The organism is Vibrio ostreicida (assembly GCF_013074385.2).
Lineage (GTDB): Bacteria > Pseudomonadota > Gammaproteobacteria > Enterobacterales > Vibrionaceae > Vibrio > Vibrio ostreicida.
Genome location: NZ_JABEYA020000013.1, coordinates 1 through 57,671, shown reverse-complemented (window position 1 = coordinate 57,671; position 57,671 = coordinate 1). Strand labels below are relative to the sequence as shown.

The window sequence follows — 57,671 nt, the reverse complement described above, 5'->3', positions numbered from 1 at the left end:
CAGTGAACACATATCACAAGATCTCCTAGGGCTTGGCGCGACAAGCACTTATCTGACTTAAATTTAGCTTAAAAAATCATAAAAGATGAGGTTTATTGAGGTAATGGCATGGTTAATATCTCTTCAAATCATCAATGAATAATGTAAGTCAATGTAATATCGGTATTTGGTGTACCAGTCGGTTTGCTCACATTCTGAACTCATCACTTACTCATCAGCAGTAGTGATTTAGGGAATATTCAATCAGTGATAAGTGAGGATCAGCGGATTGTGTGTCTTTGGGCAAGTCCATTGAAGTAAAGGTATCGCTCGGGCTATCATGCCAGTGTGACTGAGAACATGAAGTGATCGGTAGCTGGTGTCGTGAGGAACAAAGAACACATTGTTACTGCTAAGCTCAAAAAGCAGTCTTTGTTGAACGGTGATATTAGTGACACTGTGACTATTGGAGTTAAGCACCACAGAAAGATAATGCATTTAATTTTATAAATTAAATGCATTAGCGATATCGACACTCTGAAGTGTCGCGAGCCTACCTGCCCTAAGAACCTCTCATTTAGCGTTACTGTTGCTCTAGCTTATCAATATTGTTTAAAGAGCAGGATTCAGTTCCTACTGGTGAAGTCACTAGTATTTTTTGGAAGCCGACGACAAGGTTGTGCTGGACAGTACCACTCTTATAAGTAATGATCTCTGCGCTGTTGATCCCCTTTGCTTTGACTTCTTTCTTACCGTCCGCGCTAACACAAACCATGGTACAGCCGCCCATTTTGCAACTTACCTGATTAATAAACTCGATGTTAGGGTTGTTAAACGCAAAACTTGGCAATGATATCCCAGTTAGAATCATACCGAAAAGACCGTTTCTCACGTGATCACCACTTCTTAAAATACAAACCCTAGTCTAACCAGAGTATACGTCGTCATCAAGGTGCCCCAGATCAACCCTTGGAACTAGTTGAGGTATTGGCTACCTTGCTTGGCGAATGTTTCATCCCTAACCTCTTCAATCGCTTGCCATATTTGGTTGGCGAGCTCCGGTGAAGAATCGAAAAACTGATGACTAAAAACAAGATAATACTCTTTGATTGTTACCGCGGGTTTAAGTTGCTCGACGCCACTAATACGCTCGTCTCTCATAAATTGGTTGGCCGTGGTATCCTGAACGGCTATGGCGGATAGCCGTTGCAGTGTAAGCATAGTAAATAACTGTTCTGTGGTTTTGACTTCATGGACCTTAAGCTGTTTGTTTTTTAACTCGTTTACAATGGAAAAACCCAAATGGGCACCTATCTTTTGGTCAAAATTGTCCAGTTTTACACCATCCCATTTCACCCCACTGTCTTTCAATGTGTAGAAATAGTAACCAATGTTTGCAATCCTTTGCTCCTTGACAAGGGCTCCATCTTTCATCGGGTATCGGGCGAGTTTTGCGCGGTTTGGGTTAAAGGAAAACACAAATCCTCCGTCAACATTACCAGAGGCAATTTCTTGCAATACCCGTTTACCTGGCAACCGGACATATTCCACGTCTATGCCAAGCATGCTCGACACCCGATTGATGACATCCAAAGCGAAGCCTGGGGGTGTCGCCACCTCTTTACCGGAACCCATTTGGAATGGGTAAGATTCAACATCTGAATAGGCAAGCTTCAACGTCTTTGCTGCCGGTGCGTGAAACGTTGCAAGAGTCACCAAAAGGCCAAACCCTATCCTAAATATGAGTGATCGCATTTCTTTGCCCAATTCTGATTTTTTCATACATAAGCATAGAGCGAAATCACATGAACTTCCTCGATTTTAGTGGTTATACAATGTTTTTAAATGAACGTAATGGAGAAAATAGAGATAGAAAACCGCTCTTAGATGAGCGGTAAAATGGAATTTACAAGCTGTTAGGTATTGGAGAACAGAATAAAATAAAAACAGAAACTTGTTGCCAAGAACAAGCCTACTCCAAGTAAAATAACAAGGTGATATGACATATTGATGACTTCAATACTGCATAAATTTGAAACTTATGTTTGGCTGATCAGTTGATATTTCAAGTGACCACCTTATTTACAATAATAACAATGTATTTTAAGGGTTTGGTATTGTTTTTCTGGAAAAATTCAAGAAAATCAACAAACAAAACGCTATGTTTTTATTGTGTGATATAAGCTTTCATTATATGAAATGTCTATTTTAACCATTACATATTGTGACTTATTTGATCACAAATAAAGGCTATGTATGTTGTTTGTTTAATAGATATAAATAATGATTTACTTTCTTATAAATAAGGTCATTACTATGAAAATTATTAATATATCACTGTTGCTCGCGGCGTTTTCACTTCCAGCGCAAGCGAACTTTGCGCCGACTAATGTTTACCTTGATGGAAAAGCCTATCCCCTGGTTGAGCTTGAATCAAACGTGGTCACAAAAAGCTCTGTCGAGATGGACCTCAACAAAGAAGAAAGTCAACGAATGAGTGACCAAGGCTTTGCTGAGCTTTCTCAATCTTTTAACTTTTTGTGTCGAATCAATTTGTCCAATACGTTTTATTTCACCAATTTGAAACCTGGTGATTCCACTAAGCTCTACTCATTTGATCAAACGTGTGCCTATAAACGAGCGTCTGGGGTATTGACGAACTTATCGAATGCTTGGCTTAGCCTACAGCTTGTTGATGGCAGTGGGTCTGTGATCGGTGGGCCGAGCAGCTCAGTGTATTCTAACCCCGGTAAAGGCAAATACCATTGGGTTGTGATCAACCGTTCGACGGGCAGCCGTGGTGACGGATACATCAAAACAACAGAGATTCATTAATCTTTGATTCGGTGAAGCGTACGGCCTCACCGACTTTTTCTTTCACATCAAATGTTAGTACTCCCCTTTTTCACCCTCAACAATGATTGTGGTAATAAATGCCGGTTGAAATGATCGTATTCGTGGTATCAACCGTAGGGAAGATATTGCCTACATAATAACCGAGGATAACGAAATGGAATTGCTTATTGAATCACTGGAAGGTGGAATTTATCTCGCGTACTCCGTCAACGGGGACAGTAAAACCTTGCTGAAGGATAATGCAGCAACACCTCTCAAATTCGCCTGCTTGACTCAAGCCAGAGATCACTTCAAAGATCATAAATTCGACTCAGCAATGCTAGTCCATTGCAGTGCTTACGACGAAATGTGTGGTGAGCAAATAGAAAATAACAATTCGTTGAAAACCGAGCTGCCATGGTTCTAGACCCTCAAAAAGAGCCTCACGCCCTCTCGGACTGTGAGGCTCGGCTGCGAATCTTGTGCCACATTAAAGTCTCTGAGGAAAAACTAAGCTTTCATTTTTAGCGAGTGCACAGTCCTGACTTTAGGATTAATGTAAATGATGTACACACATCGTTACAAAGTGAGGTTAAGATGAAAGTGTTTATCCAATATACTCAGACTGGAAAATATCGTGATCATGCTTGGGAAGCTTGTACTGTGAAATCAAAAGGTGACGTTCACGCGGTCACGCCCTCTTATGCGGCGCAGCTTATTCAGCAGAATAAGGCCCATCTTTACACTACCGGTGATTCCGAAATTGTCATCGAAACCTAAGCGCCTTCTGCCATTTGGCGCCCTCAACGAGACCAGTTTCTCAGAAGAGGGCTTTGTTAGCTGGCTCTCCTTATAATGCGATGACGCGTTCAAAGGAGAGAGGCTACTTTGTTGCTTTCTTTTTGCCTTTCGCGGTAAAGCCTTGATGCGGAAAGACGTTGCGAATACGCTGCTGGACTTGTTTAGGAATCTGCTTCGAGAACACCAATTTACCACCTGATCGATGGTGATAAACTTTGAGTTCTCCGTCGAAAGGATCTGCTCTGGCGATTTCAACGACATTTCTTCGAAAAATCGCTGGGAAATGGCCCTTTTCTTTCTTTATCTGGCCAGATTGAAATTTGACGCGCAGCAAAGGTCTGTCTACGGCAACCAGCCAAAAAATGCCGATAGCAGCAACTAAGATTACGTACCACATAGAAACTCCGTTATTAATCCAATAATTTCGTCAGATCTTCTTTGAGAGAACTGACCGCTTTACTTGCCTTTTCGCTGCGAGATGCTTCTGAAAGTAAATATTCGATGGCATCAGATAAGGTACAGCCCAACTCATTTGCACGGGTAGACAACTTTTCCCAAACCCGATAATCAAGGTCGATCGACTTTTTCTTCGTATGAAGTTGTTCGGCATTGAAGTGACGCTTGCGTTTTGCTCTGATGGACTGTTTGAGCTTGTTTTCAAGCTCTGGCGACATATGATTATCTATCCAGTCAAGCACTCTTACCGGTTCGTGCTCTAGCTGGCGTAACTCATTGATCACTAATTCAACTTCGCTCGTGTCTATGTAGCGCGTGATCGCTTCACCATTTTTCCATTTGCTGATAAGGTAATTCCACTTCCAACCACATTCCAAATTTTCAAGCTGTTGATATTTCATTGTAAGCAGTTTCCATTAAACTCTAGTTACAGCGTAACTCAGCATTATCCAGAAGTACAACATTTATCGTATACATTTTAGACTATCACATCATGTTAAATTGTCTGTGTCATAATCGGCTGTTTTTATATATAATTTCAGTCCTTTTTTAGAATATGAAATCCGTCGATGATACAAGAAACCTGGTGTGCAGTAACTCCCCAATACTCAATATATGACGACGTGATATCGAGATTTGATCAATTAGAAAACGTATCCTTTCTTCAGGTTCAACCTAGGCTAGAACTCGCATTGAGCACCTTTGCTAACACAGGGGGGCTATCCAGAGTTCTCATCGTTAACGCGCCTGATAATGCATTTTATCGGTCTAGTGTTAAGCAAGGCCTATCAGCGTTTACCTCAGAGACCATCGTGACCAGTGAGAGTCTCAATCTTCGTGAATTGCTTGGCACCTATGCGTGTAACAAATCCGGAGAAATTATTGCCAGTAAAAGTGGCTTAGTGGAACAAGCGAATAATGGTTTTTTGGTTATACCTGCTTGCCTGCTGTTAGCTAACCCAAGTGGTTGGCAAACGCTAAAATCGGTGTTTTGTGGGGAAGAAATGAGCCCGATTAACACCACGCCGCAACATATTCCTGCTGATGTGCCCGCATCGAGCTATAAGGTGAAGCTCGTCGTCGTCGGAGATAGAGAGCAAATAGCGGATCTGGAAGATTTTGATCGCGAACTTTATCATGGCTTTGCCAGTTATACGGAAATAGAGCATGAAATTATGCTCACCGAGCCAAACATTGACCGCTATTTGGGTTTCCTATCAACCTTGCTCAAACAGAATCAAATGCCCAGTCTTACTTTTGATGCTATTCACCGTTTGATGGTGGCCGGTGCGAGGCATACTGAAGATCAAAGATATATGCCGATAGAACCGCTGTGGTATCTTTCTATCTTTCATGAAGCGGCGCTTTATTCTAATGATGGCACTATTTCTGAGGCCGACTTGGAACAGGCGCTTGAAAACCGTTATGTACGCCAGTCTTATTTGCCTGAGCGTGCACTGTCCGATATTTTGGATGGCCAAGTGATCATTGAAACTCAGGGAGAGTGTGTTGGTCAGGTGAACGGGCTTACTGTTATTGATGTGTCAGGCCATCCCGTTGCCTATGGAGAGCCCGCTCGTATTTCCTGCGTGATTCATTTTGGTGATGGTGATATTTCTGATGTTGAGAGAAAAGCAGAACTTGGTGGTAATCTTCACGCTAAAGGCATGATGATCATGCAAGCTTTTGTTTCCAGTGCTTTGCTGTTGGATGCCCCTCTACCATATTCAGCATCGGTTGTTTTTGAGCAATCCTATTGTGAAGTGGATGGAGACAGCGCGACACTTGCGGAGTTGTGTTCATTTGTCAGTGCCCTCTCTGAATACCCGATCAATCAGCAGGTTGCTGTGACGGGAGCGGTCGATCAATTTGGCCGCGTGCAGGCAGTGGGTGGGCTTAACGAAAAAATTGAAGGCTTCTATCGAGTCTGTAAACACCAAGGCTTTACTGGAAAGCAAGGCGTGATTTTACCAAAGACAAATTTGAAACATCTCGCATTGCATAAGGATGTGGTTAAGAGTATTAAAAATGATGAATTTCATATTTGGTCAGTCTCTACAGTTGATGAAGCCATCCCAATTATTATGAATAAACCTTTCCGTGGCGAAGATGAATCCAGCGTGATCAGCAAAATTGCGGAACGAATAGAAAACTTTGAAAAACACGAACATCCGCTAAGTATTGCGGAACGTATCAAAAACTGGTTCATTTAGTGTAAAGATCAGTCCAATTTGTACTGATCGGACTTGTTTGGCGTACACGTGTTCACTAACATGCTGCTATCAAAATTTGGAGTCATTGATAATGCAAAACAAACGTGATTGTTATAACCGCGAAGATCTTATCGCCTCGAGTCAAGGTGAGCTGTTTGGAGAGGGTTATCCACAACTGCCCGCCCCTAATATGCTGATGATGGATCGCATCCCAAAAATGTCAGAAACTGAAGGTGATTTTGGTAAAGGATTGATTATCGCGGAACTCGATATTACTCCAGATCTGTGGTTCTTTGATTGCCATTTCCCTGGAGACCCTGTCATGCCAGGCTGTCTTGGCCTTGATGCGATGTGGCAGCTCGTTGGTTTTTACCTTGGTTGGGTTGGCGGCAAAGGTAAAGGCCGTGCTCTCGGTGTCGGTGAAGTTAAATTTACCGGTCAGATATTGCCAACGGCCAAAAAAGTAACGTATGAAATCCATATGAAACGTGTTGTAAACCGTAAATTAGTAATGGGCCTTGCCGATGGCCGAGTACTTGTTGATGGTAAAGAAATCTATGTTGCGAAAGACTTAAAAGTTGGCCTCTTTCAAGATACATCCTCTTTTTAACGATATTGTTTCGTCTGGCGACTCGGCTGAGTCGCTTTTTTATCACTAAATTTTTAGTTATAGTGCATTAAGGGTTATGATAAAAGCCCCGAAAACGGGGCCTTTATTTTTCCTTATACCGTATGTAGATTATGTCTTTTATTTATAGAGACCAGAGTGTCTATCTTCTCTGGCATCGCGCCAACCACCAAGCCAATTAGATCGAGCTTCCATCTGCTGGTATGGACATGTGTCCGTAGAGCGGCCATTTAGGCCTGCTTTGTATCCCTGAGATTGAGCTCTCTCTAAGCGGTCACGCTTTTGTCTCTTCATAGTGTCGTCCTCATACATAGGTTTTCTAACGTACTACTATTAACTTTTTATGGAGTTTTTGTGACTCCAACATTAAGGATCGATCAAAAAACGGCCTTTCTCAAGTGAAAAAAAAGGAACGGATCCAAAATGTGAACCCGCTCCCTTGCTTAAAATTTAACCTAATTTGGGCTATTTTCTACGGAACCCAAATAAAGCTAATACAATCAAAGCGACGGCGCCAAGTGTGCCCCCCTGACGATCAACTTTTTCCTCGCTAACCCCACGAGCCTGTATATCAGAATTTGTTGCACCATTAATTGGGACCAACTTCACCGCTCTAATTAACTCTGCGCCGGGTATCCCGCCATTACATTTAGAGTTGATGTCCGTTGTATCATATCCGCCTGAACAGTAGTAAGCCGATCCGGAAATAACACCAGCATCATTGATGTCAGTTGCATCAATAATTCGATATTGATTATTCACTGAAGAAACAATGCCGTCATTCGTCAAGTCGTCCAAATACCGAGGGGTATTGTTCAATGGCGCCTTGCCGCTGGTGCTCAATGGCGCAATGAAGGCTCGTTGAGCTCTTGGGCTTCCGCCGTTATTCTCTTTATGGGTGTCATAATCGATCGCACCAACGACTTCATCATAGTTGTTGATCCCACCCGCTTTTCCATTCGCTCCACTAAAGAAAATCGACCCAGAGAACTCTTTGTAACTTGAATTCGGATTGGCGGGATCCGTAATATAAAACAAAGCATTGGCAAACGATTTGTTGATCGCGGTGGCGTATTTGACTTCACCGATCGCAATGCCGTTATTGTTAATTGAAGTTAAAACAGAACTTTGGAAACCATTGTCATTTTGAAAACGACTGACAAAATTGGTTGGAATACTGCCCAATGAAGACAGAGCAAACACTGCAGCGACAGGCCGCTGGTCTGAGTCTGCGTTGTACCCTACCGCGTAGTCGATACTATTGACCGTCGCCAGATCTCTGGCGCTGCCTTGTGGAATGCTGCGATCATCTTCAGCCGCATTAGTGACCCAAGGAATGGTGTGTAGGGTGGTTCCATCCCACACCGCGCCATAGGAATAATAGTCGTTGGTATCATTGGTTGACTGTTTACTGACACTACCGACGTAATAGGTATTGCTACCCGTAACTAATTTGCCCCATACCTTACTTTGATCATAAGTACTGGTATCAAGTGCTGCGTCAGCATAAAACGCCGTTCGGTTCTGAAGTGTGCCACCGTAGTAGGTACCGAGCGCGTTATTAGCGTCAATGAGGCTGTTAACAATGACATTGTTGTTGCTCGACTGTATCTGAGCCCCTTCAATATAAGCAAGCGAGTTGTTGAAAGCCGCGCTTTCTTTGGCATACCCATTGGTGTATTGATTGGTAACCCATTCCTCACACAACTCTCCATTGTAGCCAAGAAAGTTGGAACAATAGGTTTCAAAACCCGTCTTACCCTCTTGAAGTAATTGATAACCTAATGTGTAACGAAAGGGCGCCTCTTCACGGTAGTCAAACCCTTGCTCTGTGAGCTGCTCTTCAAAGGCAATATTATAACTGGTTTGACTACACGTTGTGGTACTCCAACAATCCGCCGTGGCCATTTCAGGGGCAATAGCAGTGCCATAGGTTCTTGCGCTTGAGTCGACGACAGGCTGATAATCATAGACATTGTAGATGGCGGCATTCGCGCCAAAACAAGTCATAACGGCCAAAGAAATCGATGACAATTTAAACGTATTTTTAATCATTATTGGTTAACTTTCCTGTTGCATTGCTTCAAGCTCTTCCCAGCGTTCAAAAGCAACTTCCAGCTCCTGCTCTAACGCAGAAAGCTTATCTAAAATTGGTTGTGTTTGCTCGACGGACTGAGAAAAAAATTCAGGCGAATTGACATGATCCTGCATGGATTCAATCTCGCCCTCTAACGATTCAAGTTTTGCCGGCAACGTCTCTAGTTCGAGCTGCAGTTTATACGAGAGTTTCTTTGGCTTATTCTTTGGCTGAACATTTTTTGAAGATACTTCATCCTTTTTCTCTATATTCGGTGCTTTATCCAACGCTTTGGCTTTTCGGCTCTGTTGCCTTTGTTGCTGAGCATCATGATACCCACCAACAAATTCTTCTATCTGACCATCACCCTCAAATATCCAACTGGTCATGACGGTGTTGTCAACAAACAGGCGATCATGGCTGACAAGCAACAAAGTACCCTGATAATTGGCAAGCAAATCTTCCAAAAGTTCCAAGGTTTCGATGTCCAAATCGTTGGTTGGTTCATCCAAAATCAATAAGTTGTTTGACTTCAGGAAGATACGAGCAAGCAATAACCGATTTTTTTCACCCCCAGATAAGGCCTTAACTGGAGTACGGGCACGTTTAGGGGCGAATAGGAAGTCCTGCAAATAGCTTAATGCGTGGCGTGGCTTTCCACCTACCATGACTTCCTGCTTACCGTCAGCGAGGTTATCAATCACCGATTTTTCCGGATCAAGCATTTCACGATACTGATCAAAATAGGCCACTTCTAGCTTGGTACCACAATGAAGGCGACCTGAATCAGGCACTAATTTACCAAGTAATAGCTTAAGTAAGGTACTCTTACCACAGCCATTAGGGCCAATCAGAGCGATTCTATCGCCTCGCATAATATTAAACGTGAAGTCTTTAACAATAGGCTTCCCTTCTATGCTGTAGCTCAGCTTCTCGGCTTCAAAAACGATTTTGCCCGATCGAGAACCGTCGTCTATCTGGATGTTGGCTTTGCCTTGAACATCGCGGCGGCTCTGGCGCTCTTCTCGCAGCTTTTTCAATGCGCGAACTCGACCTTCATTGCGTGTCCGACGCGCCTTGATCCCTTGTCTGATCCAAACTTCTTCTTGTGCCAGTTTCTTATCAAATTCTGCGTTTTGCATATCTTCAACACGCAAAGCTTCTTCTTTTTCAAGCAAGTAATTGTCGTAACTGCCAGGAAAGGTCGCCAATTGACCACGATCCAGATCCACAATTCGAGTCGCCATTGACTTGATGAAGGCGCGGTCGTGCGAGATAAAAATAATGGAGCCACGAAAGTCTTTCAGGAAGCTTTCCAGCCATTCAATGGTCGTCACATCGAGATGGTTAGTCGGCTCATCAAGTAGCAGTACATCAGGATTCCGTACCAAGGCGCGGGCAAGTGCCGCTTTACGTTGCCAACCACCGGATAATTCGGTTAATTGAGTCTGGCCATCCAATTTCAGGGCTTCTAATACATTTTTGATCCTATCCTCGAAACGCCAAGCGCCTGAGTGATCGAGCTTCTCTTGAATGATCGCAAGCTTATTTATGTTCTTTTCACTCGGATCGATGGCGATAAGATCGAGCTGTTCTTGATAGTTCGTTAATTGTCGGCCAATTTCCGCTAAGCCGCCTGCCACATAGTCAAACACGGTCCCTTCTTGATTACGGGGAGGATCTTGTTCTAACCGTGAAACAACCACATCCTGAGTTATAGTCAGTTTGCCGTCATCCAGCAGAACTTCACCTGCCAACACTTTCATTAATGTTGACTTACCTGCCCCATTTCGGCCGACTAAACACACTCGTTCATTGTCTTGCAAGGCAAAATCCGAATGATCGAGTAGAGGGTGATCGCCGTAGGCTAGCAATCCATTATTTATTGTAAGTAATGCCATTTATTTCTAACCAGTCTTGTAATTCTTGTAAATCAAATGGCCAGTTCAGCTCATTACCATTGCAACTCATTACGGGTATGGTGACACCGTAACGAGTAAACAGTTGATCGTCGAAAGCGATGTCGACAATATCAACCTTGGCAGCGATATTCGCCTGCTGGCAGAGTGTGTAAGCCATCTCACAGAGATGGCACCCTTGAGTACTGTAAAGTAGGATCAAATCTTGGCCTATGATTCCAAATGCGTGACAACCCAACAATTGTGGATATGCTTGTTCCGAGAAAAGTCCAAAGGCAGCGTTTGAGAGGAAATATTTTTAGCACCCAACCCAACTTCCGTCAACGCATCATGATCCATTTTGAACTGGCGTTTATTATTCGAAAATATAATGGTTCCGCCAGGACGCAGTCGTTTCTGCAAACTTGTCATCAGTTGAATATGATCACGCTGAACATCAAAACTTTGTTCCATTCTCTTAGAATTCGAAAACGTTGGGGGATCAATAAAAATCAGATCATACTGTGCTGTAGCGCTCTCTAACCATTGAAGGCAATCACTTTGCACAAACTGATGCTGACGACCAATCTGGCCATTAAGCTTCATGTTTTCTTTTGCCCACTCCAAGTAGGTGTTTGACATATCAACGGTCGTGGTCGATTTTGCTCCGCCGCAAGCAGCATGAACACTGGCGGAACCTGTATAGGCGAAAAGGTTCAGGAAGTCCTTACCCTGAGACAATTCACCGAGTTTGCGACGGGTCAATTTGTGATCGAGGAACAAACCTGTATCAAGATAATCATGGAGATTAATGATCAATTTAACGCCGTATTCGTTAACATGCATGGTTTCCGATTGCTGAGCTAACTTTTGATACTGAGACCGGCCTTTCTGCTTTTCTCGTACTTTCAAAACAACGTTGTTGGCATCCGTACCCGTCACCTGAATAGCTGCCCTTATGATATCGGTAAGACGACGCTTCGCCTTCTCCTCTGGGATATCTTTTGGCGCAGCGTATTCCTGAATGACGAGGTGATCAAGGTAGACATCGATAGCAACATTGTATTCAGGTAAATCCGCATCATAAATACGATAACAATCGAGCCGTTCTTTTTTGGCCCACTTTGCAATTTTGCCAATATTCTTTTTTAGCCGGTTTGAAAAGTCTGGTGCAACAACGGACTCGGTGACCGTGTCACTCTCAGTGTCAGTTGAGCGTTGGGAAATAGCGTAGTTTTTCTGGTGACAGGGTAACGCTCCGTTATTAAGCTTGTATTGCTTCTCTGCTCGCATTCGAAGGCAGCTAAGCAGCTCGTCTGAGCTAGAAAAAATAGACGCACTGCAACCACCAAATTGTTCCTTTAGCTGTGCACCGAATGCGGTATATAAAGCAATCAGGCCAGGATGGGTGCCTAAACGCTCACCATAAGGTGGATTGGAAACAATCACGCCATGTTCAAATTCTGTTGGACGTTTCAGCTGCGCCGCATCGACTTCTTCGAATGAGATTAGCGTATCAACCCCAGCTCGTTTCGCGTTATCACGCGCTGTTTTTAACACGCGGGGATCGTTGTCGTAGCCAAAAAACTTAGCGTCAAGATTTTTGACACCTCGTCGGGCCTGAACTGCCGCTTCAGATTTAACCTCAGCCCAAGTTTCTGGCTCAAAGTCTTCTAGGGATTCAAAGCCCCACTCTGGACGGTTAACGCCAGGTGCCATATTGGCGGCCATCATGGCCGCTTCAATGAGCAATGTACCAGAACCACACATAGGATCTAGGAAAGGTTGACCCACCTGCCAGCCACTACGAAGAATGAGCGCTGCTGCGAGGGTTTCTCTGAGAGGCGCTTTGCCTGCAGCTGAGCGGTAGCCACGCTGATGAAGACCGCCTCCTACCATATCAATGCCTAGAATTGCTTTGTCTTTATGCAATCGGATGTGAACACGAAGATCGGGGCGATCTTTGCTGATCGAAGGTCTTGGTAAATCTCTTTTATTGAAGCAGTCCACTATGGCATCTTTGACTTTCATTGCACCATACTGACTATTTCTAATCTCTCGATTGGTACCATTAAAGTCCACGATAAATTTCTTGGAACTGTGAAACTGGTTAATCCAATTGACAGACGACGTTGCCAGATAAAGGTCCATGTCATCATTACAGGTGAACTCCGAAAGAATTCGTACAAAACGAGAAGCTAACCGACTCCATAAACAACAGCGATAGATTTGTTGATGGGTGGCTTTAAATCTCACACCAGCCTGAACGGGCTTTGCGTCGCTAATTCCGAGTTTTGTCAGCTCTTCCACCAATAGGTTTTCTAGGCCATTAGAGGTAACTGCAAGATATTGATGCATAGTGCTCTTATATTCTTAATAAATGACCCTTGATTATACCTGTCTCGTCATCATTTCGTTAGCCAAATCAGTGTTTATCTTACTCACCATCAATCCAAGTGGTTAAAACACCACCAATCAAAGAAAGTTTGAAAACTTTCATCGTGGCATTACCCCAAGAAATCGGAAGGAATACACCTTAACCAATTTTATTGACCCCAAAGGTTAGTGAATACTTATTCACTCCCAATCTGGACTATACCAAATGAAAATAAATGTGTAATTAAGGAACAGTTTTAGCGTAATAGAGGAATAAATGGCTTATCATCGGCAACGGATGTCTAAAAACAAGGACTTTTTATTGATAGAAAAGTTGAAGATATCGGTAAAATAGAGGTGGCACAGACGATTAATCACTGCCGTTTGATTTAAAACCTTGGAAAGGTAGCACTTGGGTGGAACGATAAACCAGAGAGGTTATCCGACTAAAGCGATAGACGTTGTTTGATTGACGAAGTGAGTATTAGCGATAGACATGCGATCGTGCATGACTTTTATCGCTTGACCAAAGACCAATGATTTAGCGCTGTTGAGGGTAAACGATTGCAAGTTAATGTAGGTGCATAGACTTGCACTCTCTCCTACTTCCAACACCAGAAAGTAACCTTGGCTATTACTGTTGCTTAAGTAAACCACGTCCCCTTCAACTGGGCAGGTTGGGCTCTCTGGCTGACAATCGAAAAACCAGCTTTTAGGCTGCACTGGCTTATGAAAACGCTTGGCAGCGACACAATACAGTGCCAGTTCAGTTCTTCTAGGTTCAGACAGGTCAAGATGAGAGATTTGTTCTTTGTAAATTTGATATGAGCAAGCATCATCAACTGAAAACTCGTTCACACCAATGGCGCAATCGACCATCAATTTCTGGGATAGGTTGGTCTTAAATACCATATCGTCGCCCAGCTCCAACATCAAATGTTGCTCAGCGTCATCATAGTACCAAGTCCATTTGTCACTCGGTTTAAGCATCGTTCCCATCTCACATCAAAGTCAATTTAGCAAATTGTTCTTTGCTATTCCCGCATTTACCAAAATTCTATGCGTTTGGCTTTAAAAAAAAAGAGGAAATGAACATTCATTTCCTCTCAATTTATTAAGGATTAACGTGCTTTATTCATGAGTGACAGCGTCACTAGTGACTATTTAAAGGTTTTTAACGATATTGCTCACTAAACTAGGGCCTTGATAGATAAAGCCAGAATAAACCTGAACAAGTTGAGCACCCGCCAATAACTTCTCTTTTGCCGCAACATATGAATCAATGCCCCCTACCCCTATAATGGGTATCTCTTGGCCAAGCTCTTGATACAGAAGATGGACGACCTGTGTACTCCGTGACTGAACCGGCCTTCCACTTAAGCCGCCAATCTCTTCAGCGTGCTTCATTCCTTTAACCAAAGTTCGGTCTAAGGTTGTATTCGTTGCAATCACGCCATCGATTTTGTTTTTCAGTAACGAACCACTGATCTGGCGGATCTCTTCATCACTAAGATCCGGTGCGATCTTAAGAGCAATTGGAACATATTTACCATGTTCTTCAGTGAGTTGCTGCTGCTTTTGCTTTAACTCTGCTAGTAAGTCATCTAATGCGTCACCGTATTGTAATGACCTTAGCCCGGGAGTATTAGGAGACGAGATATTCACCGCGATATAACCCGCATAGGGATACACCTTTTCCATGCAAATAAGGTAATCTTGAGCGCCACTTTCAATGGGTGTGTCTTTATTTTTGCCAATATTAATTCCGAGTACACAATTGAAATCTGACTTTTTTACGTTATCTATCAGGTTATCGACACCCAAATTATTAAAGCCCATCCGGTTAATAATGCCTTCGGCTTCAACCAAACGAAAGAGGCGCGGTTTATCATTACCCGATTGAGGCCTGGGTGTGACCGTTCCGACTTCTACAAACCCAAATCCCATGGCGTCAAAGGCTTCGATACACTCGCCATTTTTGTCAAGACCGGCAGCAAGACCGACAGCGTTGCGAAATGTGAGGCCCATACATTCCACGGGCCGAGATGGCAACTGTTGCCGATAAAGTAAATCAATGGGAGTACCAGTAAAGCGCTTGAAGTTTTTGATCGCAAGATCATGTGCCTTCTCGGCATCAAGTTGGAAAAAGCCAGATCTGGCTAGACGGTAGAGCATTGTGCCTCCGATAGAAAAAAGCCCCGTATGAACGGGGCTGTATTATTTACTGTTTTGACGAACAATTCAATCGAAACTAACGAACTACTCGTTTGCGGAACAGTTTAAGTTAAGCAACATCAACTCTCTCAACGCGACTGAGAACTTGGCAAATTCATGAACTGAACCCACTTTAAACTCATTTAAGATATTCTCCCAACGATGAAGTGAAACTTCATTGGTTTGGATCCAATCTTCCAACGCTTTCATGACATCCAGATCTTCAGGTGCACAACTGCAACTAAGGACTTGCCCAGTAAGCTGACGCTGTTGCCAATCAAGATCTTCACGGAACGCTGCACGCGCAAGCGCTTGCCAGTAATTATCCACACCCTGACTGTTAATCTGTTTCAGGAACCAGTGAAGCGACAAACGATCACCTAGGTTAAAGTACAGTCTGGCGCTTTGTTCAACAGGTTTACCTTTATCACGCGATACGGTTGAAATATCCAGTACTGAATAGAGACTCGACAACCTTGCGACATAGTTGGCGATATCTGCACTGATCCCCTGCTCTATCCATGCTTGAGCCATTTGGTTGTGTTCTTCAACTTCAGAAGGAACCAACATATCATCGAGCTTAGCTTGAATGGTCTCAACATCACCTTGGTAAAGTTCCACTAGCGCTTTTACGCATTGGCGGCCATTACGGTTACGTAATAACCAACGAGACAATCGACGCTGAGTACGGCGAACATAAAACATCATGTCATACTGAGCGTGAGTCGACGCTTTGTTATCAAGTGCACGTATTGCTGTGAGCACTTTACCTAAGCCGAAGATCTCACGAGATGCCGCATAAGCGTTCGCGATATCGACAACGTGTGCACCGGTCTCTTCTTGCAAACGAGTAACGTAGTTGCAACCCATTTCGTTAACCATTTGGTTCGCGAGTGCGGTTGCGATGATTTCAGCACGCAGCGGATGATTATCCATCTGTTGTTGATAGTTACGGCGTAACTCAGTTGGGAAATAGTTGATCAGCTGTTGCGTATGGTAAGCGTCATTTGAGATATCGTCATGAACCAACTCTTCTTTCAGTACCATCTTACCGTAAGCAACTAATACAGACAGTTCGGGACGTGTCAGTGCTTTACCTAACTTTTCACGTTCAAGTAGTGTTTCATCGTCGGGGATGTGTTCCAAATGGCGATCTAAGTGGCCCGCTTTTTCCAGAGTATGGATAAAACGAATTTGTTCTTTAACTAACGATCTACCTTGCTGCTCAGTGACCGAAATTGATTCCGACTGGCAATAAGCGTCATCTAAAACGATGTCACCGACTTCATCTTCCATGGACTCTAAGATCTTGTTGCGTTGCTTAACGGTTAAATCTCCGTTAGTCACCAAGCCATTGAGAAAGATCTTAATGTTGACTTCATTATCAGAGCAATCTACACCACCCACATTATCAACAAAGTCGGTATTAACACGTCCACCAGTCAGAGCGTATTCAACACGACCTAATTGTGTCATCCCTAAGTTACCACCTTCACCGACGACTTTAGCACGCAAATCTTGGCCATCTATGCGTAAAATATCGTTAGCACGATCACCGACATCAGTATGGGTTTCTTTAGAGGACTTAACATACGTACCAATACCACCGTTCCATAACAGATCGACTTCCATTTTCAGGATCATTTTGATCAGTTCGTTAGGCGGCAACGACGCTTTTTTGGTGCCGATCATTTTTTGGATTTCTGGCGTCAGGGTAATAGACTTCGCTTTACGCGGGAATATGCCCCCACCTTTAGAAATCAGTTTGGTGTTGTAATCTTCCCAGCTTGAGCGAGGTAGTTTAAATAGACGGTCTCGTTCTTTCCAGCTTGATGCTGAGTCTGGATTCGGATCGATGAAAATGTGCATGTGGTTAAAGGCAGCCTGCAAGCGAATATGCTTAGACAGCAGCATACCGTTACCAAAAACATCCCCTGCCATATCACCGACACCCATGGCGGTAAAATCCGTTGTCTGGCAGTCAATGCCCATTTCTCGGAAATGGCGTTTGACAGATTCCCAGCCGCCTTTCGCGGTAATACCCATGGCTTTATGATCATAACCATTGGATCCGCCAGATGCGAATGCATCACCTAACCAAAAGTTGTATTCATCAGAGACTGAATTCGCTAAATCGGAGAAGGTCGCTGTCCCCTTATCCGCAGCAACAACTAAATAAGAATCATCTTCATCATGACGTACCACATTCTTTGGAGGGATGACTTCCCCTTCTAAGATATTGTCTGATACATCGAGTAATGCGCGTATAAAGCGTTTATAACAACGCTGGCCTTCAGCAAAAATCTCATCACGACCACTTAAGGTGTGCTGTCGTTTACAAACGAAACCCCCTTTTGCTCCCACAGGAACGATAACCGTATTTTTAACCTGTTGAGCTTTAACCAAACCCAAGATTTCCGTACGGAAGTCTTCCTGTCGGTCTGACCAACGTAGGCCTCCGCGGGCAACTTTACCGCCACGTAGGTGGACACCTTCAATATCCGGCGCGTACACAAAAATCTCGAATGCCGGAACAGGCTGAGGGATTTCTGGAATTTCTCTTGGCTTCATCTTCAATGCAAGCCACGGTTTTGATTGTTGGTTTTCGTCGACCTGATAGTAGTTGGTTCGATAGGTCGCGGTCATCATTTCCATATAGCGACGAATGATCCGGTCGTCATCAAGACTTTCAACATGATCAAGCTGAGCCATGATCTTGTTAATTCGTTCCGTTTGTCCTTTTTGGCTTCCCTTGAACTTGGGATCAAAACGTTTGGAAAACAAATCGACAAGCCCTTTCGCCAATTCAGGGTAATGGCTGAGCGTTTCTTCTATATAGTGCTGGCTGAATGGGAACCCGACCTGACGCATGTATCTGGCATACGCACGAAGAATAGAGATCTCTCTTCCTGTTAGCGAGGCGCCGAGAACCAAACGGTTGAAACCATCACTTTCCAACTCACCTGCCCATATATCAGCGAAAGCGTGTTGGAAACGATCTCTCGCTTCACGAAGATCAACACTCTTTTCACTTTTGTGAAGCATCGAGAAGTCAAGGATCCAATAAACCTGACCATTGGCTTTGCGCACTTCATAAGGTGATTCACCAATAACTCGTAAACCAAGATTTTCAAGCATCGGCATGACGTCCGACAAGTGAATAGGTTCATCACGATGATACAGTTTGAGTTTGACGGACTTCGAATCAGCGCCAAGTTCTTGAGGGCGATAAAACAACATTGCAAGTTTGTTGTCATCGCTCAATCCCTCAAGGCGTTCAATATCCGCAACGGCCGAACCCGGCATCACATCCTCTTTATAGGAGCGAGGGAATGCGCGCAAATATTCTTTTGATAGAGGGAGACCTTTACTTTCACCCAAATTTGCTACGATCGCGTCAGAGAGGCGATCGTCCCAGGTTGAGGATGCTTCCATTAAATTTTGCTCAATCGTTTTTACGTTGACGTCTAAATTATTGTTATCAATTCGGACAATGTAATGTGTTCTCGCCAGCGGGCTCTCTGAAAAGTAAGTGGTAAATTCAACTTCCTGATCACAACCAAAATATTGTTTTAAAATCCGCTGTGTCTGGCGACGGAGTTCTGTGTTGTAACGATCTTTAGTCACATACACCATGCAGCTAAAGAAGCGGCCAAACGGGTCTTTGCGTACAAAGAGTCGCAACATGTCGCGGTCTTGCATCTGGACCACACCCATCCCAACTTCCAGCAATTCTTCTTCTTTCGCTTGCAGTAACTCATCCCTCGGGTAGTTCTCTAAGATGTTATGCAGCGCTTTGTAAGAGTATGACCCCTCTCGGTATCCGCTGGCGGATAGGATACGTTCCACTTTTTCGCGAATAAGTGGGATGCTTTCAACACTTTGATTGTAGACAGCAGACGTGTACAGACCGGTAAAGCGATGCTCACCAATAACCCGACCGTTTTTATCAAATTTCTTAATGCCAATGTAATCGGTATACGCTGGACGGTGAATTCTTGACGGTGTATTACCTTTGGTCAAAATAAGCAAAAATGGCTTCTGTGCTTCGAGACGTGCCGAATCTGGAAAGTCTGAAAGTTTCACACTACGAACACGATCAGCGTTGGCAAACAAACCCAGACCTTTTTCTTTGGTCGGCCTAAGCTCCGTGTCACCATCTACGCTCACTAAGTCGTATTCTTTGTACCCCATGAACGTGAAGTTGTGGTCACCTAACCACCGCAGAAACTTGATCGTTTCTTCATAGCGATCACGCTCAACTTCGACCTTACCCTGTTGCGCCTCAACTTGATTAGTCACATCTTCAAGTTTTTCAACCATCAACAACCAATCGTGGACCACCAGCGACGTGTCGGTAAGAATTTTAAGTAATTCGTCCTTAAGAGAAACCATGGTGTCTTTCGCACTCAGGCGATCAACTTCAATATGGAACAGAGACTGAAGAATCCCTTCTCCTCCGTTTATACTGGCAATTTGCCCTTTCTTATCGCGTTCAATCTGTGTAGGGCCATGAAGCATAAGATGGGAGGCTAAATCTAGACGGCTTAATGCCATTTTCACTGAATCAACCAAGAATGGGCTGTCTGGGACGACGATTTCTACAATGGTGTGCGTAGATTGCCAGCCCTGTCGACTGACAGTCGGGTTGAACACTCTCACCGATACATCATTGGCTTTCTTCTCATTGATATGATGCCAAAGACTGATTACCGCACCATAAAGATCGGATTCGTTTCTTTCGACTAGGTCATCTTGAGAGATATTACCGAAAAGATGCTGGGCAAGCTGAGTGACTAAAGGTTGATGAGCAAGCTCGAGTTTGTCTTGAATAAGCTGGTAGACCTTTTCAAGAAGAACCGGCATCAGAGTTTCACGCGCGGTCATAATCACACTCCACAATTAGAATTGTATATATATTTTGGGGGATGTTGTAAGCATAGTGCTTTACACGGGTAACGCCGCCTTATTGTAAAAGCTTTATTGACAAATAGTTAATTCTTTTAAGAGTGGTAAGAGGTGAAATGTTTAAGAATGTGACTAATGTACTATTTAAACTCCTATAAAATCAGGTGTTCACAGAACTTCCAACTTTATAAACTTGTTGTTTTGGTCAGTTGTTAAACGAAAGCGTCCTTTTAAGCCAATTTGACTAAGAAATGGCCGGAATCGAGAAGCGGGTAATTGAAGCCGTAACCCTTGATCTGTGATGGCGAGAACATGGCTTGCCGCACCACTGTAGTGCGCAATGAAAGATTGGTAAGAAATATTGAGAGTAAAATAGTAATGCTTCATCAAAAGTGATTAAAAAAGTAACGATTCTATTGTTAGCACAAAAGTACTGTATAAATAAACAGTAGCACGTGCAGTACTACTGTTTCATACGCTGCTGCCGACCTAAGCTTCGAGGGCTTTGTTAACCTTCTCGAACAAATCTTTCGCTAAGCCATCCATTGATTTTAGTGTCTCAAGCTCTGCCTTAATAAGCAATTGACGATCGTGATCATATCGACGAAATTTGAGCAAAGGATCAATCAAACGTGAAGCAACCTGCGGATTACTGTGGTTCAGTTCCCTTAGTATTTCACCCGCAAATCGATAGCCATGTCCAGACTTAGCGTGAAAGTTCACCGGATTCATATTAACAAATGAACCGATCAGGCTGCGTGTACGATTGGGGTTTTTCAAGCTAAAGGCTGAATGTTGCATTGTCTGCTGAATCACAGATAACGCATTTTCCGCTGGATTCATTCCTTGCAACGCAAACCATTTATCCATCACTAAACCATCATGTTTCCACTGAGCACTGTAATCCGCCATCAAGGTTTCACGACAGGCAAGTTGAGCGCTATTTGCAGCACTCATTGCCGCCATGGTATCTGTCATGTTATTGGCATCAAAATACTGCTGCTCAACGAGTTCATTACCTCTTTGAGTATAAGCAAGATACGCTAACGCGGTATTTCGTAACGAGCGTTGACCGATAGATGCATGGTCAACCATGTAATCAGCTTGCTTTAAGCTGAAGTATAACGCGCTCAATTCATCTTCAAGCTCAGTGGCTAATTTAACTTTGATGGCTTTAAGTACACTGGCAATCGCATCCACATCAACCTGTTTATACCAACCGGACACTTCGTTATGACTTGGCAGCGCCATCATTTCGGCAATAAAAGCAGGCTCTAAGCGATCCGAAAGAAGGACACCACGGAATGCGTCGATCAGCAAAGGTGACAGTGTAACTTCTTGTCCGCTCTGAACAGCCTCTACATTGCTACGAATATATTTCGCTAACAGTATTTGGCCAGCATCCCAACGCGCAAAGTCATTACGTGCATGGATCATAAGGAACGCCAACTCATCATCACTGTAGTGATAGTCTAATTTTACTGGTGCAGAAAATTCGCGGAATAAAGAAGGAATGGGCTCTTCAGAAACATTCTCAAATACGAACGTTTGATGGTTTTCAGTGACATTGAGTACATGATTTACCCCCTCTCCATTACAGCGTAACTCGATAATATCACCGTTAGCAGTGTACAGTTCCACATCAAATGGAATGTGTAACGCTTGCTTTTGCTCTTGATCATGAGTTGGTTCCGTCATTTGAGAGACGGTTAAAGAATACGTTTGCTCTGTCGCATTGTATTCACTCGTGACAGACACCGTCGGCGTGCCAGACTGGCTATACCAAAGCCTGAACTGATTCAAATCAACGCCGGATGCCTGTTCCATTGCAGCAACAAAATCTTCACACGTGGCAGCCGTACCATCATGCCGCTCAAAATACAGCTTCATGCCGCTTTGAAATCGTTCTTCACCCAAGAGTGTGTGCATCATTCTGATCACTTCACTGCCCTTTTCATAGACTGTCAGGGTATAAAAGTTATTCATTTCTATAACTTGCTCAGGCCGGATCGGGTGTGACATTGGACTGGCGTCTTCTGCAAACTGAGGGCCACGAATGATACGTACGTTATTGATCCGATTCACCGCTCGAGATCCTAAGTCAGAAGAGAACTCCTGATCACGAAATACCGTTAATCCTTCTTTAAGGCTGAGTTGGAACCAATCTCGGCAAGTGACTCTGTTACCCGTCCAGTTGTGGAAATATTCGTGCCCAATCACGGCTTCGATACCAAGATAATCGGTATCGGTTGCCGTTTTCTCATTGGCCAGCACAAATTTGGAATTAAAGATGTTAAGACCTTTGTTTTCCATCGCCCCCATATTAAAGAAATCAACGGCGACTATCATATAGATATCGAGATCGTACTCGAGACCAAAGCGCTCTTCATCCCAGTTCATTGAGTTGATAAGCGATGTCATCGCGTGTGGTGCTCTATCCAAATTGCCTTTATCAACAAAAATTTCTAACTCGATGTTACGCCCAGATTTGGTTACGTAGGTATCACTAAGTACATCAAAATCGCCTGCAACCAATGCAAAGAGATAGGCGGGTTTCGGATGAGGGTCTTGCCATTGTACCCAATGACGCCCCCCTTCAAGTTCACCTTGACTCATCCGATTGCCATTACTCAACAAAAATGGGTATTCCTTTTTATCGGCAATGACCTTAGTCGTGAACTTTGCCAACACATCTGGCCGGTCCAAATAGTATGTGATGCGACGGAAACCTTCTGCTTCACACTGTGTACAAAACGCGCCTCCCGACTTATACAGCCCTTCAAGTGCTGTATTTTCTTCTGGGTTGATTTCCGTAACAATCTCTAGGGTAAACGCTTGTGGCAACGAGGAGATAATGAGAACGCCTTCATGTTCTTCAAATCGTGTCCACACTTCATTGTTCACCTGAATACTCACCAATTTCAGATTCTCTCCATCAAGTGTCAACGTCGATTGGTCTCCCAATTGATGGATCTGTGAGGTAGCAGTAACCGTCGTAGACTGGTCGTGCAAATCAAATGTTAAGTCAATCGCTGATATTTGATGTGATGGCGGTGTATAGTCTTTGCGGTATTTGGCTTGAGGGGTATGTGCCATGTCTGAATCCTTCTGACGGTAGAGAATAACAGGACGGTTACACTGGGTTATAACAGATCGTCCCTTATCAATTGGCTGCTAGCTTACCTCTACACCATTAAAAAAACGAGGCATGATGTCTCAATACCTCGCTTTTCAAAGATGTTTTAATTCAAACGGAATCTGTTTGGTTAGATCATCACCAATAATATCCTAGGTCATCTGACTCGATTCAATACCGCATACATCGAGCCTTCTTCCATCTCAAGTGTCAGGATGTCGCTATTAAGACTGTATTTTGTCTCATGCTCTCCGTGTTCATACAGAAGCACGAGGTGCTCGCCCTCTGTATAGTAAACACCTTTATGTACCGCTTCATCACCTTGATCATTACTCACTCTAAACATAAACACAAAGTCAGGTTGCAAAATGAGGTCGACTTGCTGGACCTTACTGTGAACGATATCCTCTCCTCCCAGCTGATCGCTGGACCACATCCCAGCGAGAGAGTTTGAGAGAGCTTTAGTAAAGGTGACGCCATTGAGATTGAGCATATTATGATTACTGCTGTAGTCATAGATCTGAGGCTCTGATGTGTTAACACCCAGAATCAGGGTATCATCATTGGCGGCATACCCTCCTTCCCAGTGATCAACAGAGTAGTCTCTTTTTTGAATGTCTATTTTGAAGCTGTAGTTAGAATCGAGACTGAGCTTAATGGCTAAAAAGTTTTCTTCTGATTGCTCTGGGTTTGGATTAACAAGGTACCAATCACCCAGCAAAAAAGGCTGGTCAAACTGGGTCAAATCTCGATTGTCTCTTATTTCATTAGCAAATGCCGCCAAGCTAAAGCAAGCAAATAAAAACGTAAACCACTTCATAGCACGCCCTCACTCTTTTATTTAAGCGTAGGTGCCGATGCCCAATTAAGCGAAATTTTTTGATCTGTATCACGTCATAGTGACGAACAAAAAAGCGAGCCATCAAAGGGCTCGCTTTTATCTGTATGATTTTAGTTTATTTCAAACTATCAACCGTAATCGCTACCGCTTCATCCAAGTAGACATCCGGTCTCTCGTAATCTTTCGGTACGTCATCTAACGTAGTGAATGGCTCTGCATCCTTTGCTTTCTGACGCAAGTTTATGCGTTGCAAACGCAATTTATCTGCATCGTCGCTTTCCTGCTTTCGCACTTTCTCATTCAAAGACAATGTGTTGTCGTCTTTGTCAGCTTTATACTGAGCGATATCTTCAGCAATGAACTGAAATTCTAGATCGTCAGCAATACGTGCCTGATGCTGGGTATTAAGCATGGCGATCTGCTTTTCGTTACGCTGTAACACCTGATACTTTGCTTTGGCTATCCTGTCCCAAGGCAATGCATTATCTTCAACACTTTCACCCGTTTCATCAGGATCAATCAGGGTTGGGAAAGCAATATCCGGTTTAACACCTTTAAGCTGTGTGCTACCACCATCAATCCGATAGAATTTTTGTATGGTATATTGAACTGCGCCCAACTGTTTATCGAACAAATCGAACAGCTTGCTCAGCCTCAAATGTTGTTGCACCGTTCCCTTACCAAATGAGTTCTCACCTAAGATAATCGCGCGGCCGTAATCTTGCAGTGCGGCAGCGAATATTTCTGACGCGGAAGCACTGTTGCGATTAATCAATACCGTCATAGGGCCATCGTAGCTAAGCTTGTCGTCAAAATCTCCTTTGACATTGATTCGACCGTAGCTGTCACGTACCTGAACAACGGGCCCGCTTGCAATGAACAATCCCGTCAGGGCAGACGCTTCCGTCAACGCACCTCCACCATTATTACGCAGATCAACCACAATACCATCAACTTGTTGTTGTTTAAGCTCAGCTAATAACTGATCGGTATCTTTGGCAAGTCCAACATAAAAGCTAGGCACTGAAAGGACACCTATCTTTTTGTCACCGCGTTCAATCACTTCAGATTTAACGGCACGATCTTCAAGACGGATCTTATCTCGGACGATCGTAATAACATCCGCTTTGGCATCCTTACCTTCAGACAAAATTTGCAGGTAAACCTTAGTGCCTTTTGGCCCTTTGATAAGCTTAACAACATCATCAAGGCGCCATCCGATAACATCAACGATGTCTTCTTTATCTTGGCCCACACCGATAATCTTGTCTCCTTCCGCGAGTTGCTTACTGTTAGAAGCAGGACCTCCCACAACAAGTGAACGAATGACCGTATAATCATCTGTCATCTGCAACACAGCACCGATCCCTTCCAATGAGAGATTCATATCGGTTTGGAACTTTTCTGCGCTCTGAGGAGAAAGATAAGTGGTATGAGGGTCGATTGCCCGGGTAAAGGCATTCATGTAAAGCTGAAAGGCATCTTCGTTATGAGTTTGGCTAAGGCGTTTCAACGCATTATTGTAACGTTTCCCCAAAACTTCTTTAATGGCTGGCCAATCTTTCCCAGCAAGTTTTAGGTTCAAAGCGTCATACTTAACGCGCTTTCTCCAAAGTTCATCGAGCTCCGCAGTATCTTTGGCCCATGGCATCTCTCGGCGATCAAGTTCAACACTTTCATCGACCTTAAAATCCATCTCTTTGTCGAGTAGAGATAAAGCGTAGGCAAATCGTTCATAACGACGTTTCATTGAAGCGTTATAGAGGTCAAAAGCGATTTGAGTTTGACCAGACTTGAGCTGGTCATCAATACCTGATGACCACTTTTTGAACGAGTCGATATCAACTTGGGTAAACACATTGCGACTGTAATCCAGTGACTCAACGTAGCGCCAGAAGATTTTCTGTGAGAAGGCATCGTTGAGCTTTATGTGCTTGTAATGCGAGCTTGTTAGCTTATCTTCAACACGTTTACTTGCCGTAATATATTGAGTTTCTGGGACAAGGACAGGTAAGTCCTCAAGATTGATTTTTGCTTCAAGAGCATTCGCTATGGGTGCTGCTAGCAAGAGGCTAGCAGCAATCAGCGACAGTTTTGAACGGCATTTCATGCTTAGGAGTATCTCCTTTAAGCGCGCAGGTGCTCCGCTTTCACGACCATTTGTAGGCCATTAGACAGTTGAACTCGCACATCTTCCTTATTAATTTCCACGATAGTCGCAGCCATGTTTCCTTTGCCCATATTAACGTTTATCTGATTACCCACCGTCATATCGTCGGCAGTCAGGGCCCGCGTTTCTACTGGCTTACTGGTTGGAGCTTTATTTTGTTGTGGCTTGCGGTTTTGCGGCTTTTTATTTGCCGGCTTCGCTTTCGCTTTACCTTCTTCACGAGCTTTTTGTGCTTGCTCTTTACGACGAGCCTGAACCTTGGCTTTACTTTCCGCTAAAGCCGTTTTCGCATGTTCAACGTGCTCTTCTTCTAATTCACCCGCCGCATTACCATCTAGGTCAACACGGCTCACGCCTAGTTTTACACCATGGAGATAGCGCCAAGAGGAGGTGTACTGTCTTAAGGCGGCACGCAACTGAGTTTTACTTACTTTTTCATCTTCATTTAGACGTTCAGCAAGATCTTGAAAAATGCCAATTTTAAGTGGCTTAGCTTCACCTTCTAAAGTAAAGCATTTAGGGAAACATTCAGCAATATACGCGATAACTTCTTTGCTGTTTTTTAACTTTTCAGTGTTTTCCATGAGGGGTCCTGGTTAGTGCGGCGGTACCGCAAACATTAATACAAATATTTCAGGTATTATAGAGACCTGCAAGCGAAAAACCACACTCAATCTAGAATTTATGCACTGATAGCGTGGGAATTAAGCAGCTTTTCCACCTCTTTTACCAAAAATGTTAAACCGTCTTCATCGATTTCACTGAAACGTCCTACGATTGGACTATCAATATCCACTACGCCAATTAACTCACCGTTAATACTAAAAGGAAGTACGATTTCAGAATTACTTGTTGCATCACACGCAATATGCCCCTCAAATTGATGAACATCATGAATCCGTTGCACTCGGTTTTCAGACGCAGCTGTACCACATACCCCTTTCCCCATAGGAATTCGTGTACAGGCAGGGTTGCCTTGAAACGGCCCCAAAATCAGCTCATCACCTCGCAACAAATACACTCCGACCCAGTTGACTGACTCCAGTTCCATGTTCAAAAGCGCACTTAGGTTAGCCAAGTTAGCAATAAGGTCTGTTTCTGATTCTAAAAGTGCTAAAGCCTGCTTGGTCAAGCGATGGTATTGTTCTATTGTCATATTGACTTCCATTTGAAAACTGGAGACTTCTATTTTGAATCGACGTACAATCGACTGACGACTCTAAATAGTAAGCATTCTCACCAAAATGATTGATAATCCCAACACTATTAGCCGTTCTTGGTTAATAACTCAAGTTAAAAAACACAAGAGTAAGCTTGTGTTGGCCAATATTATTGCCTTGATCGCTGCGTTTGTGAGTGTGCCTATTCCGCTTTTAATGCCCCTTATGGTCGATGAGGTCCTGTTGGATCAACCCGGCAACGGGTTAGCCTTGATGGACAAAGTCTTACCGGGAGGTTGGCAAACGCCAACGGGCTATATTTTCCTGACCTTGTTTCTGGTTATCGCGATGCGATCGATAAGCCAAGCCTTAAACATACTGCAAAGCCGCCAATTCACACTGGTCTCAAAAACCATCACTTATCAAATGCGCAGCCGGATGATAGACAAACTAGGACGCATCAGCATCAAACAGTATGAAACGCGAGGGAGTGGTGGGATCAATTCTCACTTAATCACTGATGTTGAGACCATAGATCAGTTTATTGGTTCGACACTAAGCAAATTTTTAGTCAGTCTGCTAACCGTTATTGGCACGGCTGGTGTGTTGCTTTGGTTGGAGTGGCGTTTGGGGCTTTTCATCCTACTTGTTAATCCGGTTGTCATCTATTTTTCTCGAAAACTTGGGAGCAGGGTCAAACACCTTAAAAAACATGAAAACCAATCGTTCGAACAATTTCAAAACAGGCTAGTTGAAACGCTCGACGGTATTTATCAACTTCGAGCCGCAAATCGAGAGCGTGAATTTTTAACTGAGTTAAAGGCCCAAGCCAATCAAGTTCGCCTCGATGCTAGCCAGTACGCCTGGCAGTCCGAAGCCGCAGGTCGTGTTTCTTTCTTACTCTTTTTATTGGGATTTGAACTCTTTAGAGCGGTAGCCATGCTAATGGTGTTGTTTAGCGACCTCACTATCGGACAAATATTCGCCGTATTTGGCTACTTGTGGTTCATGTTGGGTCCTGTGCAAGAACTGCTCGGGATCCAATTCTCCTGGTACAGTGCTAAAGCCGCCCTTTCACGAATCAATACCTTACTCCTTCTCGAAGAGGAGCACCGCCCTGTCAGTAAAGTGGACCCTTTTGTCACGAACAAGCAAGTTGAGGTAAGCGTAGAAAATGTCCATTTTTCTTACAATGATGAGCTAAAAATCCTCAATAACTTGAGTTTGTCCATACCCGCGGGCAAGAAAGTCGCTCTGGTTGGTACAAGTGGCGGCGGAAAATCGACGTTGATCCAGCTGTTGATCGGCGTTTATCGTCAAGATTCAGGTTCTATTCGTTTCAATAATGAAACAACCGAAGATATCGGTTTTGATATAATTCGCAATAGAATTGCTGTTGTATTACAACAGCCTATACTATTTAATGACACTTTAAGGCATAATCTCACTCTTGGCTCAGATTTTGATGACTCTCAGCTGTGGCGCGCTCTAGAGATTGCACAACTTCCTGATGTCATCAGCCAGCTTAGTGACGGACTCAACACACAAATAGGTCGAAATGGCATTCGTCTATCCGGTGGACAACGTCAACGACTTGCGATAGCAAGAATGGTACTCAGTGATCCACAGTTTGTTATTTTAGATGAAGCGACCTCTGCACTCGATACAGTAACCGAAGCAGCATTGCACGAAGCTTTGACTCAGTTTTTGAATGGTCGCACAACCCTGATTGTTGCTCATCGACTGTCTGCGGTAAAGCAAGCTGATTTGATCTACGTTTTAGAAGACGGAAAAGTAACACAGGCGGGCACTCATGTTGAGTTGGTTAAACAAGATGGCTTATATCAAACGCTCTATGGGAGCGCGCAGTCACTCGGGTGAACAACCTAAGGGGTGCGATGTGAGCCCTCCTGATACAACGAACCCTCACAATACAAGCCTATGCTCTGGTTGCGAGCTTGCTATAGACACGATCAGCGTTAAGCGCGGGAAAAGTGCCTACTGCCCAAGGTGTGGAACCTTGCTTTATCGGGGAGGCTCTCCTTCTTTATCAGGTAATATTGCGGTCGCGCTCACTTGTCTTCTGCTGTTCGTTCCTTCTCACTTATTCGATTTTATCAGTATCAGACTGTTTGGAGTGATGATCCATGCCACGCTTCCTTCCGGCGTAACAGCATTGTTTAATGAAGGCTTTATTTTTTTATCCGTATTGATTGTGTTTTGTAGTTCGATCGCCCCTCTTGTGGTCAGCTTATCGGTTCTATTCGCACACATCGCTCTAAAGCACCGTTATTTTTTGTTACTTAAGTACTCGCTTTATACGGTTCAACATTTTAAGCGCTGGGTTATGATCGACGTATTTCTGGTCAGTGTTGCTGTCTCATGCTTTAAACTGCAAGACTATTCAGATATTCATGTCGGTATTGGACTGTACGGGCTCCTTCTGCTTCAAGTGAGCACCGTGCTACTCGTATCAAGAGTGAGCGTACGACGCTACTGGCAAGTCTACGAATCAGAATCCAGTTATCAATTTACCGAAAAATCGTTACATTGCCGCCATTGCCACCTTTCCCAACCGGAACGGCGTGAATGTATACGATGTCACAAACCCATTTATCATCGTAAACCTTTTTCTGCGCAAGTCACCTGGGCTTATCTTATCTCAGCGGCCATTGCTATCATTCCTGCGAATCTGATCCCAATATCCATTTTGATCACCAACGGCCAAAGGCTGGAAGATACTATACTTTCTGGCATCGCTAATTTGGTCAACAACGGGATGTTGGGTATCGCTTTGATCATTTTTGTGGCGAGTATTATCGTTCCAGTGGCAAAGATTATTGGTTTGGCTTACATATTGCTTTCTGTTCAGTTTAAACAAAACGCATTTCATCGCCAAAGAATGACCCTATACTTCATCATAAAATGGATAGGCCGATGGTCTATGTTGGACTTATTCGTTATCGCCATCATGATGGCACTGGTTGACCGTGGTCAGATACTTGATTTTACACCCGGATATGGTGCTGTGGCCTTTGGCATTGTCGTCGTATTAACCATGCTTGCAACCGAGAGTCTCGACCCACGATTGCTATGGGATACCAAACCAAACTCGTACAGTACAAAGACACCGAACAAAAAAGAGCCTTTAAATGACTAATTCTGCTTCTGATCAACCGCCTTTCTCTCCTGATGTCAAACGCAATAGAGGTATATCTCCATTATGGCTCTTACCTGCGTTGACCTTGATTTTAGCAGGCTGGTTAGTCGTACAAGCTGTTAATGATGCTGGTCAGCGAGTTCAAATATACTTTTCTAATGCTCAAGGGCTTATCGCCGGCCGGACAACGATTCGATATCAAGGTTTGGAAGTGGGCATGGTCAGAGAAATCAACCTTTCTGATGACTTGGAAAGTATTTTTGTTGAAGCGGATATCTACCCAGAAGCGACAAAGTTACTGTCCAAACAAACTCGTTTTTGGATGGTAAAGCCGACTGCGAGCTTATCCGGAATCTCGGGGCTGGACGCGTTAGTCTCTGGTAACTACATCGCAATTCAACCCAGTGATAACCCATCAGAACCGGCAACAAAGTTTACCGCACTTGAACGTTCGCCTTCTGATATTTTGTCACGCGATGGACTTAACATTACTCTGCAAGCTAGAGACTTAGGGGGGATATCGATTGGCTCGCAAATTGTCTATCGTAAAATCCCTATTGGCGAGGTGTTCAGTTACCAACTTGACGATCATAATAAAAACGTCCTTATACAAGCTTCCATACAAGACGAATACCGCAAGGTGATTACAGATAAAAGCCGTTTTTGGAATGTCAGCGGTCTAGGTGCCAACATTGGGTTTGATGGTGTAGACGTGCAATTGGACAGTTTAAGTGCCCTTATTGGAGGTTCTATCGCTGTCGATTCCCCCGAAGGTGGTGAACCCGTCAACGTCAATACTCAGTTTAAGCTTTATCCAGATTTGAATACCGCAGGTCGTGGTATTCCCATTCAAATTTCATTGCCCGATGACAATAGGATAAATTCGACTGGCGCTCCCATTATGTATCGAGGTTTAGAAATTGGTCAGGTGACGGACCTTCAGTTGGGCAACGGTCGCGAAAATATTGTGGCATCAGCGGCCATCCAGCCCGCTTTCTCAGATATGCTAACCACCGGCAGCACCTTTATTTTGGAAGAAGCCAAAGTCACATTATCAGGCATTGAAAACCTCTCCAACTTAGTCAAAGGAAACTTTCTGACCTTGGTCCCTAGTGACGGTGATATTTCTCGCCAATTTACCGCGATTCGGAAAGATGAATTCAATAAACAACAAGCGAAGTACATTTCGATTTCTCTTACGGCGGAAAATTCTTTCGGGCTCGACGTAGGCGCCAATGTCCTTTATCGAGGCTTCACTGTCGGTGAAGTAACCCACGTCAGTTTAGACGACGACCAAGTTAATTTAGATGTACTGATAGACAAACACTACGCTCACTTAATTAAATCACTCAACCGCTTTTTTGTAACGGGCAGTGCCACTGCCGAGCTCACTGAGTCTGGTTTAAGCATTAGCGTCCCCCCTGCCCAGCAATTGTTAACGGGTTCCATCAGCTTCGTGAGTGAGGGGGTAAAAGAGCCGAAGCTCAATTATACGCTCTATCCGAGTAAATCCTTAGCTGAACTGGCAAAGTACAATATGTCGGGCTCACAAACGTTAACCCTGTATGCCGATGAATTACCACCTGTAGATAAAGGAAGTCCTCTACTCTATCGCAATTTGCAAGTAGGCAGTATTTCTGGCTTTCAACTGGTTGATGGGGGTGTCATTCTTACCGCCAGTATTGAAAACCAATACAAGCACCTGATTACGGAACAAACCGTATTTTGGAATCGTTCTGGGGTTGAAGTGGAAGCAAGCCTATCCGGTTTTAGCGTCAAAGCCGATCCTCTCAAATCGCTAATTCAAGGCGGAATTGCTTTTGATTCATTACCCGGCGTCGACAATAAACAGAACGAAAAATGGCTACTCTATCCAGACTTTAAAACCGCAAGAAAATTTGGTCACGTCATTAGCCTCAAGGCTTCCGGCGAAAACAACATCGCCAAGGGTACGGCAATAAAATATAACGGAGTTCAGGTCGGTGAAGTGACCTTGGTTATCCCGAATTTCAGTCAGGACACGGTCGAAATTAAGTTGCGGATGTTGCCAGAGTACGCCGACAGACTTGCAAAAGAAAGCAGCTACTTCTGGATTGCCCAACCCAGCATTGGCCTTAACGGAGTCAAAAATATACAAAACTTGCTAACACAAACCATCAATGTGTCGCCTGGCAGCGGTAAGGCTCAGTACACTTTCACCTTAAATAAAGAGCAACCCAGCGATCAAGGTGTGACGTTTTCACTCCAAAGCGAGACGCGTGGCTCGGTTGCAAAAGGCACCCCTATTCTCTACCGAGAAATCGAAGTAGGTAAAGTGATTAAAGTCGAATTGGGAGAGTTTGCTGACCGTGTCATATCGACCATTTCTCTTTATCCAAACTACGCTTATTTAGTCAGAAAAAATAGTGTGTTCTGGAATACTTCTGGGGTCGATGTTTCTATAGGCTTGGGTGGGGCGAACATTAAATCAGGAACTATCGACAGTTTGGTTCGTGGTGGCATTACGTTCTCTACACCGCAAAATACCCCACTGCAACCAATCGCGAAACAAGGCCAATCCTTTTTGCTTTACCGAGAGCCTCAGGATAGTTGGACAGCCTGGCGGACGCCCATTCCAAAACCCTGAGACAAAACGCAGCGATTTCGCTGCGTTTTTTTTGTTGATCCGATATAATCTTGCCCCTAACGGTCAATCGAGATAGAAACTTGCATCAAAACGTCCACCTACCAGATGGCTTTTTAAAACATATTGCCTCATTCATTCCTAAACACCTCAATATCGCCGATTTTATTGCGGCCTGTCAGCGGCCACTGCGCAAAAGTATTCGAGTCAATACGCTCAAGATTTCTGTCGATGACTTTCAGCATCGCGCATTGACAAAAGGATGGGGACTCACTCCGATACCATGGTGCACTGAAGGGTTTTGGGTAGAAGTCGACGAATCACAAACGCCACTCGGTAATACCGCTGAACATCTGGGAGGGCTTTTCTACATTCAAGAAGCCAGCTCGATGATGCCAGTTTCGGCTCTGTTTGATCAGCAAGATGACACGTTTGAATGCGTTCTTGATATGGCAGCTGCACCAGGTTCAAAGACCACACAAATCTCAGCAAAAATGAATAATGATGGCGTTTTGGTTGCTAATGAATTTTCGGCAAGTCGTGTCAAAGTACTTCATGCCAATACTGAACGTTGCGGTGTGCGCAACACTGCCCTGACTAACTTCGATGGGCGGGTCTTTGGCGGATGGTTACCCGAACAATTTGACGCGGTTCTTATCGATGCTCCCTGTTCAGGAGAAGGAACCGTACGTAAAGACGCCAGTGCGATGAAAAATTGGAGCATGGCATCGGTACTCTCTATCGCCGCCACGCAAAAACAACTGATTGAAAGCGCTTTTCATGCTCTGAAACCTAATGGGATCATGGTGTATTCAACCTGTACACTCAGTGTCGAAGAAAACCAGCAAGTCTGTCTCCATTTAAAGGAAACCTTTGGTGACAACGTCGAATTTGAGCCTCTAGATGGGCTATTTCCTGATGCTCATCACGCCATGACGGAGCAAGGTTTCTTGCATATATTCCCTCAGGTATTCGATTGTGAGGGTTTTTTTGTCGCCAAAATTCGCAAACGAGGATCGGTTGAAGCCCCTGAAGTCAAAAAACGACTAGGGCAATTCCCTTTCAAAAAAGCGACACAAATCCAGCAAGAAAACATCGCCCTAGAATTAATAAAAAGCCTCAACATAACGTTGCCTGTCGATACATCCATTTGGTTTCGTGATAATGACGTTTGGCTTTTTCCAAATGCACTTGAGCCCATGTTAGGTGAATTACGTTTCTCTAGAATGGGAATAAAAATCGCTGAAGCTCACAAAAAAGGGTACCGTTGGCAACATCAGGTCGCCACTTCATTGGCTGACGGGCAACAACCATACAGTGTAGCCCTTTCGATTGACGAAGCCCGTGAATGGTTTATGGGAAGAGATGTCAGACCTGAAAACCTTTCAGGCCAAGGGGAAGTCATTGTTATGTTGGGTAATGATGTGATTGGACTTGGAAAATGGGTTGGTAACAGAGTCAAAAATGGCTTGCCCAGAGAGCTGGTTAGAGACAAGAATTTGTTCTAACGCACTACGTAATAATAGTAAGTTTGACTGTTATATAGCCAAATTGGCAGGATGAACTATACTCTAGCGTGAGATGAATCATAATATATCAATTAGATAATAATGGCTCTTTGTGAGCCTTCCCCTAGGCCCAAGCTCTACCCGCTTTGGGCCTTTTTTTGGCAGATTGAACTAGTTTTTCAATCGGATACCTTCTTCTTCAATCGTGATTCTACCCTGCTTGTAAAGGCTGCCGATCGTTTTCTTGAACGTACCTTTACTGGTACGAAAAGCAGCAAAAATACTCTCAGGCGACGATTTGTCATTCAGTGGTAAGAAACCTTCCTTTTTTTCTAGCAATGTCATGATTTTAACACTCAAATCATCCATTTTGTCGACGCCGATTTTTTGCAATGACAGATCAACTTTTCCATCTTCACGAACCGCTTTGATATAGGCTTTGAGTTTTTTGCCAACAAACAATTTACCAAACACGTCGGATTTAAAAATCATGCCCCAGTGCTGACCTTCAATGATCGCCTTAAAGCCAAGATCACTCCTCTCGGCGATGATAATGTCAACTTGCTGATTTGGCGTATAGCTAGCCTGAGTTTTGTCTAACAACTTGTTAAACTTTGTCGTACCAACGATTCTTCCAGATGCTTTATCGGTGTATACGTAGACCAGCACATTCTGACCTACCGAGAAACGGGCTCGTTGCTCACTAAATGGAATCAGTAGATCTTTCCCTTTGATTCCCCAATCAGCAAAAGCACCTGTGCTATTGACGCCTCCGATGGTCATTAAACCCCACTCTCCCACTTGGGCAATCGGAGTTTCAGTGGTTGCGACCAATTGACTATCCGAATCAAAGTATAAAAATGCATCGACAAACTGATCAATCTCAGTCCCTTGAGGGACAAAACGATTCGGTAACAAACTTATTCCATATTCTCCAGCGTCAAGGAACACGCCAAAGTCAGCTTTTTTTACAACTTTCAAGCGGTTTATCTGGCCAACATTAATCATTTCAAGGCTCTCTTACTAAATTTGCAGTGATTATACCTAAACTCTGTTATGCTTTCGTCACACAATTAAAACTTTTTTAGAGGTAGTTTTTTGCTCTCCGTTGATAAGCAAGACGGCATCACTCTCAAGATCTCCCATGCAATGGCCACATCAAAAAAATCAGATCTTGATCTTTATTTCTTTATTCCAGGGGAGCTCGGGTTAACGCCTGATGTCCTTAAGGAAAACGAAATTTACTACGAATCGATTGTTCAGAACCGTGCCTACTACAGCGATAAAATACTGCTTCCGTTAGTCCATAGTCGCTTGGCCAAAAGGGGTCGATTATCGTCGAATCAATATCGCGTTAGTTTGAGCCTGTTCGCTTATCAATACGTCATAGCTCTCGATAAAGCCGTCAACGAACTCAACAAGCATGAACCCGATACCATTACTACTGAACAAGTTGATGAAGTGATTGAGCTCGCTTTGGATATTTTAAAAAAATTCCGGCGAAGTATTCCTTATGATGAAAACCTAAAACGGTATTACGCAAATATCGACAATTATATTTCATGGTATACAGGGCAACGCTTCATGTCTCTGATTGCCCACATGCCAAGAGACAACGATTACAAAACAATTAAAGCGACACTCCTGACCATTGTTGAGAAAGAAACGGCCCACCGCAAACTTAACCATTACAACTCTAAAAATGTTCGTGACGACGTAACGCGGTTGAGTAACAAAATGCGTCTACTTCGCCGTTTGATTGAACACCCCGTTGTCCTTAAAGCGGACACCCAATCCCTAGGCAAAAATACTAAGCGAGTGGTTAAGGGTTCTGCCACCGGCTTTGTCATGGTCTTTGTCACCATCACCGCCATTCTGGCGAGAGATTATTGGGGAGAAATCACCGCTTCATTTATCGTTTTGATGTCCTTTGTTTATGCCCTGCGCGAGATCTTCAAAGATGATTTGCGCGATGTCATGTGGCGTTGGATAAGAAAAGGCAGACCAAAATGGCGCAAGTGTTATTTGGATCCTTCGACAAGTAAGGGTGTCGGGCATAAGTTTGAGTGGTTGGATTATACAACGTTAATGACGCTGCCAGACAGAATTAAACTAATACGCAAAAAACGAATTGCTCAGCGAGAGGAACAAATTCTCCATTACCGTTCACAAACCGAGATGTCGACATCTAAGTTCATGAGTGGTTATGAAGAAACACGAGAGTCAATGATGATGAACATGCGACCTTTCATGCGCTTGATGGATAAGGGGTCAAACAAAGTGTACACATTGACGAACAATCAAGTAAGCAAGGAGTCGGTTGAAAAACGTCACTTAATAAATTTGATTGCGAAAGAAGACAATCACACCGACGAACCCACTTACTATCGTTGGAAAATAGTCCTCAACCGTAGCAAGATCGTCGCTATTGAGCAGGTAGAGGTCGACAAAATCAGCCACCCGTTCGCTTCAATGAAAGAGTAAGTTTAAACTCTGCCATGGGGGTGTCTCCATGCAAGCTGGGGCACAGAGCAACAATTTTCACAGACTGATTAACGCGTTCACCTGTCGCAAAGGTTTCGTCTAACATACGATCTATCACGGCACCATCTTGGCAAACAAAATGAACGTCCCCTTCCGGGCGTTTAAGAAACTGCCCATCAACCGCTTTAAACGCGAGGGAAACTTGCCCCCCCCTTTCCTGTGCTTTGCTCATTGCCATAAAGCCACCAGCGACATCCGCCCCCACCGCCAAAACGCCGAAGTACATACTATTAAGATGGTTTTTGGTTTTACGTTTTAGCGGTATCTTTATTTCAACTGACTCTGCGTCCAGCTTCAATATCTTTGGGCGACAAAGCCAGATTAATGGGACTTTAAAGAATCCAAAAAATTTCAGGTATAGATTGGCTTTAGCGATAGGCGATAGCATTGAATCTGGTCCGATGTGTTCATGATTGAGATTCTAAGTTGATAACGAAGGCCGAACAATGTCAACACTTTGTTAACAGGTAACGAGTAAAATTATAGGCTTGTCACTCAATATTAGTTACAGCGTCACAACAACCTGGGTCACCTTGTTGTCAACGAGGCACTGCTGAATAACGCGATACATGTTCATTCCACTACTTTGGATAACCACAGGTTTGCAAGCTCTGGATGCTGCCTTGACCACAGATCGGATAAGATCGATGACTGGGTCGCATTGTGGATCGAACAAATATTCCAAGGCTTGGTTTTGTCGGTCAACTCCGAGTGTAAACTGGGCTAAGTTTTCCACATTGATTGCTACCCCATCGAAATATGGCAAAAGACGTTCCGACAAAAGTGCTGCGGATGGGACATCAACCGTGTAAAAGACGTGTAAACCATTCACTCCCCTTGGTAACCCCTGTTCAGAAAGTAAATCAATAATTTTTGCCGCATCGGAGAGCGTTCTCACAAAAGGAACGACAATATCAACCGCTACGCCCTGCAGTTGCAATGCTTTGATTACTTGACACTCCAACACAAACGCCAAATGAAATTGACTTTGAGCGTAACGCGACACACCGCGTAAACCTAGCGCCGAATTCACTTCACTCGGTTCTGCTTGTCCTCCAAGTCGAGCGCTCAATTCACCGCTGTCTGAGTTACTTAAGCCTATCCTAATCGCTTCATGTGTTGGTTCTATCGTTTGAATAATGGTATCGACCAAGGTGGCAACAAAGTGCTCGTTCATTGCTGACTCTCCCAAAATCGCCTTAATTGAGTTCAATTCCGCCTCACTGAGCATCGATTCTACGCTCTTGAAACAGGGGTGATAGACAATGTGTTCCGATATAAGATCAGCCATAGAAACAAAAAGATGGTGACTTCCAACTGCAGCCTTCTGGCCCGGTAAGGCATCTCCAATATTCAATTCTGGGTGTAAACTGTTTGAGCCATTAACCTTCATTACTTTTCCATACATTTTCCAATTTATTCTGCAGATGAACATAGCGACTAAATAAACTTAAAGCAAGCACAATACTGAATATTAAGTCAAAGATGGTGATTTAATATTCATATTATTGCTATTGCACTATATCCTAAATAGATAAGTGGTTTATTCCTATTGATGTTTCCGCTATCTTTAGCGCTTCACAATAAAAACAACAGGCTTTCCTATGCCACTCAAAACTGATGAATTAAGAACGCAGCCGCTTGGACCTATGCCAACGCCCGCTGAATTAGGCAGCGCTCACCCAATTACGAACGATGTCGCAATGCGCATTGCTGAGTCTCGTCGTCAGATTGAAAGAATTCTAGTCGGAGAAGATCAGCGTCTTCTCGTCATTGTCGGGCCATGTTCTGTACATGATACAGACGCGGCGCTGGATTACGCGACACGTTTGGCCACTCTTCAAGAACAATACAAAGAGCAGCTTTTTATCGTGATGCGGACTTACTTTGAAAAGCCTCGTACTGTGGTCGGTTGGAAGGGGCTCATTACCGACCCAAATCTGGATGGCTCCTATGCGTTGGAAACCGGTCTGAATAAAGCTCGTAAATTGCTGTTGGACATTAACAAACTGGGCTTGGCCACTGCGACTGAGTTCCTCGATATGATCACAGGCCAATACATTGCCGATCTCATTACCTGGGGCGCCATCGGCGCTCGTACAACAGAGTCACAAATTCACCGCGAGATGGCATCAGCGCTTTCTTGCCCAGTGGGTTTCAAAAATGCCACTAACGGTAATGTAAAAATTGCCATCGATGCTATTCGCGCTTCCAAAGCATCACACTATTTCTATTCACCGGATAAAAATGGTCGAATGACGGTTTATCGCACGAGTGGCAATCCATACGGTCATATCATTTTGCGTGGCGGTGACCAAGGTCCAAACTTCGATTCCGACTCAGTAAAATCGGCGTGCTCTATGCTTGCTGAATTTGATTTACCCACACGCCTGATTATCGATTTCAGTCATGCAAACTGCCAGAAACAGCATCGTAAACAATTAGATGTCGCTCGCAATATCTGCCAACAGATCCTGTCCGGTGGTAATCAAGTGGCTGGTATCATGGCTGAAAGCTTTATCATCGAGGGTAATCAACCAATGACTGATATTCACAACCTAACCTATGGCCAATCAATAACGGATCCATGCTTAAGTTGGGAAGACACGACCCAAATGTTCGATATGCTGGCTAATGCCGTAAAAGCACGCGGCTAAACTAGAGGAAACCAAACTATGCCATCTTTTGATATCGTCTCTGAGATCGACACTGTAGAGCTGCGTAATGCAGTAGACAACGCCTCTCGTGAACTTTCTACTCGTTTTGACTTTCGCGGTGCCGACGCCTCATTCGAAGTTCAGAAAGACGAATCAGTTCGCCTTAATGCAGAAGGTGACTTTCAGCTCAAGCAAATGCGTGACATTCTCCGTTCACATTTAAGTAAACGAGGTGTAGATGCCAATGCAATGGAAGCAAAAGACGAAGAAGCTACAGGAAAAAACTGGCACCAAATTGTTGTTTTCAAACAAGGTATTGACGCACCAACAGCAAAAAAACTCGTCAAGGCCATTAAAGATGCGAAACTCAAAGTTCAGGCCTCTATTCAAGGAGAAAAGGTCCGAGTAACAGGCAAAAAAAGAGATGATTTGCAAGCTACGATGTCCATGATCCGGGAGGCTGATCTCGGTCAACCATTCCAATATGAAAACTTTCGTGACTAAGTAATGAATGTTAAATCAACCCGCGATATGACGCGGGTTGGTTATTTTATCCGGTCTCTTCCATCCACTTAGACGCTACCCAGCCTAATATGGAGGTCATTGTGCTTGAGCAATGCGAACTGTTGAGAATATGGCTCAACAAACACCACGATTCTAAGCCCTTTCACTTTTGAGCTCGATAGTTTATCTGACAAATCCACATCATCGATGAATTCCACTCTCTGCGCATCCCGACGGACTAGATCAACAAATTCAAATGGACAATGTTTACTAAACAGGACCAGTTCCGCTTGCTGCATGAGACGCAGGCCTTTCATAGGAAGCAACTCAACATCGTTGCCAAAGTCTATCCAAGTCACACATCCCTGATCATCAAAACCGTTAGTCAATGCCTTTTGATAGATCACTTCTAATTCCGAACGCTGATTTACCAATTCTGTGTCGACATCAGTAAAAAAACCTTCCCAAAACTTTCGCCTCAAATCAACGGAGGACAACCGCTCTTTTAAATCAGCGCGTTTTGAGGCTGCAAAATCGGCAAGTAGCGATAAGTTATGAGGTAACGTAGCTTCGAATTGTTCTCTTATATTGCGAACCAATATGGGTGAAGCACCACCGCTGGAAATCGCGATTTGGATGCGACCTCGGTTTATAACGGAAGGGGTGATAAAGTCACAGTAGGGTTGGTCATCAACAACATTAATCAGTAAACCAAGTTTCTTCGCATCATGATAAACACGGTGATTGAGTTGGGGGTTGTTTGTCGTCGCCCATACCTGAACATACTTGCGTTCTAGCAGCTCGTCACAATAGAAACTCTGCAACCAATAGCAAGACTCAGTAGCAACGAGATCTTTTAGATAGGGTTCTATTTTAGGTGATACTATCGTCACATGAGCACCTGCACGAATCAAACTATCGACTTTTCGGCAAGCAACCTCTCCTCCACCCACAACCAAGACCGGCTTGTCAGTGAGGTTCATAAACAGCGGGAAATACTGCATTTCATTCCTTGGGCAATCCATAAACTCCAGCAGAATATTCTAGCAATAATTGCACACATCAAGAAACCTAATTTGATAATTGCACGATATACAACCAAATTTATGGTTATTTATAGAATTAAACATTAGGTATTATCCACAAATTAAGATGTAAAGATTACGTAAAGAGAAAGTTTCAGGGCGTGCAGGTTTTTGCACGTTTGTGTGAAGTCTCACACTATTTACATCTACATGGCAATTCGTCATCCTAAATTAAGGCCGGATTAGTAAATTATCCTAATTAATCTTTTAAATTATATGGTTGAGAATTTACCAATCCTTTCCTACCCTTTAAATGGTTGATTTTCATACAGGTCAAATTGTGACTGATCGGCCCGCAATAATGGAATCACAGTGACTTTTCATTCGTTGTATTAGGAATACCTTGGTTTAACATGGTTTATACAGGAAGGATACATATGCCAAACAAACTCTCATTTCTTGCTTCGGTTGTCGCCGGAACGACGGTTCTAGTGGCAGCAACCGCCTCTGCAGCAGACAACACTTTAGATAAAGTGACTAAGCAAGGATTTATAACTTGTGGTGTAAGTACGGGGCTACCGGGATTCTCCAACCCAAATTCCAAGGGTCAGTGGGAAGGGATAGACGTCGAATATTGTCAGGCACTGGCGGCTGCAGTGCTGGGAGACAAATCTAAAGTTAAATACGTACCGCTTACTGCTAAAGAGCGCTTTACCGCCCTTCAGTCTGGAGAAATTGATGTGTTGTCGCGTAACACAACGTGGACTTTACATCGTGATACCGCTTTAGGTCTTAACTTTGTCGGGGTTAATTATTACGACGGACAAGGTTTCATGGTCAAAAAAGAGCTTGGCTTGAAGAGTGCAAAAGAACTCGACGGTGCTTCGGTATGTGTTCAATCCGGTACAACCACAGAATTAAACCTTGCTGATTACTTCCGTAACAATGGCATGTCTTACAAACCTGTGGTTTTTGATACTGCGGCGCAAACATCAAAAGGCTTCGATGCTGGTCGCTGTGATGCGCTAACAACAGACCAATCCGGTTTGTACGCACTTCGTCTCAACCTTCAGGATCCAAGTAGTGCCTCCGTATTGCCAGAGATCATCTCCAAGGAACCGCTGGGACCTGTTGTTACGCAGGGTGACGATCAATGGTTTAACATTGCAAAATGGACTTTAGCTGCCATGGTCAACGCGGAAGAATACGGCATCACCTCAAAAAACGCAGATAAGATGCTCAAATCAAAAGATCCAAACGTGAAACGTATTTTGGGTGTTGATGGTCCGAAAGGTAAAGGGCTCGGCATAAGAGATGATTGGGGCTACCAAGTCATCAAACAAGTCGGGAACTACGGAGAAAGTTTTGAAAGGACGGTAGGTAAAGGTTCCCCATTACAAATCTCACGCGGTGTCAATGCACTATGGAATGCGGGTGGATTTATGTACGCGCCTCCGATCCGTTAAGCACTATTTGTGAGCAGGAATGGGCGGTAGAAGCCGCCCTTTCATAAAATAGATTTGAGGTTAATGTTGTATGAAACCTACCAATAGCGGTGAACCAAACTTGGATAACAGACCGTCTTATAATACGAATCTTTTCTATAACCCTACCTTTCGTTCAGCGGTGTTCCAACTTATCGCTGTTCTGGCATTAGTCTTTTTCTTTTATACCATTGTAAACAATGCTCTAAGTAATCTTGAAGCCCGTGGCATCGCCACTGGATTTGATTTTCTCACTCAGGAAGCCGGCTTTGGGATTGGCTTGACATTAATTGAATATGACGAAACTTACACGTACGGGCGAACTTTTTTTGTTGGCCTTCTTAATACTGCCTTAGTGTCATTTTTGGGCATTATTTTGGCCACGGTTATTGGTTTTGTCATCGGTATTGCTCGTTTGTCAACCAACTGGATAGTGAGTCGGCTCGCAGCTGTTTACATAGAAACGTTCCGTAACATTCCATTGCTACTACAAATTTTCTTCTGGTATTTCGCCGTATTACAAGCACTACCAACCGCAAGAGAAAGTTTAAGTCTTGGCGAAGCGATTTTCCTTAATGTTCGTGGCTTATATTTTCCGGCGCCGGTTTTCGAGCCAGGTTCCTCATTTGTTTTAGGTGCCTTGGTCATCGGTATTTTAGCGACATTTTTCATCCGTGTTTGGGCACGTAATAAGCAGCAGCTTACTGGTCAGCAAACCCCGATGATACGAATTTCTCTTATTCTCGTGGTCTTACTCCCAACCATTGTCTACGTTATGATGGGAGCACCTATCTCAGCACAATACCCTGAATTGAAAGGCTTCAACTTTCGGGGTGGCATTAGCATTATCCCTGAACTGGCTTCTCTTCTACTAGCGCTCAGTATTTACACGGCTTCATTTATCGCAGAAATCGTTCGCTCTGGTATCAATGCGGTCAATCACGGACAAACCGAAGCGGCAATGTCCCTTGGGCTTCCACGATCTAGGACGCTCAAGTTGGTTGTTGTTCCCCAAGCGTTAAGAATTATCATTCCCCCGTTGACCAGCCAGTATCTCAATTTAACCAAAAATTCATCATTGGCTATGGCGATCGGTTACCCAGATTTGGTCTCAGTTTTTGCAGGCACCACTCTCAATCAAACGGGTCAAGCGATAGAGATTATCGCCATGACAATGGGTGTCTACCTTACACTGAGTTTACTCACTTCTGCGCTAATGAATGTGTATAACCGAAAAGTTGCTTTGGTGGAGAGATAGCATGACAATACATCAATTTCAGCCTGATCTGCCACCTCCTGCTAACACCGTAGGCCTATTAGGGTGGCTTCGCAAAAACTTGTTTAACGGTCCAATCAACTCGGTAGTTAGCCTTGTCCTTATCTACATGGTAGCGTCATTGTTGTGGGCCATATTTGATTGGGCGATTCTCAATGCAGACTGGCTAGGCAGTAGCCGAGATGATTGTTCCCGCGAAGGTGCATGTTGGGTGTTTATCAGCGTGCGCTGGGATCAGTTCATGTACGGTTTCTATCCACAGCAAGAGTTGTGGCGTCCTCGCCTATTTTACATTACGCTCGCAATATTCACCGTTTTACTGGCCTATGAAAAAACACCGAAAAGAATTTGGATTTGGTTGTTTTTTATCAGTGTTTACCCCTTTATTATTGCTGGCTTAATTTATGGTGGTGTATTTGGTCTTGAAGTAGTCGATACACACAATTGGGGAGGACTGCTTGTTACCCTCATCATTGCTTTGGTTGGGATTGTAGTCTCACTGCCAATTGGTGTCATCCTCGCATTGGGCCGACGCTCTGAAATGCCCATTATTCGAAGTATTTGTACTGTTTATATCGAAATATGGCGCGGTGTCCCTCTGATTACGGTACTGTTTATGGCGTCAGTGATGTTACCCCTTTTTCTAGCCGAAGGCTCAGAGACAGACAAACTGATCAGGGCTCTAGTCGGTGTCGTGATGTTCAGCGCGGCTTATATGGCGGAGGTTATTCGCGGTGGTCTTCAGGCAATACCAAAAGGTCAATATGAAGCAGCAGATGCTCTTGGCCTAAGTTATTGGAGAAAAATGGGGCTCATTGTCCTCCCACAAGCATTGAAGATTACTATTCCCTCTATCGTTAACACTTTTATAGGCCTGTTTAAAGATACCAGTCTTGTACTGATTATTGGTATGTTTGATGTGCTCGGTATCGGTCAAGCAGCAAACACTGACCCTGAATGGTTAGGGTTTGCCACTGAAAGCTATATTTTTGTCGCGTTAGTGTTTTGGGTTTTTTGTTTCGGTATGTCGAGGTATTCGATGTGGCTTGAAAACAAACTGCACACCGGCCACAAACGATAAACACCACGCTCAAGGACGTATTATGACGAAACAACATGATGACATGATTCAAATTACTGATATGAACAAGTGGTATGGCGAGTTTCATGTACTAAAAAATATCAACCTAAATGTTAAAAAAGGCGAAAAGATAGTTATCTGTGGTCCTTCCGGATCCGGAAAATCGACCATGATTCGCTGTATTAACCGTTTGGAAGAGCATCAAAAGGGTCAGATTATCGTTTCAGGTAATGAGCTGACAGAAGACTTGAAAAACATCGAAGCAGTGCGCAGAGAAGTCGGTATGTGTTTTCAGCACTTTAACCTATTCCCTCACCTTACCGTGTTGGAAAACTGCACATTGGCACCGATTTGGGTTAAGAAAATGCCTAAAGAAGAAGCTAAAAAAGTGGCGATGCAGTACCTAGAAAGGGTGAAAATACCCGACCAAGCCGAAAAATACCCCGGTCAGCTGTCTGGCGGGCAACAACAACGTGTCGCCATTGCTCGTTCACTATGCATGAACCCGCAAGTGATGTTGTTTGATGAACCCACATCAGCATTGGACCCAGAAATGGTTCGTGAAGTTCTCGATGTGATGGTGGAACTTGCGAGTGAAGGTATGACTATGCTTTGCGTTACACACGAGATGGGGTTCGCCAAAGAAGTGGCCGATCGCGTCATCTTTATGGACGCTGGCGAAATCATTGAAGAAAGCAATCCTGTTGATTTTTTTGAGAATCCTCAGTCAGACCGGACACAAAATTTCCTCGCACAAATTTTAAGCCACTAATAAGCAGAAACGGCAACAAAGGAGCGACCTATTCGCTTCTTTGTCTTTTGTTATATTATGTTACATCTTTCAATGTCCATCATGTTATAATTCAATTACTATTTATCCATTACATGTTTGACAGGGCTTGAGTTTTCGGCTTCCCGCCCTCATAGATGTAGATATAAACAAAAATCTTTGCGAGGAACATTATGAACAGTCCTATGTTTACAAAGCCATCAAGTGTGAGAAACACGCTTGAAATCAATAACACGCTGAAAAATACCTACTTCTTGCTTTCCATGACATTGGTAACAAGCGCGATTGCAGCGATGGCGACAATGGCTTTGGGCCTGTCTTCTATCGTCGCACTTGTCATGCAGATTGCCGCAATTGGTATCCTTTTCTTCGTTATTCCCAAAAGCATTAACTCATCAATGGGAATCGTCTGGACGTTTGTCTTCACTACGCTCATGGGTGGGGCTCTGGGCCCAATGCTTAATCACTACGCAGCGATTCCTAATGGGCCATCAATTATCGCTCAAGCTTTAGGTTTGACTGGCATGGTCTTCCTTGGCCTTTCTGCTTACACTATTAGCAGCAAAAAAGATTTCTCTTTTATGCGCAACTTCCTTATCGCTGGCCTAGTGATTGTTATCGTCGCAGCGATAATCAACATCTTTGTTGGTTCCACATTGGGTCAGTTAGCAATAAGCAGTATGTCTGCCTTGGTTTTCTCTGGATTTATTTTGTATGATACTAGCCGAATTGTTCGTGGTGAAGAAACAAACTACGTGAGCGCAACTATCTCAATGTATCTCAATATTCTTAACCTGTTTACTAGCCTACTCAGCATATTAGGTATTATGAACGACGACTAATCGTTAGTTTTGTCTAAAAAGCTCGAAGGGTATGCCTTTCGGGCTTTTTCTACTCTTGTAGACCATAGCCTAGCTGCGCTACCCTATGGCATATACTTATTGTCTTGAGCAAAACCATGTTTGAATACAACGGCAAACAGATTGAAACTGACTCGCAGGGCTACTTACTCGACCATCAACAATGGGAAGAAGGTATGATTGCTATACTAGCGAAACAGGAAGCAATCACTTTAAGCGAAGCACACTTGGAAGTAATACATTTTGTTAGAGAATTCTATGAGGAATTCAACACATCTCCTGCAGTACGAATGTTGGTTAAAGCGATGGAGAAAGCACACGGGCCAGAAAAAGGAAATAGCAAATATCTTTTTAAGTTGTTTCGTCAAGGGCCAGCTAAGCAAGCGACAAAGCTCGCCGGTTTACCCAAACCTGCAAAATGTCTTTGATCAATTCAAAGGATTTCAAAACCTTCAAACGCATGATATGACGTTGGCTCTGATTTAACAGAATCAACGCAGGACGTTTTTGGTCCGATTTTCAACCATTTGGCCATCTCCGCAATTTGCACCTCCGTCCCACAGACAACCACTTCGACATCCCCATTACTGAGATTTTTTGCATAGCCTGTGAGCCCATAAATCAACCCTTGATAAGAGGTATGATAGCGAAAGCCAACCCCTTGTACACGACCAGTTACAGTAAACTTTTCGCACCTTAGATTCATTATCACACCTCAAAAATAGGGGAAATAACCACCCCGTTTATATGTCGCCAGTTAATTATGAAAGATTCCTGGCGACTCTGCCCAATTTTCACAGCTAACGATGACGCATTAATGACGTCGGCTCAGAGTTTAAAGACAACCTTTACGAGAACATTTGGCTCCGCTTTTATTTGCTTTTCAATGTCACTTCAATGAAAATACTCCACCTTTCAGAATCAACCGATTGAGCACATAAATGACGCCAGCAATTTATCTTGAAAAAGGGCGCGATAAGTCCCTAAGACGCATGCACCCTTGGATTTTCTCTCGTGGTATTAGCAAAGTGGAAGGGGCACCTTCCTTGGGAGAAACCGTTGACGTCTTCGCTCATGATGGCCAATGGCTTGCCAAAGCTGCCTATTCACCTCATTCCCAGATTCGAGCACGTATTTGGAGTTTTGATAAGCTTGAAATAGATCAACGTTTTTTCGTTCAACGTCTTAAAGATGCCCTTCTATTACGCCAAGAAGTCATCGAAAGGGATGGTCTGTCTGGTTATCGACTTATCGCAGCGGAATCCGATGGTCTCCCCGGCATCACCATAGATAAATATAAAGATTATCTTGTCTGTCAATTACTCAGTGCCGGTGCTGAATTCCAAAAGGAAACCTTGGTCAAGGCCCTAAATGAAGTCTTTCCAGAGTGTCATATCTATGAACGTTCTGACGTCTCCGTGCGATGTAAAGAAGGCCTAGAAGAGCGGACTGGGGTATTATATGGCGAGACCCCTCCTGACTCTGTCATCATTGAAGAGAATGGTGTCAAGATCAGTGTTGATATTGTCAATGGCCACAAAACTGGCTTCTACCTCGATCAAAGGGATAGCCGACAGCAATCTATGAAGTATGTTAAAAACAAACAAGTTTTGAACTGCTTCTCCTACACTGGCGGATTTGGTCTTTACGCTCTAAAAGGCGGAGCTGAACGTGTCATTAATGCCGATGTCTCTCAACGCGCTTTGGATACCGCTAAAGAAAATGCCGTGATCAATCAGTTCGATATATCCAAAAAACGCGCTGTATTCTTAAATGCCGATGTTTTTAAATTGCTGCGCGAATATCGAGAACAAGGTACTAAGTTTGATGTCGTTATCATGGATCCACCTAAATTTGCTGAAAGTAAATCCCAACTCAATGGTGCGTGCCGCGGATACAAAGATATCAATATGCTAGCGATGCAAATACTTAACCCCGGTGGAACGCTACTGACTTATTCTTGCTCTGGTTTAATGGAACAGACATTATTTCAAAAGATCATTGCTGATGCGGCTCTGGATGCAGGACGCAAAGTGAAATTTGTCGAGCGCTTTGAACAGGCCGCGGACCATCCTACTGATACCGCCTACCCCGAAGGTTTTTATCTAAAAGGTTTTGCCTGTAAAGTGTTGTAAGTCTTTATTTATCAAACCATTTAAAAAGGGCCTTTCGGCCCTTTTTACTTTAATGACTATTGCTATCGTAAACCTTGAGCAAATCATTGAGAATCGCACTTTCATTCGTAATGGAACCATCAGAGATATAATTGCTGTATTGAGCAGCAGCATCCTGAAGCACCACTTCTTGTAGGTTTTCTCCGTCGGTAATCGTCAATTTTAAATCGGCGTTAGAGGAGTCATCTCCGCCTTCTAGCGCAATAGACACTTTTTGTTGTTGAAGTAAGCTGTCGACCGTGTCGTCAGCATCAGTGTGGAGGAGTTCCGATAGATCAATCTTGTCTTGCCCAGTAGTAAAATCAGCAATAACATCGCTTTCTCCATCACGTATACCTGACCCCTGATCAACGTATTTAAAAATATCAGTGTCTTCTCCGCCGGTTAGAATATCATCACCAAGACCACCAATAAGAATATCATTGCCTTGACCACCACTTAGACGGTCATCGCCACTGCCACCGCGGATACCATCATTGCCTTCTCCGCCATCCAATGCATCATTGCCGGAGCCTCCAAACATGATATCGACACCACCTTGGCCGTAAACATGGTCATTGCCTCCCCCACTGTGGCCTATATCAATGTGTGCCGCACTAAACTGTGAACTACTCAAGGCACTGTCTTCACCATCATTTGAGTTCTGGATATGTTCCATATCTGAGCCTGAAGCGAAGATCTGCATATTGGTGTTCGCAAGTTCTGTGTTTGCGTAGCTATCTCCTGAAGCATGACTGTCTCCAAGATAAATAGTGTCATCACCTGATCCTAGGAAAACATCGTCGCCAGCTTGCCCGACATCGACCACCAAACCTTGTTTATGCCCAGATACTAATTGGTTGTCGTGACCTGCTGGACTTTGACTCCAGAGTAGCTGTTCTGCAGGGTGCCCAAAATAATTGAGTCGAACATGATCAACAACGTCGCCTTCAGATTTAATATCAGGGATGACATTGACGCCATCGATAGAAAATGAAAGCAAGCTATCACTCGTGTCACCATCATTATCTTGAATGGTGTAGTAGAAGTCCAAGCCAACTGGCTTGTTGTCTGAAGCCCCAAAGAATTCATAGCGACCATCATCGAGGTCAATGACCAGTGAATGTTTGGAATCTACAAAAATGCTCAACGTGTTAGTCGTTGGGTCAAATTCATAAGAAACTCTATCCGTCAGGGCAGAACTGGTTATTGTCGTTCCGTCGAATGAAAATGACACGTCGCTAAAAGTGATGTGGCTAATAAAAGCACCATCAGCGCCTTCTCTACCAGCCAGTAAATCACCAGTGACTGGTTCTACTGCTGATTGCAATAATATTGGAGGCAGCTGAGAAACATCCGGCACGATCACCGCATTAGTATTTTCTTGATGGTAACCATCATAAGCAACGGGGTTGAGTTCTTGAGCAGAAATGTCATTGCCAATGCCATAAGCAAGCGCCGTTACTTTATTTTCAGCAAGGTGCTCGATCCACCATCCTTCTTCAGTACCATCAATATTGTTCGGGTTGCGCCAATCTGAGCCCGTTGGTTTTCCATCGGATAAAAAGTAACTGACATTGTTTCCGTTGTAGACTTGATCAGACTGATTTTCATCCCAACGAACATTGGCGGTCCAAATAGCGTCGTCAAAATCGGTCCCTCCGGATGCTCGCAAACCATTTTCTATAACGTCAATCGCGGCAGGCACCGATAACCAAAATGAACCGTTCATATAGTGAGTAGAACTGCTTGAGTTAAAGGTAACGATTTGCACCCGAGTTTCACCAAGCGATTCATATTGACGAAGTAATTGAACAGCAGACTCTTTCATGACTTGCAAACGTGACTTCCCATTACCCGCTGAGCCAGACATGGAACCAGACACATCAAGAATGAACTGAACATTTGCGCCCACCTTAGTGCTTGAACTTACATCGTGATGAACCCGTTGCGATTCTGGTGAATCATCTTCTATACCAACTGTAATGGTGCTATGCCCTGACGACGAGCCATCAGAAACAACCACTGGAATATCAAATTGTTCGACATCTTCACCATCTGCGCGACCATGTTTTACGGGGGCAAGTAATTCAATATCGTAATCGCCCAAATCATTCACAGAGGCTCTTATCGCTACCTCATCCGGTGTATTTAAATCACCATCCAGATTAGCCACGCCTTCCAAGGTCTGCTTATCTTCACTAAGAACCCAAGTAATTAGAGCATTTCCCGAAAAGAGCGTTTCCGATGGCAGTCCAAGGCTGACGGCCATATCATCACCATTCTCATCATTAAGAGTCAACCTGCCTGATACAACTGTGTTGTCGGTAGTGTCTTGCCCATCAAGGCCATCATTATCAGTGAGGCCTTTATTCAGACCTTCCTCTGACAATCGTACTGTCTCATCTTCGACGGTCGGTGCATATTGAACAGGATAAACCGTCAATTCAAATTCACCTGTCACTTCATGTGGACTATCACCGTCACGCTCGTCCGATATAGCCCGAACAACAACTTGATAAGTATCTGGCTGATCGACCTTGATCATAAGTCCATCTAGGAGCGTATTTACTGTGCCACCTAAAGACAGCCACTCTGAAACATCAACTTCTCGGTTGTTGCCTACCATTAATTCACTGTCTCCAAACTTCACAACCGAGCCTTCAGGAAGACCAGACAATATTAAGGTTAGCGTTTCCGAACCATCCCTATCCCCCAATTGAGTCGCTATGTTAGAAGTATGAATAAAGGTACTTTCTAGTCCCTCGTTGGTATCAAACACAGGAACATACCCTCCTTCACCAGAGGCATGTTCTACCGCGTTACCTAGGTTCATTTTTCCGTCAAGCATAGACACATCGGGTACGACATCAAAATTTGAAGCATTCAACGCCAGAGCGCTATTACCTCCAACGGCAATATTGATGCTCAGGCTGCTAGGACCCGCTTCGTTATCATGAAAAGCTGTCATTGAATACCAACCCGTCACTGATGCAACAAATTCAGAAGATTGGTAAGTCCCGCCGTCACCCCATGTCTGAGAAACGAGAGTTTCACCACCCACTTCAAGCCTGAATGAGTCATCTGATTGACCACTAAATGTATAGCCTTCACCTGCCTCTAGGTAAATCAAACCCGATAATTTGCTCGACACATTAGTAATATGGGGAGCGTGTTGATTGGCAAAGTCTGGGTTTTGTACGACTTCGACTGACGTAGGCGCTCCGGCATTTTCAATGGCCTGCTCCAATGTGTTGGGGTCCACACCATTGCCACTATTGTATGGTAGATTTAAGTCGTTCCACTGCTCAAGTTTCAGGCCTTGGCTGACCTCAACGTTAGGCGTTTCAATGATTAATCTCGCGGCATCTGTGTCTGGTGTTATATCCACAGACATGGTTGCAAGTGAGCTTTTATTAACACCATCGAAGGCAAAGTAGTCAAACTCAGCATAATCTGGAAGCTGATTACCAGTGGGAGCGTCTATCTCATCCAATGAAGAGGTACTCGATGCATTAGATACTGGCACAAATATAAGTTCATTCGCCTCAATTTGCGCTTGGCTCACGGAGTAACCTAAGCCAATGACGTCGCTTGTCAACTCAACCCAGGAAGACCCATCGTAGACATATAGCTGCCCAGCAGCTGGTTCACTGGTAATAACCACTGACAATGGAGAGGAATCAGAGTCGGATGTATTAAAGTCATCCCAATGAAAGATAATGGTTGAATCTTCTTGCCCAATCACATGGGCATTCGTGGCTTCTGGCGACGCATCATTATCGATAATCAACGCAGACCCTGACTGCCCGCCGACTTCAATCGTAAAAGATTCAGAGAATTCATCTAACGTATCGTCGAGTGTGGATACGCTGATTGTAAATGTGGTCACACCTGCTGGAACGCGTAACTGCCCACCCTCTGCTACGACGCCGTGAGTAAAGGTTACGTTATCAGTGAAATCTGTCCCAAGTTGTGCTGAACCGGATTTAAGGCCCCATTCATAGGAAACAGTCTGGTTGCTTGGATGACTTAATTCAACGTTAAAGGTCGCGGTCTCACCTTCTGACACATTGGAATCCGCCGACGTTATGCCAGTCACAGCAGGGACACCATCAACATCCTCAATCAACCCAACAGCTGATTCGCCACCGACACTTAAGGAGTAACTTTCACTGATGGCTTCATACATGCCATCTGACAGAGTCGGAATCAGTATGCTGAAGTCCTTGACACCAACTGGCACTACCACTTCTTTAGTTTGTGAGTCAAAAGTCACACCATTGGTAAACTGAGCTTCTGACAAATCAACGTCACTGCTATCAGCTGTATCGGAATTTGAGTCACCGAATAGAACTTCAAACCTCACTTCTTTCAGTGTACTGCCATCTAACGTTACTTTATAAACAAGGTTATCACCTTCTTCTACAGAGGAGGATAGAAGTGACAAGCCATCGACACTAGAAGGCGCTGGCGCTGGATTCACAATCACCGCCACTGACGCCTCCGAAAATCCACCGTTATCATCAGTAATTTGGTAGTGGAACTCTGTATTTCCTACAAAATTGTCATCCAAGTCAAAATAAACAACCCCATTTTCTATTCGTGCTTCACCATGTTGTTCACCAAAGACGTAGGTTATTCGTATTGCGTCATTATCTGCATCTGAATCATTAGCTAACAACTCAGAAACAGGTATTTTCAGTTCCGCCCCTTGATTAACCGCATAGGCACCCGCTACATTCTCTGCTTTAAAGCCAGTGAGGAAAAAATCCGAAGAATCATTACCTCTCGCTGGTGTATTTACAAAATCGAGCGATTCAAATACCACTGAATCAAACGCTTTACCATCGAGATCGATACTATAAGTGCCTGTAGAATTTCCTGTATTGGCAACAAAAGTGTCACTGGCAACAGCTACTCCATCTAAGTAAGCAACCCATTTGCCTTGCTCGTGGTTGTTTGCCCCACCTTCGTTCTGATACAAGTTTGAGACCTCGAAACTAAACGTCGTTGCTGACTTCGTTAAGTTAATTTCAAGTTTCTCAGATTGCCCGTCTTCTCGATTAAATTGTATTTGCTCGCGAATCCCGCCGTTTTCGTGACCGCTTACACCGCGTTTTTCACCAACCGTAGTGATCTCTCTATCAGCCCCTTGATAACTTGCCGTCATTGTTGCTGCATCACTTAACCAAGAGCCTTGATTAAACGACCCTAAACTGACATTAAACCCTTGCGGATCATCAACAGCGACAGGCGCTTCATTGGCCTCAACCAAATTAACGGTAGATACGTTGCTGACATTACCATCGCTGTCGACCGCTCTATAGTCAAAACTATCGCTTATCTCGGTTTCGATATAGCGAAGCTCCCAATTACCTGGGCCGCTGGTCGACAATTCGATACTTGTAATCTCGGCTCCATCTGGTATCGAGAAACCATCAGATGGAATCGTCAATTCGTGGAACAGATCAGCATTTCCTGAGGATGGTTTTTGATACTCAAAAGTCTCACTTCCGCCAATGAAACTGACGGTGACAACAACAACCGATTCATTGTTATTACCAAGATCTTGCTCAAAATACCCGCCAACGCCATCTAATCCGAGAGTGACAGATCCAGCGGGTCTTGATTCAAAATCAATCGACAAGCTTTCACCTTGGTTAATTCCCTGATTACCACCAATACCAATGCCATGACCAACATGATTGGCACGACTATCTCCACGATATTGGGTTAAATCACCGCCGGAGCTTGTTATGGTCACTTTATCATTGCTTCCAAGGTCAAGCACCCGAGTTGCGCCGTCAACCTTAGTCCCCCAATTGTAGAAATCGACCTGACTCGGTCCTTGATCAGGCTGATCAAGAGGTTGATCATCTTTGGCGTTATGCAGGCCGAGCACAAAACCTTGCGCTTCGCTGTTAGGTTGATATTCGATAAAATCAGGGTCAAATACCCTACCGTTCCTATCACCACTCTCTGAATAAAGATCGCTACTCGTGATAGCAACACCATTATAAAATAGCGTTCCGTGTTGCGGTAATTCTGAAATAACAACACCAATCTGCTGACCTGATGCATCATCTTCAACGTCAGAAATATGATCACGATTGGGTTCTGAATGGTGGTCAAACACAATTTGGGTACGGCCTGTACTGGCGATGTTAGCAGAGAAATCCTCAGATTCTGGCCCGTTATCTTTGCTATCGTTTATCACCACAGATTGTTCGGCACTAGAAGTATCTAACGCTTCAAATACGTTTTGACCACCGCTTTCTATTGAACTGACGCGAACAGTAAATGCTTGTCCTTGCTCATAGGTATTGTCTTGTACAGTATTAACATTAAATGTCGCAGAGCTTTCTCCCTGCCCAATGTTGACTTCAAGAATTTCAACGATGTCTTGGTTGTCCGCATTGATATACGAATATTCAAGCTTGACGACACTGTCTTCAGGAACTGGTTCAGTCAGCTGAATAGTAAAGTCCGTTGTCGCTTCACCTTCAAAAACATCATTTGGCCCAGATAGAGTGGCAGTAACCAAGTCCTGATCCACTGGGCTGGTTTCATCAATGATGCTTGCGTTGGTAGACACACTAGGGTTTTGAACGAAACCACTGGTGGTACTCACCGCAAACGTCATTGTCTCAGAGACTTCAAGTAAACTGTCGTCCTTAACTTTAACAAACAGTTCTAACTGTTCCGTACCTGTGGCAATCGTCAGCTCCGAGAGTTCCTGTTCAGAAAGCACTCGATAGCCAGCCCCATCTTTGACGTAGATGCTATCTTCATAATCTATCCCCTTACTAGCGGTATCCCCAAAGCCACCCAAATGAATATTAAGTGCTACATTTTCAGAGACTTGTTCGTCCAAACCGATGACAAAAGAGAGATAGCTATTATCTCCCTCTGTCGCAGGGTCGCCAGCCGTAATCGACATCTCGGCTACCGCTAATACATTGGCATTAATAGTGATTTCATCCGTTCCACCCTTTCCATCGAAGACCCGTACCACGAATGAGTCATCACCGTTAAATTGAGGGATTGGAGTGTAGGTCCACTCACCATCAGCTTGGATAGTCACCGAGCCGTTTTGCGGTTGTTCAACCGAAAATGTTAGGTCATCGCCATCAACATCCAAGGCAGGGACCTTTCCTGAGATTGCTTGGCCTTCTTTCGTCAATGTGCTAATCGCGACGCCATCAGCAATCGGAATACCATCTTCAACAAAGACCGGGGCATCATTAACAGGAGTTACGTTGACGGTCGCCGTGGCCGTGTCAAAACCGCCGTGACCATCACTGATCTGATATTCAAAACTCGCTTCACCCGTGAAATTGGCGTCCGGTGAAAAGACCACATTGCCATTCACTAGACTCACCGTTCCATGAGTCTCACTCGTCCCCTGAACGCTCACTATGCTTAAACGGTTTCCTTCTACATCAAAATCGTTGCTCAGGAGTGTGCTGGCATCGATCGTAAAGGCGGTGTCCTCTTCCGTTGTTAACACGATTGGATTGATGCCTGTCACTATGATGTTGTCTATAAAGGCACCATACGAATCCGATGCACCATCCCCTGCAAAGCCCAGTGCTGTAGTCCCACCCGGCGCACTAAATTCACCCGTTACCTGATACCAACCGTTCGCATCGGGTCCTGTTATCGAAACATGCTCACCTTCATCTGATGACACGCTACCATCAGCATGCAAGGTTACCGTTATTGTCCCAACCGTCAACGTCATATCTGACGATGAGTTACCATCCTGACGAGGGTTGTAATCAAACTCAACACGAATGCGCTCATGCGTCGAGGTATCCAGCTGCGTCGTTATTGCCGTGTTCCTGTGTGGATCAAGCTCCGCATAGAAATCGCCATCAGACGCATCAACAATCAGACCATCGCGTTCAATTTCAAGGCCATTGCTCATCTCCCAAACACCTGATGGGTCTTTGGTCACGACCGTCCAGCGATCCGGTGAGGCCATATTTTCAAACGACTCCGTGAGCAACACCGTTTCAATGGTTTGCGTGTAGGAATCATCCGTGGCGATCGGACCGTCATTGCTGCCTTGGATCGTGACCGTGACACTGCTGGCGGTGCCATCAATCGACGTCACTGCAAAGGTTTCTTGGACCTGTTGGCCAACATTCAACTCATCAAAGGCGCTGTTGGCGGTGAACGTCCACGCCCCATTGGCGTCAATCGCAAAGGTGCCATACTCGCCGACGTGAGTGTTGGCGTTAAATTGGTTGTCTGGATTGTCCACGTCCGTGGCCGTCAAGGTGCCGCCGGTGCTTAAGGCTGTATC

General features: G+C 44.1%; 44 protein-coding genes (1 of these 44 running past the window's edge). 19 read left to right on the top strand and 25 right to left on the bottom strand.

Annotation, left to right across the window (positions count from 1 at the left end; all coding sequences use genetic code 11):
• The 3 genes from HLM86_RS15215 to HLM86_RS15205 form a co-directional block, all read right to left on the bottom strand.
• Positions 1 to 12, bottom strand: partial view of a substrate-binding domain-containing protein gene (locus HLM86_RS15215; protein WP_076588008.1) — the 5' portion only. It extends 993 nt beyond the left edge of the window; the window shows 12 of its 1,005 coding nt (coding positions 1-12); it begins with the start codon at positions 10 to 12; its stop codon lies beyond the left edge, outside the window.
• A gap of 550 nt (positions 13 to 562) precedes the next feature.
• Positions 563 to 871: a hypothetical protein gene (locus HLM86_RS15210; protein WP_143678174.1), complete on the bottom strand. Its 309-nt coding sequence runs from the start codon at positions 869 to 871 to the stop codon at positions 563 to 565.
• A gap of 83 nt (positions 872 to 954) precedes the next feature.
• Positions 955 to 1,761 carry a substrate-binding periplasmic protein gene (locus tag HLM86_RS15205; protein ID WP_245798181.1) on the bottom strand — a complete coding sequence of 269 codons (807 nt, stop codon included), beginning with the start codon at positions 1,759 to 1,761 and terminating at the stop codon, positions 955 to 957.
• Positions 1,762 to 2,295: 534 nt separating this feature from the next.
• Between HLM86_RS15205 and HLM86_RS15200 the strand changes: the two genes are divergently transcribed.
• From HLM86_RS15200 to HLM86_RS15190, 3 genes are all read left to right on the top strand, one after another.
• Complete coding sequence (locus tag HLM86_RS15200) at positions 2,296 to 2,814, top strand: hypothetical protein (protein WP_076588012.1); 519 nt, start codon at positions 2,296 to 2,298, stop codon at positions 2,812 to 2,814.
• A gap of 175 nt (positions 2,815 to 2,989) precedes the next feature.
• The gene (locus HLM86_RS15195; RefSeq protein WP_076588014.1) at positions 2,990 to 3,241 is read left to right on the top strand and encodes a DUF6482 family protein; all 252 of its coding nucleotides are present in this window, start codon (positions 2,990 to 2,992) and stop codon (positions 3,239 to 3,241) included.
• 170 nt (positions 3,242 to 3,411) lie between these two features.
• Positions 3,412 to 3,594: a hypothetical protein gene (locus HLM86_RS15190; RefSeq protein WP_170883611.1), complete on the top strand. Its 183-nt coding sequence runs from the start codon at positions 3,412 to 3,414 to the stop codon at positions 3,592 to 3,594.
• Between the two features lie 103 nt (positions 3,595 to 3,697).
• Here the strand turns inward: HLM86_RS15190 and HLM86_RS15185 are convergent, their stop codons facing one another.
• Together HLM86_RS15185 and matP are read right to left on the bottom strand one after the other, a co-directional pair.
• Positions 3,698 to 4,012, bottom strand: a complete 315-nt coding sequence (locus HLM86_RS15185) for a DUF3634 family protein (RefSeq protein ID WP_076588019.1) — start codon at positions 4,010 to 4,012, stop codon at positions 3,698 to 3,700.
• Between the two features lie 13 nt (positions 4,013 to 4,025).
• Entirely contained in the window at positions 4,026 to 4,472 is a 447-nt protein-coding gene (gene matP, locus HLM86_RS15180; protein ID WP_076588022.1) for a macrodomain Ter protein MatP, read from the bottom strand.
• Between the two features lie 168 nt (positions 4,473 to 4,640).
• On the opposite strand from matP, the gene HLM86_RS15175 reads away from it, so the two are divergent.
• Together HLM86_RS15175 and fabA are read left to right on the top strand one after the other, a co-directional pair.
• Entirely contained in the window at positions 4,641 to 6,284 is a 1,644-nt protein-coding gene (locus tag HLM86_RS15175) for a S16 family serine protease (RefSeq protein ID WP_170883610.1), read from the top strand.
• Between the two features lie 91 nt (positions 6,285 to 6,375).
• Positions 6,376 to 6,894: a bifunctional 3-hydroxydecanoyl-ACP dehydratase/trans-2-decenoyl-ACP isomerase gene (gene fabA, locus HLM86_RS15170; protein ID WP_076588027.1), complete on the top strand. Its 519-nt coding sequence runs from the start codon at positions 6,376 to 6,378 to the stop codon at positions 6,892 to 6,894.
• 138 nt (positions 6,895 to 7,032) lie between these two features.
• Here the strand turns inward: fabA and rmf are convergent, their stop codons facing one another.
• The 14 genes from rmf to HLM86_RS15100 all read right to left on the bottom strand — a co-directional run bounded on the left by rmf (position 7,033) and on the right by HLM86_RS15100 (position 27,688).
• Positions 7,033 to 7,206 (bottom strand): ribosome modulation factor, encoded by a 174-nt coding sequence (gene rmf / locus HLM86_RS15165; RefSeq protein ID WP_076588132.1) that lies wholly within the window; start codon positions 7,204 to 7,206, stop codon positions 7,033 to 7,035.
• A gap of 171 nt (positions 7,207 to 7,377) precedes the next feature.
• A complete protein-coding gene (locus tag HLM86_RS15160) occupies positions 7,378 to 8,967 on the bottom strand; it encodes a DUF3466 family protein (RefSeq protein ID WP_076588029.1) in 1,590 nt (529 codons plus the stop codon).
• A 6-nt stretch (positions 8,968 to 8,973) separates the two neighbouring features.
• Entirely contained in the window at positions 8,974 to 10,890 is a 1,917-nt protein-coding gene (locus tag HLM86_RS15155; protein WP_170883609.1) for an ABC transporter ATP-binding protein, read from the bottom strand.
• Positions 10,868 to 11,110, bottom strand: coding sequence for a glutaredoxin family protein (locus HLM86_RS15150; RefSeq protein ID WP_076588134.1), 243 nt, complete (start codon positions 11,108 to 11,110; stop codon positions 10,868 to 10,870). Before HLM86_RS15150 ends, HLM86_RS15155 begins: the two co-directional genes overlap by 23 nt.
• Positions 11,111 to 11,118: 8 nt before the next feature.
• The gene (rlmKL, locus tag HLM86_RS15145) at positions 11,119 to 13,245 is read right to left on the bottom strand and encodes a bifunctional 23S rRNA (guanine(2069)-N(7))-methyltransferase RlmK/23S rRNA (guanine(2445)-N(2))-methyltransferase RlmL (protein ID WP_076588034.1); all 2,127 of its coding nucleotides are present in this window, start codon (positions 13,243 to 13,245) and stop codon (positions 11,119 to 11,121) included.
• Positions 13,246 to 13,701: 456 nt separating this feature from the next.
• Positions 13,702 to 14,253, bottom strand: coding sequence for a cell division protein ZapC (locus HLM86_RS15140; protein ID WP_076588036.1), 552 nt, complete (start codon positions 14,251 to 14,253; stop codon positions 13,702 to 13,704).
• Between the two features lie 174 nt (positions 14,254 to 14,427).
• Positions 14,428 to 15,438: a quinone-dependent dihydroorotate dehydrogenase gene (pyrD, locus tag HLM86_RS15135; RefSeq protein ID WP_170883608.1), complete on the bottom strand. Its 1,011-nt coding sequence runs from the start codon at positions 15,436 to 15,438 to the stop codon at positions 14,428 to 14,430.
• A gap of 84 nt (positions 15,439 to 15,522) precedes the next feature.
• Positions 15,523 to 20,364 (bottom strand): NAD-glutamate dehydrogenase, encoded by a 4,842-nt coding sequence (locus tag HLM86_RS15130; protein ID WP_076588041.1) that lies wholly within the window; start codon positions 20,362 to 20,364, stop codon positions 15,523 to 15,525.
• Between the two features lie 189 nt (positions 20,365 to 20,553).
• Positions 20,554 to 20,772, bottom strand: coding sequence for a DUF2835 domain-containing protein (locus HLM86_RS15125; RefSeq protein ID WP_076588043.1), 219 nt, complete (start codon positions 20,770 to 20,772; stop codon positions 20,554 to 20,556).
• A 102-nt stretch (positions 20,773 to 20,874) separates the two neighbouring features.
• On the bottom strand, positions 20,875 to 23,481 hold the full coding sequence (pepN, locus tag HLM86_RS15120) for an aminopeptidase N (RefSeq protein WP_170883607.1): 2,607 nt from the start codon (positions 23,479 to 23,481) through the stop codon (positions 20,875 to 20,877).
• A gap of 197 nt (positions 23,482 to 23,678) precedes the next feature.
• Positions 23,679 to 24,341, bottom strand: coding sequence for a hypothetical protein (locus HLM86_RS15115; RefSeq protein WP_076588047.1), 663 nt, complete (start codon positions 24,339 to 24,341; stop codon positions 23,679 to 23,681).
• A gap of 136 nt (positions 24,342 to 24,477) precedes the next feature.
• Positions 24,478 to 26,472 (bottom strand): carboxy terminal-processing peptidase, encoded by a 1,995-nt coding sequence (gene prc / locus HLM86_RS15110; RefSeq protein WP_076588049.1) that lies wholly within the window; start codon positions 26,470 to 26,472, stop codon positions 24,478 to 24,480.
• 17 nt (positions 26,473 to 26,489) lie between these two features.
• On the bottom strand, positions 26,490 to 27,116 hold the full coding sequence (proQ, locus tag HLM86_RS15105) for an RNA chaperone ProQ (protein WP_076588051.1): 627 nt from the start codon (positions 27,114 to 27,116) through the stop codon (positions 26,490 to 26,492).
• A 98-nt stretch (positions 27,117 to 27,214) separates the two neighbouring features.
• Positions 27,215 to 27,688, bottom strand: a complete 474-nt coding sequence (locus tag HLM86_RS15100) for a GAF domain-containing protein (protein ID WP_076588053.1) — start codon at positions 27,686 to 27,688, stop codon at positions 27,215 to 27,217.
• 88 nt (positions 27,689 to 27,776) lie between these two features.
• Between HLM86_RS15100 and HLM86_RS15095 the strand changes: the two genes are divergently transcribed.
• From HLM86_RS15095 to rsmF, 4 genes are all read left to right on the top strand, one after another.
• Positions 27,777 to 29,573 carry an ABC transporter ATP-binding protein gene (locus HLM86_RS15095; protein WP_076588056.1) on the top strand — a complete coding sequence of 599 codons (1,797 nt, stop codon included), beginning with the start codon at positions 27,777 to 27,779 and terminating at the stop codon, positions 29,571 to 29,573.
• Positions 29,548 to 30,852 (top strand): PqiA/YebS family transporter subunit, encoded by a 1,305-nt coding sequence (locus HLM86_RS15090; protein ID WP_170883616.1) that lies wholly within the window; start codon positions 29,548 to 29,550, stop codon positions 30,850 to 30,852. Before HLM86_RS15095 ends, HLM86_RS15090 begins: the two co-directional genes overlap by 26 nt.
• Positions 30,845 to 33,478 carry an MlaD family protein gene (locus HLM86_RS15085; protein WP_170883606.1) on the top strand — a complete coding sequence of 878 codons (2,634 nt, stop codon included), beginning with the start codon at positions 30,845 to 30,847 and terminating at the stop codon, positions 33,476 to 33,478. The genes HLM86_RS15090 and HLM86_RS15085 overlap by 8 nt, the downstream gene beginning before the upstream one ends.
• A gap of 80 nt (positions 33,479 to 33,558) precedes the next feature.
• The gene (gene rsmF, locus HLM86_RS15080; RefSeq protein WP_170883605.1) at positions 33,559 to 34,983 is read left to right on the top strand and encodes a 16S rRNA (cytosine(1407)-C(5))-methyltransferase RsmF; all 1,425 of its coding nucleotides are present in this window, start codon (positions 33,559 to 33,561) and stop codon (positions 34,981 to 34,983) included.
• A 171-nt stretch (positions 34,984 to 35,154) separates the two neighbouring features.
• On the opposite strand, the gene HLM86_RS15075 is transcribed toward rsmF, so the two are convergent.
• A complete protein-coding gene (locus HLM86_RS15075) occupies positions 35,155 to 35,991 on the bottom strand; it encodes a CvfB family protein (RefSeq protein ID WP_076588063.1) in 837 nt (278 codons plus the stop codon).
• A 90-nt stretch (positions 35,992 to 36,081) separates the two neighbouring features.
• On the opposite strand from HLM86_RS15075, the gene HLM86_RS15070 reads away from it, so the two are divergent.
• Positions 36,082 to 37,467 carry a hypothetical protein gene (locus HLM86_RS15070; RefSeq protein WP_170883604.1) on the top strand — a complete coding sequence of 462 codons (1,386 nt, stop codon included), beginning with the start codon at positions 36,082 to 36,084 and terminating at the stop codon, positions 37,465 to 37,467.
• Here HLM86_RS15070 and HLM86_RS15065 read toward each other — a convergent pair.
• Both HLM86_RS15065 and HLM86_RS15060 read right to left on the bottom strand, forming a co-directional pair.
• Positions 37,436 to 37,915, bottom strand: coding sequence for a PaaI family thioesterase (locus tag HLM86_RS15065; protein ID WP_170883603.1), 480 nt, complete (start codon positions 37,913 to 37,915; stop codon positions 37,436 to 37,438). The two genes, HLM86_RS15070 and HLM86_RS15065, sit on opposite strands and share 32 nt — an antisense overlap.
• A 117-nt stretch (positions 37,916 to 38,032) precedes the next feature.
• The gene (locus HLM86_RS15060) at positions 38,033 to 38,920 is read right to left on the bottom strand and encodes a putative PEP-binding protein (protein WP_170883602.1); all 888 of its coding nucleotides are present in this window, start codon (positions 38,918 to 38,920) and stop codon (positions 38,033 to 38,035) included.
• Positions 38,921 to 39,131: 211 nt separating this feature from the next.
• Between HLM86_RS15060 and HLM86_RS15055 the strand changes: the two genes are divergently transcribed.
• On the top strand, positions 39,132 to 40,184 hold the full coding sequence (locus HLM86_RS15055) for a 3-deoxy-7-phosphoheptulonate synthase (RefSeq protein WP_170883601.1): 1,053 nt from the start codon (positions 39,132 to 39,134) through the stop codon (positions 40,182 to 40,184).
• 18 nt (positions 40,185 to 40,202) lie between these two features.
• Entirely contained in the window at positions 40,203 to 40,688 is a 486-nt protein-coding gene (locus HLM86_RS15050) for a YajQ family cyclic di-GMP-binding protein (RefSeq protein WP_076588074.1), read from the top strand.
• A 68-nt stretch (positions 40,689 to 40,756) separates the two neighbouring features.
• Here HLM86_RS15050 and HLM86_RS15045 read toward each other — a convergent pair whose 3' ends face one another.
• Entirely contained in the window at positions 40,757 to 41,692 is a 936-nt protein-coding gene (locus HLM86_RS15045; RefSeq protein ID WP_076588076.1) for a precorrin-2 dehydrogenase/sirohydrochlorin ferrochelatase family protein, read from the bottom strand.
• A gap of 458 nt (positions 41,693 to 42,150) precedes the next feature.
• Here HLM86_RS15045 and HLM86_RS15040 point away from each other — a divergent pair, with 458 nt between their 5' ends.
• From HLM86_RS15040 to HLM86_RS15015, 6 genes are all read left to right on the top strand, one after another.
• A complete protein-coding gene (locus HLM86_RS15040; RefSeq protein ID WP_076588078.1) occupies positions 42,151 to 43,179 on the top strand; it encodes an amino acid ABC transporter substrate-binding protein in 1,029 nt (342 codons plus the stop codon).
• Positions 43,180 to 43,249: 70 nt separating this feature from the next.
• Positions 43,250 to 44,455, top strand: coding sequence for an amino acid ABC transporter permease (locus tag HLM86_RS15035; RefSeq protein WP_076588080.1), 1,206 nt, complete (start codon positions 43,250 to 43,252; stop codon positions 44,453 to 44,455).
• A 1-nt stretch (position 44,456) separates the two neighbouring features.
• Positions 44,457 to 45,554, top strand: coding sequence for an amino acid ABC transporter permease (locus HLM86_RS15030; RefSeq protein WP_170883600.1), 1,098 nt, complete (start codon positions 44,457 to 44,459; stop codon positions 45,552 to 45,554).
• A gap of 22 nt (positions 45,555 to 45,576) precedes the next feature.
• Complete coding sequence (locus tag HLM86_RS15025; RefSeq protein ID WP_076588085.1) at positions 45,577 to 46,326, top strand: amino acid ABC transporter ATP-binding protein; 750 nt, start codon at positions 45,577 to 45,579, stop codon at positions 46,324 to 46,326.
• Between the two features lie 191 nt (positions 46,327 to 46,517).
• Positions 46,518 to 47,186: a Bax inhibitor-1/YccA family protein gene (locus HLM86_RS15020; protein ID WP_076588088.1), complete on the top strand. Its 669-nt coding sequence runs from the start codon at positions 46,518 to 46,520 to the stop codon at positions 47,184 to 47,186.
• 116 nt (positions 47,187 to 47,302) lie between these two features.
• Positions 47,303 to 47,632: a TusE/DsrC/DsvC family sulfur relay protein gene (locus HLM86_RS15015; protein ID WP_076588091.1), complete on the top strand. Its 330-nt coding sequence runs from the start codon at positions 47,303 to 47,305 to the stop codon at positions 47,630 to 47,632.
• A gap of 5 nt (positions 47,633 to 47,637) precedes the next feature.
• Here the strand turns inward: HLM86_RS15015 and yccX are convergent, their stop codons facing one another.
• Entirely contained in the window at positions 47,638 to 47,910 is a 273-nt protein-coding gene (yccX, locus tag HLM86_RS15010) for an acylphosphatase (protein WP_170883599.1), read from the bottom strand.
• A gap of 235 nt (positions 47,911 to 48,145) precedes the next feature.
• Between yccX and HLM86_RS15005 the strand changes: the two genes are divergently transcribed.
• Complete coding sequence (locus tag HLM86_RS15005; protein ID WP_170883598.1) at positions 48,146 to 49,339, top strand: class I SAM-dependent methyltransferase; 1,194 nt, start codon at positions 48,146 to 48,148, stop codon at positions 49,337 to 49,339.
• A 49-nt stretch (positions 49,340 to 49,388) separates the two neighbouring features.
• Here the strand turns inward: HLM86_RS15005 and HLM86_RS15000 are convergent.
• On the bottom strand, positions 49,389 to 57,671 hold an 8,283-nt coding region (locus HLM86_RS15000), incomplete at its 5' end, for a tandem-95 repeat protein (protein ID WP_170883597.1).

Coding starts and splice junctions, on each gene's coding strand:
- yccX (WP_170883599.1), bottom strand. CDS start 47,910: ATGAATCTAAGGTGCGAAAAGTTTACTGTAACTGGTCGTGTACAAGGG.
- HLM86_RS15060 (WP_170883602.1), bottom strand. CDS start 38,920: ATGAAGGTTAATGGCTCAAACAGTTTACACCCAGAATTGAATATTGGA.
- HLM86_RS15035 (WP_076588080.1), top strand. CDS start 43,250: ATGAAACCTACCAATAGCGGTGAACCAAACTTGGATAACAGACCGTCT.
- HLM86_RS15140 (WP_076588036.1), bottom strand. CDS start 14,253: ATGCTTAAACCGAGTGACAAATGGACTTGGTACTATGATGACGCTGAG.
- fabA (WP_076588027.1), top strand. CDS start 6,376: ATGCAAAACAAACGTGATTGTTATAACCGCGAAGATCTTATCGCCTCG.
- HLM86_RS15050 (WP_076588074.1), top strand. CDS start 40,203: ATGCCATCTTTTGATATCGTCTCTGAGATCGACACTGTAGAGCTGCGT.
- HLM86_RS15185 (WP_076588019.1), bottom strand. CDS start 4,012: ATGTGGTACGTAATCTTAGTTGCTGCTATCGGCATTTTTTGGCTGGTT.
- proQ (WP_076588051.1), bottom strand. CDS start 27,116: ATGGAAAACACTGAAAAGTTAAAAAACAGCAAAGAAGTTATCGCGTAT.
- HLM86_RS15205 (WP_245798181.1), bottom strand. CDS start 1,761: ATGAAAAAATCAGAATTGGGCAAAGAAATGCGATCACTCATATTTAGG.
- HLM86_RS15160 (WP_076588029.1), bottom strand. CDS start 8,967: ATGATTAAAAATACGTTTAAATTGTCATCGATTTCTTTGGCCGTTATG.
- HLM86_RS15040 (WP_076588078.1), top strand. CDS start 42,151: ATGCCAAACAAACTCTCATTTCTTGCTTCGGTTGTCGCCGGAACGACG.
- pyrD (WP_170883608.1), bottom strand. CDS start 15,438: ATGCTCTACCGTCTAGCCAGATCTGGCTTTTTCCAACTTGATGCCGAG.
- pepN (WP_170883607.1), bottom strand. CDS start 23,481: ATGGCACATACCCCTCAAGCCAAATACCGCAAAGACTATACACCGCCA.
- HLM86_RS15015 (WP_076588091.1), top strand. CDS start 47,303: ATGTTTGAATACAACGGCAAACAGATTGAAACTGACTCGCAGGGCTAC.
- rmf (WP_076588132.1), bottom strand. CDS start 7,206: ATGAAGAGACAAAAGCGTGACCGCTTAGAGAGAGCTCAATCTCAGGGA.
- HLM86_RS15065 (WP_170883603.1), bottom strand. CDS start 37,915: ATGCTATCGCCTATCGCTAAAGCCAATCTATACCTGAAATTTTTTGGA.
- HLM86_RS15195 (WP_076588014.1), top strand. CDS start 2,990: ATGGAATTGCTTATTGAATCACTGGAAGGTGGAATTTATCTCGCGTAC.
- HLM86_RS15075 (WP_076588063.1), bottom strand. CDS start 35,991: ATGATTAATGTTGGCCAGATAAACCGCTTGAAAGTTGTAAAAAAAGCT.
- HLM86_RS15190 (WP_170883611.1), top strand. CDS start 3,412: ATGAAAGTGTTTATCCAATATACTCAGACTGGAAAATATCGTGATCAT.
- HLM86_RS15045 (WP_076588076.1), bottom strand. CDS start 41,692: ATGCAGTATTTCCCGCTGTTTATGAACCTCACTGACAAGCCGGTCTTG.
- HLM86_RS15030 (WP_170883600.1), top strand. CDS start 44,457: ATGACAATACATCAATTTCAGCCTGATCTGCCACCTCCTGCTAACACC.
- HLM86_RS15020 (WP_076588088.1), top strand. CDS start 46,518: ATGAACAGTCCTATGTTTACAAAGCCATCAAGTGTGAGAAACACGCTT.
- HLM86_RS15090 (WP_170883616.1), top strand. CDS start 29,548: ATGGGAGCGCGCAGTCACTCGGGTGAACAACCTAAGGGGTGCGATGTG.
- matP (WP_076588022.1), bottom strand. CDS start 4,472: ATGAAATATCAACAGCTTGAAAATTTGGAATGTGGTTGGAAGTGGAAT.
- rlmKL (WP_076588034.1), bottom strand. CDS start 13,245: ATGCATCAATATCTTGCAGTTACCTCTAATGGCCTAGAAAACCTATTG.
- HLM86_RS15055 (WP_170883601.1), top strand. CDS start 39,132: ATGCCACTCAAAACTGATGAATTAAGAACGCAGCCGCTTGGACCTATG.
- HLM86_RS15155 (WP_170883609.1), bottom strand. CDS start 10,890: ATGGCATTACTTACAATAAATAATGGATTGCTAGCCTACGGCGATCAC.
- HLM86_RS15115 (WP_076588047.1), bottom strand. CDS start 24,341: ATGAAGTGGTTTACGTTTTTATTTGCTTGCTTTAGCTTGGCGGCATTT.
- HLM86_RS15085 (WP_170883606.1), top strand. CDS start 30,845: ATGACTAATTCTGCTTCTGATCAACCGCCTTTCTCTCCTGATGTCAAA.
- HLM86_RS15095 (WP_076588056.1), top strand. CDS start 27,777: ATGATTGATAATCCCAACACTATTAGCCGTTCTTGGTTAATAACTCAA.
- HLM86_RS15125 (WP_076588043.1), bottom strand. CDS start 20,772: ATGAAGCATTACTATTTTACTCTCAATATTTCTTACCAATCTTTCATT.
- HLM86_RS15200 (WP_076588012.1), top strand. CDS start 2,296: ATGAAAATTATTAATATATCACTGTTGCTCGCGGCGTTTTCACTTCCA.
- HLM86_RS15130 (WP_076588041.1), bottom strand. CDS start 20,364: ATGACCGCGCGTGAAACTCTGATGCCGGTTCTTCTTGAAAAGGTCTAC.
- prc (WP_076588049.1), bottom strand. CDS start 26,472: ATGAAATGCCGTTCAAAACTGTCGCTGATTGCTGCTAGCCTCTTGCTA.
- HLM86_RS15100 (WP_076588053.1), bottom strand. CDS start 27,688: ATGACAATAGAACAATACCATCGCTTGACCAAGCAGGCTTTAGCACTT.
- HLM86_RS15005 (WP_170883598.1), top strand. CDS start 48,146: ATGACGCCAGCAATTTATCTTGAAAAAGGGCGCGATAAGTCCCTAAGA.
- HLM86_RS15025 (WP_076588085.1), top strand. CDS start 45,577: ATGACGAAACAACATGATGACATGATTCAAATTACTGATATGAACAAG.
- HLM86_RS15175 (WP_170883610.1), top strand. CDS start 4,641: ATGATACAAGAAACCTGGTGTGCAGTAACTCCCCAATACTCAATATAT.